The 57,671-nt window shown below is 73.3% G+C and carries 43 protein-coding genes (1 of these 43 running past the window's edge); 23 read left to right on the top strand and 20 right to left on the bottom strand.

The features are described 5' to 3' along the window. On the bottom strand, positions 1-1,268 hold the 5' portion of the coding sequence (locus ACSNOB_RS11390; RefSeq protein ID WP_436686637.1) for a cytochrome P450. Its footprint begins 4 nt before the window's first position; only the first 1,268 of its 1,272 coding nucleotides appear in the window; it begins with the start codon at positions 1,266-1,268; its stop codon lies off the left edge, out of view. 416 nt (positions 1,269-1,684) lie between these two features. Here ACSNOB_RS11390 and ACSNOB_RS11385 point away from each other — a divergent pair, with 416 nt between their 5' ends. The 6 genes from ACSNOB_RS11385 to ACSNOB_RS11360 all read left to right on the top strand — a co-directional run bounded on the left by ACSNOB_RS11385 (position 1,685) and on the right by ACSNOB_RS11360 (position 13,453). Next, positions 1,685-1,945, top strand: a complete 261-nt coding sequence (locus tag ACSNOB_RS11385) for a hypothetical protein (protein ID WP_436686636.1) — start codon at positions 1,685-1,687, stop codon at positions 1,943-1,945. A gap of 162 nt (positions 1,946-2,107) precedes the next feature. Next, positions 2,108-3,025 (top strand): diacylglycerol/lipid kinase family protein, encoded by a 918-nt coding sequence (locus ACSNOB_RS11380; RefSeq protein WP_436686635.1) that lies wholly within the window; start codon positions 2,108-2,110, stop codon positions 3,023-3,025. An 876-nt stretch (positions 3,026-3,901) separates the two neighbouring features. Continuing rightward, positions 3,902-7,054 carry an OmpL47-type beta-barrel domain-containing protein gene (locus ACSNOB_RS11375; protein ID WP_436686634.1) on the top strand — a complete coding sequence of 1,051 codons (3,153 nt, stop codon included), beginning with the start codon at positions 3,902-3,904 and terminating at the stop codon, positions 7,052-7,054. Positions 7,055-7,074: 20 nt separating this feature from the next. Further along, positions 7,075-8,043 (top strand): sugar phosphate isomerase/epimerase family protein, encoded by a 969-nt coding sequence (locus tag ACSNOB_RS11370; RefSeq protein ID WP_436686633.1) that lies wholly within the window; start codon positions 7,075-7,077, stop codon positions 8,041-8,043. Next, complete coding sequence (locus tag ACSNOB_RS11365; RefSeq protein ID WP_436686632.1) at positions 8,040-9,221, top strand: multicopper oxidase domain-containing protein; 1,182 nt, start codon at positions 8,040-8,042, stop codon at positions 9,219-9,221. The genes ACSNOB_RS11370 and ACSNOB_RS11365 overlap by 4 nt, the downstream gene beginning before the upstream one ends. A gap of 188 nt (positions 9,222-9,409) precedes the next feature. Further along, entirely contained in the window at positions 9,410-13,453 is a 4,044-nt protein-coding gene (locus tag ACSNOB_RS11360) for a ThuA domain-containing protein (protein WP_436686631.1), read from the top strand. A 108-nt stretch (positions 13,454-13,561) separates the two neighbouring features. On the opposite strand, the gene ACSNOB_RS11355 is transcribed toward ACSNOB_RS11360, so the two are convergent. The 7 genes from ACSNOB_RS11355 to ACSNOB_RS11325 are packed head-to-tail and all read right to left on the bottom strand — an operon-like array spanning position 13,562 to position 20,988. Further along, positions 13,562-14,272 carry an N-acetylmannosamine-6-phosphate 2-epimerase gene (locus tag ACSNOB_RS11355; RefSeq protein WP_436686630.1) on the bottom strand — a complete coding sequence of 237 codons (711 nt, stop codon included), beginning with the start codon at positions 14,270-14,272 and terminating at the stop codon, positions 13,562-13,564. Then, a complete protein-coding gene (locus ACSNOB_RS11350) occupies positions 14,269-15,210 on the bottom strand; it encodes an ROK family protein (protein WP_436686629.1) in 942 nt (313 codons plus the stop codon). Before ACSNOB_RS11350 ends, ACSNOB_RS11355 begins: the two co-directional genes overlap by 4 nt. Beyond that, entirely contained in the window at positions 15,207-16,049 is an 843-nt protein-coding gene (locus ACSNOB_RS11345) for a carbohydrate ABC transporter permease (protein WP_436686628.1), read from the bottom strand. Before ACSNOB_RS11345 ends, ACSNOB_RS11350 begins: the two co-directional genes overlap by 4 nt. Further along, positions 16,039-16,989 (bottom strand): carbohydrate ABC transporter permease, encoded by a 951-nt coding sequence (locus tag ACSNOB_RS11340; protein WP_436686627.1) that lies wholly within the window; start codon positions 16,987-16,989, stop codon positions 16,039-16,041. Before ACSNOB_RS11340 ends, ACSNOB_RS11345 begins: the two co-directional genes overlap by 11 nt. Before the next feature lie 12 nt (positions 16,990-17,001). Next, positions 17,002-18,285, bottom strand: a complete 1,284-nt coding sequence (locus ACSNOB_RS11335) for an ABC transporter substrate-binding protein (RefSeq protein ID WP_436686626.1) — start codon at positions 18,283-18,285, stop codon at positions 17,002-17,004. Between the two features lie 23 nt (positions 18,286-18,308). Continuing rightward, the gene (locus ACSNOB_RS11330; protein WP_436686646.1) at positions 18,309-19,904 is read right to left on the bottom strand and encodes an FAD-dependent oxidoreductase; all 1,596 of its coding nucleotides are present in this window, start codon (positions 19,902-19,904) and stop codon (positions 18,309-18,311) included. Positions 19,905-19,935: 31 nt separating this feature from the next. Further along, positions 19,936-20,988, bottom strand: a complete 1,053-nt coding sequence (locus ACSNOB_RS11325) for a LacI family DNA-binding transcriptional regulator (protein WP_436686625.1) — start codon at positions 20,986-20,988, stop codon at positions 19,936-19,938. Positions 20,989-21,495: 507 nt separating this feature from the next. Between ACSNOB_RS11325 and ACSNOB_RS11320 the strand changes: the two genes are divergently transcribed. After that, on the top strand, positions 21,496-22,854 hold the full coding sequence (locus ACSNOB_RS11320; protein ID WP_436686624.1) for a hypothetical protein: 1,359 nt from the start codon (positions 21,496-21,498) through the stop codon (positions 22,852-22,854). Positions 22,855-23,021: 167 nt separating this feature from the next. On the opposite strand, the gene ACSNOB_RS11315 is transcribed toward ACSNOB_RS11320, so the two are convergent. Next, a complete protein-coding gene (locus ACSNOB_RS11315; protein WP_436686623.1) occupies positions 23,022-25,172 on the bottom strand; it encodes an MMPL family transporter in 2,151 nt (716 codons plus the stop codon). A 101-nt stretch (positions 25,173-25,273) separates the two neighbouring features. Between ACSNOB_RS11315 and ACSNOB_RS11310 the strand changes: the two genes are divergently transcribed. Then, positions 25,274-26,587 (top strand): histidine kinase, encoded by a 1,314-nt coding sequence (locus ACSNOB_RS11310; RefSeq protein ID WP_436686622.1) that lies wholly within the window; start codon positions 25,274-25,276, stop codon positions 26,585-26,587. Further along, a complete protein-coding gene (locus ACSNOB_RS11305) occupies positions 26,539-27,183 on the top strand; it encodes a LuxR C-terminal-related transcriptional regulator (RefSeq protein ID WP_393107000.1) in 645 nt (214 codons plus the stop codon). Before ACSNOB_RS11310 ends, ACSNOB_RS11305 begins: the two co-directional genes overlap by 49 nt. 37 nt (positions 27,184-27,220) lie before the next feature. On the opposite strand, the gene ACSNOB_RS11300 is transcribed toward ACSNOB_RS11305, so the two are convergent. Next, entirely contained in the window at positions 27,221-27,826 is a 606-nt protein-coding gene (locus ACSNOB_RS11300) for a GNAT family N-acetyltransferase (protein WP_436686621.1), read from the bottom strand. A 48-nt stretch (positions 27,827-27,874) separates the two neighbouring features. On the opposite strand from ACSNOB_RS11300, the gene ACSNOB_RS11295 reads away from it, so the two are divergent. The 5 genes from ACSNOB_RS11295 (at position 27,875) to ACSNOB_RS11275 (ending at position 32,236) form a co-directional block, all read left to right on the top strand. Beyond that, complete coding sequence (locus ACSNOB_RS11295; protein ID WP_436686620.1) at positions 27,875-28,462, top strand: TetR/AcrR family transcriptional regulator; 588 nt, start codon at positions 27,875-27,877, stop codon at positions 28,460-28,462. A gap of 132 nt (positions 28,463-28,594) precedes the next feature. Next, positions 28,595-29,011, top strand: a complete 417-nt coding sequence (locus tag ACSNOB_RS11290; RefSeq protein WP_393106994.1) for a GntR family transcriptional regulator — start codon at positions 28,595-28,597, stop codon at positions 29,009-29,011. Between the two features lie 11 nt (positions 29,012-29,022). Then, positions 29,023-29,916, top strand: a complete 894-nt coding sequence (locus ACSNOB_RS11285; RefSeq protein ID WP_436686619.1) for an ABC transporter ATP-binding protein — start codon at positions 29,023-29,025, stop codon at positions 29,914-29,916. Further along, the gene (locus ACSNOB_RS11280; RefSeq protein WP_436686618.1) at positions 29,913-30,902 is read left to right on the top strand and encodes an ABC transporter permease; all 990 of its coding nucleotides are present in this window, start codon (positions 29,913-29,915) and stop codon (positions 30,900-30,902) included. The genes ACSNOB_RS11285 and ACSNOB_RS11280 overlap by 4 nt, the downstream gene beginning before the upstream one ends. A gap of 152 nt (positions 30,903-31,054) precedes the next feature. Next, a complete protein-coding gene (locus ACSNOB_RS11275) occupies positions 31,055-32,236 on the top strand; it encodes a peptidoglycan DD-metalloendopeptidase family protein (RefSeq protein ID WP_436686617.1) in 1,182 nt (393 codons plus the stop codon). A 107-nt stretch (positions 32,237-32,343) separates the two neighbouring features. On the opposite strand, the gene ACSNOB_RS11270 is transcribed toward ACSNOB_RS11275, so the two are convergent. The 6 genes from ACSNOB_RS11270 to ACSNOB_RS11245 all read right to left on the bottom strand — a co-directional run bounded on the left by ACSNOB_RS11270 (position 32,344) and on the right by ACSNOB_RS11245 (position 39,426). Beyond that, positions 32,344-34,731 (bottom strand): WD40/YVTN/BNR-like repeat-containing protein, encoded by a 2,388-nt coding sequence (locus ACSNOB_RS11270; RefSeq protein WP_436686616.1) that lies wholly within the window; start codon positions 34,729-34,731, stop codon positions 32,344-32,346. A 136-nt stretch (positions 34,732-34,867) separates the two neighbouring features. Then, positions 34,868-35,335, bottom strand: a complete 468-nt coding sequence (locus ACSNOB_RS11265; RefSeq protein WP_436686615.1) for a hypothetical protein — start codon at positions 35,333-35,335, stop codon at positions 34,868-34,870. Between the two features lie 17 nt (positions 35,336-35,352). Continuing rightward, on the bottom strand, positions 35,353-36,234 hold the full coding sequence (locus ACSNOB_RS11260) for a carbohydrate ABC transporter permease (RefSeq protein WP_436686614.1): 882 nt from the start codon (positions 36,232-36,234) through the stop codon (positions 35,353-35,355). Continuing rightward, on the bottom strand, positions 36,231-37,241 hold the full coding sequence (locus ACSNOB_RS11255) for an ABC transporter ATP-binding protein (protein ID WP_436686613.1): 1,011 nt from the start codon (positions 37,239-37,241) through the stop codon (positions 36,231-36,233). The genes ACSNOB_RS11260 and ACSNOB_RS11255 overlap by 4 nt, the downstream gene beginning before the upstream one ends. Then, on the bottom strand, positions 37,238-38,539 hold the full coding sequence (locus ACSNOB_RS11250) for an ABC transporter substrate-binding protein (protein ID WP_436686612.1): 1,302 nt from the start codon (positions 38,537-38,539) through the stop codon (positions 37,238-37,240). The genes ACSNOB_RS11255 and ACSNOB_RS11250 overlap by 4 nt, the downstream gene beginning before the upstream one ends. Then, positions 38,536-39,426 carry a carbohydrate ABC transporter permease gene (locus ACSNOB_RS11245; protein ID WP_436686611.1) on the bottom strand — a complete coding sequence of 297 codons (891 nt, stop codon included), beginning with the start codon at positions 39,424-39,426 and terminating at the stop codon, positions 38,536-38,538. The genes ACSNOB_RS11250 and ACSNOB_RS11245 overlap by 4 nt, the downstream gene beginning before the upstream one ends. 242 nt (positions 39,427-39,668) lie before the next feature. Here ACSNOB_RS11245 and ACSNOB_RS11240 point away from each other — a divergent pair, with 242 nt between their 5' ends. Beyond that, positions 39,669-41,582, top strand: coding sequence for a Xaa-Pro dipeptidyl-peptidase (locus ACSNOB_RS11240; RefSeq protein WP_436686610.1), 1,914 nt, complete (start codon positions 39,669-39,671; stop codon positions 41,580-41,582). 172 nt (positions 41,583-41,754) lie between these two features. Here ACSNOB_RS11240 and ACSNOB_RS11235 read toward each other — a convergent pair whose 3' ends face one another. Continuing rightward, entirely contained in the window at positions 41,755-42,984 is a 1,230-nt protein-coding gene (locus ACSNOB_RS11235; protein WP_436686609.1) for a PucR family transcriptional regulator, read from the bottom strand. A gap of 414 nt (positions 42,985-43,398) precedes the next feature. Here ACSNOB_RS11235 and ACSNOB_RS11230 point away from each other — a divergent pair, with 414 nt between their 5' ends. Further along, positions 43,399-45,030, top strand: coding sequence for a hypothetical protein (locus ACSNOB_RS11230; RefSeq protein ID WP_436686608.1), 1,632 nt, complete (start codon positions 43,399-43,401; stop codon positions 45,028-45,030). Between the two features lie 71 nt (positions 45,031-45,101). Here the strand turns inward: ACSNOB_RS11230 and ACSNOB_RS11225 are convergent, their stop codons facing one another. The 3 genes from ACSNOB_RS11225 to ACSNOB_RS11215 form a co-directional block, all read right to left on the bottom strand. Beyond that, a complete protein-coding gene (locus ACSNOB_RS11225) occupies positions 45,102-46,571 on the bottom strand; it encodes a dynamin family protein (protein ID WP_436686607.1) in 1,470 nt (489 codons plus the stop codon). Beyond that, positions 46,568-48,415: a dynamin family protein gene (locus ACSNOB_RS11220; protein WP_436686606.1), complete on the bottom strand. Its 1,848-nt coding sequence runs from the start codon at positions 48,413-48,415 to the stop codon at positions 46,568-46,570. Before ACSNOB_RS11220 ends, ACSNOB_RS11225 begins: the two co-directional genes overlap by 4 nt. Positions 48,416-48,518: 103 nt before the next feature. Beyond that, complete coding sequence (locus ACSNOB_RS11215) at positions 48,519-49,400, bottom strand: IniB N-terminal domain-containing protein (RefSeq protein WP_436686605.1); 882 nt, start codon at positions 49,398-49,400, stop codon at positions 48,519-48,521. 295 nt (positions 49,401-49,695) lie between these two features. Between ACSNOB_RS11215 and ACSNOB_RS11210 the strand changes: the two genes are divergently transcribed. From ACSNOB_RS11210 to ACSNOB_RS11180, 7 genes are all read left to right on the top strand, one after another. Then, positions 49,696-50,964, top strand: coding sequence for an Hsp70 family protein (locus ACSNOB_RS11210; protein ID WP_436686604.1), 1,269 nt, complete (start codon positions 49,696-49,698; stop codon positions 50,962-50,964). A 5-nt stretch (positions 50,965-50,969) separates the two neighbouring features. Beyond that, positions 50,970-53,561: a LuxR C-terminal-related transcriptional regulator gene (locus ACSNOB_RS11205; RefSeq protein ID WP_436686603.1), complete on the top strand. Its 2,592-nt coding sequence runs from the start codon at positions 50,970-50,972 to the stop codon at positions 53,559-53,561. Beyond that, a complete protein-coding gene (locus ACSNOB_RS11200; protein ID WP_436686602.1) occupies positions 53,558-54,004 on the top strand; it encodes a roadblock/LC7 domain-containing protein in 447 nt (148 codons plus the stop codon). The genes ACSNOB_RS11205 and ACSNOB_RS11200 overlap by 4 nt, the downstream gene beginning before the upstream one ends. Then, positions 53,976-54,155, top strand: coding sequence for a DUF742 domain-containing protein (locus tag ACSNOB_RS11195; protein WP_436686601.1), 180 nt, complete (start codon positions 53,976-53,978; stop codon positions 54,153-54,155). The genes ACSNOB_RS11200 and ACSNOB_RS11195 overlap by 29 nt, the downstream gene beginning before the upstream one ends. A 75-nt stretch (positions 54,156-54,230) precedes the next feature. Continuing rightward, positions 54,231-54,950, top strand: coding sequence for a cellulose binding domain-containing protein (locus ACSNOB_RS11190; protein ID WP_436686600.1), 720 nt, complete (start codon positions 54,231-54,233; stop codon positions 54,948-54,950). A gap of 308 nt (positions 54,951-55,258) precedes the next feature. Continuing rightward, positions 55,259-56,284, top strand: coding sequence for a hypothetical protein (locus ACSNOB_RS11185; protein WP_436686599.1), 1,026 nt, complete (start codon positions 55,259-55,261; stop codon positions 56,282-56,284). Positions 56,285-56,633: 349 nt separating this feature from the next. Continuing rightward, positions 56,634-57,290: a hypothetical protein gene (locus tag ACSNOB_RS11180; protein ID WP_436686598.1), complete on the top strand. Its 657-nt coding sequence runs from the start codon at positions 56,634-56,636 to the stop codon at positions 57,288-57,290. Positions 57,291-57,671 lie beyond the last annotated feature (381 nt).

Here is a 57,671-nt window from a genome sequence, read left to right as displayed (position 1 = left end):
CCCGCGACAGGCGCCGCCGGACCGGCGGACGGCACCGTCGCGTCGATGACCACCGGCAGGCTCCGGTGCGCCCGGAACGCGATATTCGCTTTGTATGAACGGCGGTGGTCGGATGTTAAGCGCAGGCCCGGAATTGCCGTGGCGAGCCGGACCAACGCCACCCGCGCCTCCAGTCGCGCCAGTGCCGCACCGATACAGAAATGGGGCCCGTGCCCGAAAGACAGGTGGCCGTCCGCGTCGGGCCGGTGCGGGTCGAATTGGTCCGGCCGGGAGAACACCGCCGGATCCCGGTTCGCGGCGCCGATGAGCAGCAGGCAGCGCGCCCCCGCCGGGATCGTGACACCGCCCAGGGTCACGGGCCGGCGGGTCACCCGCAGCCAACCGTCGATGGCGGGCGCGTAGCGCAGCGTCTCGGTCAGGAACCCGGGTATCCGCCGCGGATCCTCGGCGATCGCCCGCCACCCGTCCGGGCTCGACAGCGCCCGGTCCAGCGCGTGGGCGAGCAGCCCTGCCGTGGTCTCGTGCCCGGCGACCAGGAGGTTGAACACGATGCTCGCCACCTCGGCCGCCGTGAGTACCTCGTCGTCGCCGTCGCGGTACGCCAGCAGCCGCCCGACGTAGTCGTCGCCGTAGCGGCCACCGTCGAGCCGGACGCGCACCAACTCCTGGCAGTAGCGCCAGAACTCCAGCAGGCCCCGCGCGAGCCGGACCTGCTCGCCCGGGTCGGGCTGCCCCCAGATCAGTGCGATCTGGCCGTCCGCCCAGGCCCGGACCCGCCCGACGTCCACCTCGGGCACGCCGAGGATGTCGAGCACGACCAGCAGGGGCAGTTCGGTGGTGAACTCCGCGACGAGGTCGGCCTGCCCGCCGGAGCGGGCGACGAGCCGGGACACCAGTTCGTCGACCCGACGCCGGACGATGTCGCCGTACTGGTGCTCGACGCGTTCGGGTGTGTTGGCGAAGGTAGCCCGCAGGGCTCGCCGGGTCCGGGGGTGCACCGGGGGGTCCGCGGCGGCCGTGGTGGGCGGCGCGTCGATCCGGGCGATCACGTCCATCGCCTCGGGACAGACGTCGTACACCGGCGCGAGGGTGAGGGCGTTGCCGAAGGTCGCGGCGTCACCGAGCGCGCGGCGGACGTCGGCGTGCCTGGCGATCAACCACAGCCCCAGGTCCGGGTCGTGGTGCACCCCGTCGGACTCGTCGAGGAGCCGCCGCCACACGTACGCCGGATCGGCGAGATACGCCCCCACGAACGGATTCAATCGCATGACCGCCTCCTGGAGTGCCATGGCTGCGCCACGGAATTGCCGAGCGCCCTCCGGGCTCCGGTTATCGCCGCACGCCCTCACGGTGCGTCAATTACGAGATGAAGTCAATATCAGTCTTCTTCAATGCGTTTATTCGCGATTTCACGTCGTCGTGAACGCGCGCACCATTTCGTCCTGCAACTTGCGAGGCGCGCCTTGCCCGGAACCACCGCGATGAACAGGGTAAACGACGCAGCGGCGCGCATCGGGCGACCGCACCGACCCGCCGCCCGCGTGTCCCGAATGGCCCCCGAAAGGCGGGCGCGCCGCCGCCCGGGGCGGACCACGGCGGGCCCGGGCGGCATTCATTTCCCACGCCGGCAAACAGGTCGACGGTCGCTGCGGCGACTTTCGGTACGCCCAGGGGCCGGCCACCGGTGGATCGCCTCGGGTCGCGCCACCTCGACATCGGCACCCCGCGGTCCGTGGTGCTCGACGCCACCGGCCCCGGTGCCGTCGTGCTCATCGCCGCCGTGGCGACCACCGCGCTCCGGGTCGTCGGCCGGGGCCCGTTCGGCGAACCCCGCCCCGACGAGGCACATGGCACGATGCGCGACGCTCCGACCAGCCGGATGCGGGTGGCGCGGCCACCAGGGGCGGCACGGTGCCCGCGGCACCGGCGACCGGGAAAGCCGTGACACCGGTGTCGCCGAGGCGCCGCCCCGTCGGGGGGGGGGGGGGGGGGGGGGGGGGGGGGCCGGTCGGCGGGGCGCTCCTCGGGGCGTCGCGCCGGCCGGCCACACCCGCCGCCGCACCAGCCCGGGCGTGGAAACCGCGCGAGCTGGGTATCACCGCCGGCCATGAGCACGAGCACCGCGGCGGCCGCCGCCCGGGTGGGCACGGTCGCGGTCGTCGCCCACCGCAGGAAGACACTCGGCGGCGGCCTCGACGAGCTGCGCGCCGAGCTGGCCGGCGCCGGGGTCGAGGACCTCATCTGGTACGAGGTGCCGAAGAGCCGCAAGGCGCCGAAGAAGGTCCGCAAGGCGCTGAAGAAGGGTGCCGAACTGATCTTCGTGTGGGGCGGCGACGGCATGGTGCAGCGCTGCGCCGACGCCCTCGCCGGCTCGGGCACCGCCATGGCGATCCTGCCCGCGGGCACCGCCAACCTCTTCGCCGCCAACCTCGGCATCCCCGAGGACCTGCCGGAGGCGGTCCGGATCGGCCTGTACGGGCCGCGCCGGGCCCTGGACCTGGGCAGGCTCAACGGCGAGCACTTCGCCGTCATGGCCGGCGCCGGCTTCGACGGCGACCTCATCCGCGACGCCGACCGCACCCTCAAGGGCCGCTTCGGCCGCCTCGCGTACGTGTGGACGGGGCTGCGGCACGTCCGCGGCGAGCTGGTCCGCACCCGGATCACCGTCGACGGCGCCGAGTGGTTCGACGGCGAGGCGAGCTGTGTGCTGTTCGGCAACGTCGGCACGATCACCGGCGGCATCCCCGCCTTCGACGACGCCCGCCCGGACGACGGCTGCCTGGAGGTCGGCGTGTCCACCGCCGACGGCGCGGTGGACTGGGCGCGCACCCTCGGCCGGATGGCCGCCGGCCGCTCGGAGGAGTCGCCGTTCGTACGCATCACGCGCGGCCGCAAGGTCAAGGTCCGCCTCGCGGCGCCGCGCAGGTACGAACTCGACGGCGGCGCCCGCAGGGAGGTCACCAAGCTCAAGGTGCGGGTCGTCCCCGGCGCGCTGACGGTCTGCTGCCCCGAACCCGTCTCCTGACCGCGGCGGCCTCGCCGCGGCCGGTGGCGGCGGAGGCGACGCCGCCGGCCGCGGCATCCGTCATGGGCCGGGGCGGCGACGAGTGGCATCGGAGGCGGTGCCGAGCGAGGCACCGGCTGGTCTGCGGGCGGTGCCCGCACTCGCGGCCGGGCGATCCGCAGCACCAGCGCCCCGACGATGCCGTGGAGCGGGGCCCGCTGGGCGTCCCGGGTGAGGCGCCGGCGCGTGTAACGCCCACGCGACCTGCGACGCTACCGACTTTCGTCGGTCTGGAGGAAAGTACCGTCGGCGCTGACGAAAGGTCTGGACACGCTGACGGCAAGTTAGTAGTGTCGGGACACATCGATATGTTTCCTCGAGATGAACCGGCGGCGCGGTGAATCTCGACCGTGGCTCCAGGCGGCGCAACACGTCCGGCGGCCACGGGTAGGACCAGGGATGGCACCCCGGGTCGGCGCTCCACGCAAGCGCCCCGGTGCGCGAGCGCGCCGTGGCTTGACCGATGCCCGTCCCTTCTCGCTCGCCTGCCGTCGACCCCGACGCGGCACCACTGTCTGACCGCGCGCGATCGGCTCGCCGCCGGCCCCAGGCAGACCCGTTCACCGAGACGACCGTGACAGCTGGTCACGGCCGAGGATCCCGTGCGGCCAGGGAGGGGGCGCACAGGTTGTCGAGACGGAGACACTTGTCGATCTCATGAAGGGTGCGCACGGGCATGTGACGACGTTCGACCTGGATCCGCGGAAGGTGTTCCTGCCCCCTGTCGTCCCCGAGCGGCTCCCGCAGCCTCGGGACGCGTAGCGCTGACTACTCATGGCACCGACCGGCCGATGCACGCCGCGCCGGTGTCCCCCTCGGACCGTGAAAGAGGCATCCATGAACGGGTACTCACCACCCGGCCGGCTCTCCAGGGGCCGGCTCCGGAGATCGATTGCGGCAATCGCCACGGCAGCCCTGCTGCTGGTGACCGCGGGACTGGTGGCGGTTCCGGCGAGCGCGCGACCGGTCGACGGGGAACGGGCCCGGACAGCCGCCCCGAGCGACCCGTCCCGGCAGCTACAGGCCCAGGTGCTCACGTGGACCGCCGGCGACAACTTCCTCTCGTACCTCTCGGCGCCCACCACCGCCGTTGCCGGACCGGCGACGCTCGTGTTCGAGAACAGCGCCGCGACCGGCAACACCACCGGCATGCAGCACACCCTGACGTTCGACACGGGGAATCCGGCGTACAACAGCGATGTCGACGTGAACATCCTGGCCGACCCGACGGACGCCAACGGCGGCCGGTGGACCGTCGACGTCGTGCTGTCGCCCGGCACCTACCGCTACTTCTGCGCGATCCCGGGCCACGGCGGGATGGCCGGCCTCCTGGTGGTCACCGGCGGTGGGTCGGACACCACGCCCCCGACCGCGTCGGCCGCCGTGTCGGGTGCGCGCAACGACGACGGCGCCTACCTCGGGGCGGCGACCGTCACGCTGTCGGCGACGGACACCGGGTCGGGCGTGGACCGGATCGAGTACTCCCTCGACGGCGGCGCCTACGGCACCTACGCCGCGCCGGTCACGGTCAACCAGCCGGGGCAGCACACGCTCAGCTACCGCGCCACCGACAAGGCGGGCAACACCTCGACCCCGCAGTCGGTGTCGTTCACCGTGGTGGAGCCGCCGAAGCCGGACACCACCGCGCCCACCGCGACGGCCGCGGTGACCGGGCAGCGCAACGACGCCGGCGCCTACGTCGGCAGCGCCACCGTGACGCTGTCGGCCACCGACACCGAGTCGGGCGTGGACCGGATCGAGTACTCCCTCGACGGGGGCGCCTACGCCGCGTACTCGGCGCCGGTCACGGTCAACCAGCCGGGCCAGCACACGGTGGCCTACCGGGCCACGGACAAGGCGGGCAACACCTCCGCCGCGCAGTCGGTGTCGTTCACCGTGGTGGAGCCGCCGAAGCCGGACACCACCGCACCCACCGCCACGGCGACGCTCACCGGTGAGCGTGACGACAACGGCGCGTACGTGGGCTCGGCGACGGTGACGCTGTCGGCCACCGACACGGAGTCGGGCGTGGACCGGATCGAGTACTCCCTCGACGGGCAGCCGTACGCCACCTACCCCGCGCCGGTCGCGGTGACCCAGCCCGGCCAGCACACGCTGAGCTACCGGGCGACGGACAAGGCGGGGAACACCTCGGCCGCGCAGTCGGTGTCGTTCACGGTGGTGCGACCGCCGGCGCCGGACACCACGCCGCCGACCGCCTCGGCCGCGGTCTCCGGGCAGCGCGACGACGCCGGCGCGTACGTGGGCTCGGCGACGGTGACGCTGTCGGCCACGGACACCGAGTCGGGCGTCGACCGGATCGAGTACTCCCTCGACGGGGGCGCGTACGCCGCGTACTCGGCGCCGGTGACGGTCAACCAGCCGGGGCAGCACACGCTGAGCTACCGGGCGACGGACAAGGCGGGCAACACCTCGGCCGCGCAGTCGGTGTCGTTCACCGTGGTGCGGCCACCCGCCCCGGACACCACGCCACCCACGGCGAACGCCACGGTGAGCGGCCAGCGGGACGGCGCCGGGGCGTACGTCGGCTCCGCCACGGTCACCATCTCGGCCACCGACGCCGGCACCGGCGTGGACCGCGTCGAGTACTCCCTCGACGGGCAGCCCTACGCCGCCTATTCGGCGCCGGTCACCGTCAACCAGGTCGGCCAGCACACGGTCAGCTACCGGGCCACCGACAAGGCCGGGAACACCTCGGCAGCCCAGTCGGTGTCCTTCACGGTGGTCGACCCGCCGGCCCCGGACACCACCCCGCCGACCGTCACGGCGGCGCTCACCGGCCAGCTCGACGACCAGGGCGCCTACCTCGGCAGCGCCACCGTCATCCTCACCGCCGCCGACGCCGGCTCGGGCGTGGACCGCGTCGAGTACTCCCTCGACGGGCAGCCGTACGCCCGCTACTCGGCGCCGGTCACCGTCAACCAGGTCGGCCAGCACACGGTCAGCTACCGGGCCACCGACAAGGCCGGCAACACCTCGGGCACCGCGTCGGTCACCTTCACCGTGGTCGCCAGCGGCCCCAGCGCCTGCCCGGTGCCGGACACCCGGCCGACGGTGTGGCTCGGCACGGTGGACAGCGGCGTGCCGAACCGGGTGGTCGCCGACGCCTGCACGATCAACAACGCCATCCAGGACGAGAAGCCGTGGCCCAACCACGGCCAGTTCGTCAAGCACGTCACGGACGTCGCGGAGCACCTGCACCACCTCGGCCTGATCGACCACCAGGAACACGGCCGCCTGGCGAGCGCCGCCGGCCGTTCCGGGGTCGGCAAGCCGGACGGGAAGAACGGCTACCAGCCGCTGCTGGACTCCTCGGCGGCGTCGTTCAACCGGTGGGAGCACGTCGGCGCCGGCGGCTTCACCCGCAACGCCGACGGCTCGATCACCAGCCGCCCGGTCCCCGGCCTCGGCATGCTCTGGCTCCCCACCGCCCGGTACGGCGACTTCTCGCTGAAGTTGCAGTGGCGGGACGACGCGCCCGGCACCGGCCGCGCCAACAGCGGGGTCTTCGTCCGCTTTCCCGACGTGCACGGCCACGCCGCGGAGTCCCGGCCCGAGTGGGTGGCCATCAAGTACGGCCACGAGCTGCAGATCTACGACCGGCCCGACGGCGACCAGTACAAGAGCGGCTCGGTGTACGGCTTCGACCGGGTCGACCTGGCCGGCGCGCAGGTGGCCCCGAAGGGCAGCTGGAACGACTACGAGATCCGGGTGGTGGGACAGCACTACTCCGTCTTCCGCAACGGCGAACTGATCAACGAGTACGTCAACACCCCGGACGCGGTGTTCAACCCGCCCCGGGCCGACGACCCGGGCGGCGCCGGGCGCCAGCACGCCAGCGGCCACATCGGCCTGCAGAACCACGGCACCGCCGACGTCGTGAGCTTCCGCAACGTGCGGATCGCCCCGCTGTCCCCGTGCTGCCCCGGCGGCGTCTCCTCCGCCGCCACCCCGAGCAACTGCTGCTGACCATCGAAGGGGAACCAACCATGGCGAAGAACAGGATCGACCGTCGCGCGTTACTGCGCGGCCTCGCCGGCTCCACCGTCGCCGTCGGCGCGGCGAGCCTCGCCGGCGCGCTGCCCGCCGCGGCGTCCGGCGGCGCCCCGAACGGCCACCTGGTGCCGCGTGGACACCTGGGCATCCAGCTCTACAGCGTCCGCGACAAGATCGCGCAGTTCGGTTTCGCGGCCGTCTTCGAGGAACTGTCCCGGATCGGCTACCGGGAGGTGGAGTTCGCCGGCTACACGCAGGGCGACGTCGGCCCGATCACGCCGGCGCAGATCCGTCGGCTGCTCGACGACAACGGGCTGAAGGCGGCCGGCAGCCACCGCGGGCTCGGTGACTTCCGGAACAACCTGGAGTGGGAACTGGACGTCGCCGAGACCCTCGGCATGCCGGCCCTCGGCACCGCGCAGGCGCCCACCGGCAACCGCACCATCGCCGGGTACCAGGCCGCCGCCGCCGAGTTCAACGCGTGGGGCGCCGCCGCCGCGGCCCGGGGGATCAAGCTCTACCAGCACAACCACACCATCGAGTTCAGCTTCGCCGTCGACCGGCCCGACGTGCGCCTGTACGACCTGTTCCTGGAGCTCACCGATCCCCGGTACGTGTTCCTGGAGATGGACATCCTGTGGGCGTACGGCGGCGCCCGCAAGTACCCGGGGTTCCGGCCGGTCGACTACGTCAAGGCGCAGCCGCACCGGTTCCCGCTGTTCCACGTCAAGGACGGCGTCCCGCTGCCCGACCCCCAGCAGGGCAACTCCTACCTGGACGTCGAGTTCGGCGCCGGGGTCATCCCGTTCGCCGAGTTCTTCGCCGAACTCGACGGGGGCGGACGGTTCACCTACCTGTGGGAGCAGGACACCGGGCCGAGCGCCCAACCCGCTCCGCCCGGTTCGCTGGGCGCCGCCGAGCGCAGCTACCAGCGGATCGTCGAGCTGCGGGGTGACCGGTGAGCGCCTGGCGGCTCGTCGAGGAGCCCCCGCCGCCCGGGAACGGCGGCCCGTCCGGGGACGAGCGCGCCAGCGAGCCCCGCCGCCACGGGTCGAGCACCCGCCGGTTGCTGGTGGTCGCGGCCACCGTGCTGCTGACCCTGGTCGGTGCCGGCGGCCTGGCGGCCGCCCGCTCCGGGGCGCTCTTCGCCGAGCGGCCGGAAGGTTGCGCCAAGCCGGACCGCAGCATGCAGCTGTACGCGGTGGAGCTGCCCAGGGACGGCACGCAGATCCGCCTCGGCTACGGCCTCACCCCGCAGACGGCCTCCTACCCGGGCCCGACGATCGAGATGACCGAGGGGGAGTGCATCGCCATCACCCTGCACAACCAGGTGTCCGCCGCGACCCTGGCGCAGTTGCGTACCGACCCGGCGCACCCGCTCGGCGTCTCGCTGCACGTGCACGGGGTCAAGTACACCCAGGTCTCCGACGGCACGGTGCAGAGCGGGTCGTTCGTCCCGCCCGGCGAGTCGCGCACGTACACCTGGTTCGCCCAGCTGCGCAACAGGAAGACCGGTTCGCCGGGCACGGCCGGCTACTGGTGGTACCACGACCACGTCGTGGGTGGCCCGCACGGCACCCAGGGCCTCGGCGCGGGACTCTTCGGTGGGCTGGTGGTCCGTCGCCCCGGCGACCCGAAGCCGGACCGCACCTACACGGTGGTCTTCGGCGACCGGCAGAGCATCAACCTGCGCCGCGGCGCGGCCGCCGACACCTGCGACGGGCAGCACCCGCAACCGGGCCCGACCTGCCTGATCGCCCGCAAGGGGGAGAAGGTCGAGTTCGTCGTCGTCGGCATCGGCAACGACATGCACACCTTCCACCTGCACGGGCACTCCTGGGCGGACACCCGCACCGGGCTGGTGGACAACGGACAGCCGTTCGCCGACGGCATCCCGATCATCGACAACAAGCCGCTCGGCCCCGGCGACTCGTTCGGGTTCCAGGTGACAGCCGGTGACTCGGTCGGGCCGGGGCACTGGATGCTGCACTGCCACATGCAGTTCCACTCCGACGGCGGCATGTCGACCATGCTCCACGTCCTGAACGAGGACGGGAGCATGCCCCCGGGCCACCACCACTCCCACCCGGCGAGCGCCACCGGCGCCACCGCCGGGCCCGGGCAGCACCAGCACAACTGAGCGCCGGCGGCCACCGCGCCGCCGTCGAGGGCCGGTGGCCGCCGGTCCGTCCGGAGCTGAACGGACCGGCGGCCACCGCCCGGACCGCCACCGCCGTGGCGCGCCAACCCTCCCCGACCGCACCACCTCCCGCTCGACCCGCTCGGACAACGCACCTCCGCCACACCTCACCCTGTGAAGGAGTCGAAATGGCTCAACAACGCCGTTTCCGGCTGTCCCGATGGCGTCGTCCCGCCGACGTCACCGCCTCCCCACCACCCGCCACCCGCCGGGTCGTACGACGCACCGGCGCGCTCGCCGCCAGCGCGGTGCTGACCCTCGGACTGCTGTCCCTGCCCGCGCACGCCGCCGCCCCCGCGCCCGTGCAGGCGCCGGCCGCCGGGGCGGAGGCCGCGACCGCGGTGAAGCTGCTCGTCTTCCATGGTCCGGTGGACCAGCAGGACGACCCGGTCGGCAAGGCCGTCGACGCGATCCGGGACCTCGGCGCAGAGCACGGCTTCGCCGTCGACGCGTCCGCCGATCCGAAGGTCTTCACGTTCGGCAACCTGGCCCGGTACCGGGCCGTGGTGTTCCTGTCCGCCAACGGGGTGACCCTCGACGACGCGCAGGAGGCCGCGTTCCAGGCGTACATCAAGGGCGGCGGGGGTTTCCTCGGCGTGCACGACGCGGCCCGCGCCCAGCCCACCTCCGCCTGGTTCACCGGGCTGATCGGCACCCGCCCGGCCGCCGGCCTGCCGAACGCCGAGAAGCCCGTCTCCGCCACGGCGAGCGCCGAGAACCCGCCCAACGAGACCGCGGCGAAGGCGATCGACGGCTCGACCGGCACCAAGTGGCTGACCTTCAACCCGACCGGCTGGCTCGCGGCGAAGCTGGCGAAGCCCGTGGTGGTCAGCCGGTACGCGCTGACCTCCGCCAACGACTTCCCCGGGCGGGACCCGAAGAACTGGACCCTGCAGGGCTCCACGGACGGCACCACCTGGACCGACCTGGACACCCGCAGCAACGAGACCTTCCCGCAGCGGTTCCAGACCCGACAGTTCTCGTTCACGAACGACAAGGCGTACCAGCACTACCGGCTCAACGTCACCGCCAACAGCGGGGAGCCGCTGATCCAACTCGCCGAGCTGTGGCTGATCGGTCCCGACGCCGGCCCCCCGCCGGACAGCACGGTGCAGGAGGCCGTGGTCGACCTCACCGACCGGCAGCACCCGGCCAACCAGGGCCTGCCGCTGACCTGGAAGCGGTCCGACCAGTGGATCAACTGGGACCCGAGCCCGACCGGCCGGGTGCACACCGTCGCCCAGGTCGAGGAGGGCACGTACAACCCCGGGCTGAGCGGCAACGGCGCCTTCCACCCGATCTCCTGGTGTCAGGACTACGACGGCGGTCGGTCGTTCTACACCGGCATGGGCCGCACCGAGGCCAGCTACACCACCGACAAGCAGTTCCGTAGCCACCTGCTCGGTGCGATCAGGTGGACCGCCGGCCTGGTCCGCGGCGACTGCCAGGCGACCGTCGCGTCGAACTACCGCATCGAGCGGCTGACGGCCACCAACCAGCCGGGCCAGCTCGACCAGATCGGCGAGCCGCACGGCCTGACCATCGCGCCGGACGGCAAGGTCTTCTACATCGGCAAGGCGGCGTGCCCGTCCGGGCCGATCGTCAGCTGGGACGACCCCAAGGTCGGCCTCGGCTGCGGCACCATCCACCAGTGGGACCCGAAGACCAAGCAGGTCAAGCTGCTGACCACGCTCGCGGTGATGGGCAACCGGGGCAGCGGCAGCGAGCTGGTGAAGAACGAGGAGGGCCTGGTCGGCATCACCCTGGACCCGAAGTTCGCGCAGAACGGCTGGGTCTACGTCTACTGGATGCCGCACGAGTCGATCGACCGGGACAAGCGCATCGGCCAGCGGACGGTGTCGCGGTTCACCTACGACCCGGCGAAGCAGTCGATCGACCAGGGCACCCGCAAGGACCTGCTGCGCTGGGACACCCAGATCCACAGCTGCTGCCACGCCGGTGGCGGGATGACCTTCGACGAGAGCGGCAACCTCTACATCGGCACCGGTGACAGCAACTCGTCCGGCGGCTCGAACGGCTACTCCGGCAACAACTGGACCCAGGACTACAAGGGTGTCTCGTTCCAGGACGCCCGCCGCACCTCCGGCAACACCAACGACCTCAACGGCAAGATCCTGCGCATCCACCCGGAGCCGGACGGCACCTACACGATCCCCGAGGGCAACCTGTTCACGGGCAAGGAGGAGGGCGGCGGCAAGACCCGCCCCGAGATCTACGTGATGGGTGTCCGCAACATCGCGCGGATCGCCTGGGACCCGGTCAACGACTGGCTGACCGCCGCGTGGGTCGGCCCGGACGCCGGTGGTCCCAGCCCCGACCTCGGACCGGCGAAGTACGAGACGGCGACGATCATCACCTCCGCCGGCAACCAGGGCTGGCCGTACTGCATGGGCAACCGGCAGCCCTACCGGGACCGCAGCAACACCGACGCCAACGCGCTGACCGGCTGGTACGACTGCGACAACCTGAAGAACACCTCGCCGCGCAACACCGGGCTGGTCAACATCCCGCCGGCGCGGGACAACATGATCTGGTACTCGCCGCAGGGCGGTGGCCCGGTCTACCCGAAGCGCACCGACGGCAGCGGCCTGCCCACCTACCAGCCGGGCGACGAGACGTTCACCCAGCCCTACCTCAAGGGCGGCGGCCAGGCCATCATGGACGGTCCGACCTACCAGCGGGAGAACGTCGACGTCGACAGCGGCGTGGCGTGGCCGGCGTACTGGGACAACAAGTGGTTCATCGGTGACCAGTCCAACGCCAACAACCGGGTCGCGGTGACCGTCGACCCGGCGAACGTGCCGAAGCACGGCCCTCCGGCCTTCGCCGAGGACCTGCGCAGCATCATCCGCTCGGGCAACGGCGGCACCCAGCTCCAGTCCTGGATGGACGCCAAGTTCGGCCCGGACGGCGCGCTGTACCTGCTCGACTACGCCGGCGGGTTCTTCAGCCTGCACCCCAACCAGAAGCTGATCCGGATCGCCTACCAGGGCGGCCCGGCGACGCCGAACCCGAACCACGCCACCGCGCGGGCCGTCGCGCAGAGCAACCCGAAGACCATCGCCTTCTCCAGCGCGAAGGCCGGCGGCGTGGCCTGGGAGTGGAACTTCGGCGACGGCAGCGCGCCGTCGCGCGAGGCCAACCCCACCCACACGTACGCGAAGTTCGGCACCTACCAGGCGACGGTCCGGGTGACCTACGCCAACGGTGAGGTGGCCACCGGCACCATCGAGGTGGTCGTCGGGTGCGCCGCGCCGGACACCCGCAAGACGGTGCGGATGCTCGACACCGACACCGGGGTGGCCAACCGTCCGGTCGGCGGGGGCTGCACCGTCAACGACCTGATCGACGACGAGCGCGGCTGGTCGAACCACGGCCAGTTCGTCAGCCACGTCAGCGACGTGGTCAACGAGCTCCGCTCGGCCGGGGTGGTCGACAACCGGGAGGCGGCGACGCTCAACCGGGCGGCGGCCCAGTCCGAGATCGGCAAGGTCGGCGGCTACCAGGCCATCTTCGACGGCACGGCGCAGTCGTTGGCGGACTGGCGGCAGGCGCCCGGCGGGTCGTTCACCCTCCAGCCGGACGGCTCCATCCGCAGCTCAGGCGGGCTCGGCATGCTCTGGTACGCCAAGGAGGAGTTCGCCGACTTCTCCCTGCGGCTGCAGTTCCGGGACGTCTCCGGCGAGGGCACGTACGCCAACAGCGGCGCCTTCGTCCGGTTCCCGGATCCGCGGACGCCGCTGGAGCAGCGACCGGCCGGCAGTTGCGGCACGGTCGGGTCGGCCCGCAGCTCGCAGGCGTGGGTGGCGATCTACTGCGGTCACGAGATCCAGATCTACGACGGGCCCACCGGTGAGCCGCAGAAGACCGGGTCGATCTACAACTTCGACCCGGTCGGGCTGGACCGGGCGGGGGTGACCCCGAAGGGCCAGTGGAACGAGTACGAGATCCGGGTGGTCGGGCAGCACTACACGATCACCCGCAACGGAGTCGTGATCAACGAGTTCGACAACACGCCGGGCAAGGCGTCGTCCCGCCAGGGCGACCCGCCGACCGACCTGCGCCAGTTCCTCAGCGGGTTCGTCGGATTGCAGAACCACGGCACGAACGACCTGATCGAGATCCGTAACGTCCGGGTCCGGGAGCTGTAGCAGCCGGGCGCCGGGTGCGGAGGGACCACCTCCGCACCCGGCGCGTCGCTCGCACCGATCGGGCCGGCCAACCGGGGCGGACGACTCTCCGCACCGGCGCGGCCGGCGCTACGCCCGGTGCTCGCCGTTCGCCGCGGCCGTGCGGCGGGTGGCCGCGACGAGTCGGCGGGTGATCCACAGCGGGGAGGTGACGGCGTTCCCCAGCACCACCGAGTGGGCTCCGGCCGCGAAGGCCCGGTCGATCTGCTCCGGGCTGCGGTACCGGCCCTCGGCGATCACGGGCACCGCGACGAGCGCGGCGAGCCGCGCGACGAGGTCCAGGTCGGGGCCGTCGCGGTGCGGGCTCGCCGGCGTGTAGCCGGAGAGGGTCGTGGCCACCGCGTCCGCACCGGCGCGGACGGCGGCCACTCCCTCCGCCACCGTCGATACGTCCGCCAGGATCAGCGCGTCGGTCCGCGCCCGCACCGCGCGGACCGTGTCGGCGAAGGCACGCCCGTCCGGACGGGGACGGTCGGTGGCATCCACGGCGACGATGTGCGCCCCCGCCGCCGCCACGTCGACCGCGTGCGTCGCCGTCGGGGTGATGAACACGCCGTCGACGCCCTGCTTGTGCAGCCCGATGACCGGCACGTCGACGGCGGCGCGGATCGCCCTGATGTCGGCGACGCCGTTGGCCCGGACCGCCACCGCGCCGCCGCGTACCACCGAGGCGGCGACCCGGGCCTGGACGTACGGGTCGCGCATCGGGTCGTCGGGCTCGTCGAGCAGCGGCTGGCAGGAGATCACGAGGCCCCCGGCCAGGTCGTCGAACACACTCACGATCTCGTCCTCTCGTCGTCGGCCACGGTCGCTGTCGGGTTGGGGTCGCCGGCCAGCCGGGCGGCGCCCACCACGACCGCGTCGGCGCCCAGCGCCGCGGGGAGCAGGGGCACGTCCGCCCAGGCCGCGGGAAGTTCGGCGGCGTAGGCGGCCGAGGCCGCGGGCAGCAGGGCGTCGGCCGCCCCGCCCGCCACCAGCACCGCCTGCGGGTCGAGCAGGGTCACCAACCCCGCGAGCGCCGCACCGAGGGCGGCCCCGGCACGGTCCACCACGTGCCGGGCGGTCGGGTCGCCGGCCGCCGCCCGCCCGGCCACGGCCTGTCCGGTGATCCGGGCGCCGGTCTCCAGGGCGAACGCGGCGGACAACCCGGTGCCCGAGGCGACGCCCTCCAGATGCCCGTACCGGCCACAGCCGCAGCGCAGCCGCTCGGCGCCGGGCGCCGGCAGGTGCGCCACCTCGCCGGCGGCGCCGCGGGCGCCCGTCGCCAGGCGGCCATCCCGGATCATGGCCCCGCCCAGGCCGGTGCCGACCGCGACCAGCAGCAGGTGCGTCCTGCCCCGTCCCGCTCCCACCCAGCCCTCGCCCAGCGCGGCGGCGTTCACGTCGTTGGTGACCCGGACCGGTCGGGCCAGCCGTTCGGCCAGCTCGTCGGCGACCCGCGTGCCGGCCCAGCCGGGCAGGCTGTCGGTGGCGTACCGGATGGTGCCGGTGGCCGGGTCGACCGTGCCGGCGGTGCCCACGCCGAGCGGACCATCGCCGGCCGCGTCGAGCAGCTCCCGGGCGAGCCGCGCGGCGGTGTCCAGCACGGCCGCCGGCCCCGCCGCGGCCGGCGTGGGCGCGCGGCGCCGCCCGAGCACCTCTCCGTCTGCTCCGACCAGCGCCGCCGCCGTCTTGGTGCCGCCGATGTCGAGGCCCACCAGGGGAGCCGGCGCCGTCATCCCTTCAGACCGGTGTGCGCCAGGCCCTCGACGAACTGCTTCTGCGCGATGACGAAGACCGCCAGGACCGGCAGCGCGGTCATCGACGCCGCGGCGAGCTGGACGTTCCACATCGGGCCGCCGTAGGCGTCGACGAACTGGGTGAGCGCCTGGGGCAGGGTGAACTTCTCCGGCGAGGAGAGGAACACGATCGGCTCCAGGTAGAGGTTCCAGCTGTGCAGGAACGTGAAGATGGCGACCGCGCCCAGCGCGGGCCGGGACAGCGGCAGGGCGATCTTCCAGAAGGTGGCGAAGCGGCCCAGCCCGTCCACGCGGGCCGCCTCCTCCAGCTCGCCGGGGAGGCTGATGAAGAACTGCCGCATGATGAAGGTCGCCAGCACACTCGGCGCGCCGAGGATCGGCACCAGGATCAGGGGCCAGTGGGTGTCGACCAGGCCCAGCTTGAAGAACATCTGGAACAGCGGCACGATCGTGACCTCGCTCGGGATGAGCAGGCCGGCGAGGATCACCAGGAAGAGCACGTTCTGGCCACGGAAGCGGATCCGGGCGAAGGCGTACCCGGCCAGCGCCGCCACCGCCAGGGTGCCGACGGTGACCACCAGCGCGATGTAGAGGCTGTTCAGGTACTGCTGACCGAACGGCTGCAACTCGAACACCCGCCGGTACGCGTCCAGCTCCGGGTTGACCGGCAGGAGCTTCGGCGGGAAGGCGAAGATGTCCGACACCGGCTTCAGCGACGAGGTGACCATCCACCAGGTGGGGAAGACGAACGGGATCGCCAGGACCATCAGTACCCCGTAGAGCACCAGCTTGGTCCGGCGCGACAGCTCACGACTCATGGTGGACCCACCTCTTACGCATCTGCCACTGGAGCACGGTGAGCGCGAGCACGATGCCGAACAGCACGATCGACAGGGTGGCGCCGTAACCGAAGTGATGGAACTGGAACGCCTGCTGGTAGAGGTAGTAGACGAGCACGGTGGTCGAGGTGCCGGGGCCGCCCTGGGTGAGTACGGCGATCTGCGCGAAGACCTGCAACGAGCCGACCACCGTGATGATCGACGTGAGCAGGATGGTCGGGCTGATCATCGGCACGGTGATGCGCCAGAACTGGCGCAGCCGGCTCGCCCCGTCCACCTCGGCGGCCTCGTACAACTCGCCCGGCACGCCCTGCAGCGCGGCCAGGAAGAGCACCATGTTCAAACCGACGTTCTTGAACACCTGCACCACGACGACCGAGATCATCGCGGTGGTCTCCCCGCGCAGCCAGTTCGGCCCGTCGACGCCGACGGTGTCGAGCAGCCCGTTGACGCCGCCGTTGTCCTGCAGGAGGAACCCCCACACGATGGTCCACGCCACCAGCGAGACCACCACCGGGGAGAAGAACAGGGTGCGGAACACGATCGTGCCGCGCAGCTTCTGGTTGAGCAGTACGGCGAGCAGCAGGGCCAGGGCGAGGTTGAACACCACCAGGCCGACCGAGAAGAGGCCGGTGGCCCGCAGCACCGAGCCCAGGTTGGTGTCCTCGGCGAGGGTCGCGTAGTTCTCGGTGCCGACGAACTCGAACGTGCCGGCCAGCACGTTCCACTCGTGCAGGCTGTACCAGACCACCAGGATCAGCGGCAGGATCACGAAGACGGCGCTGCCGAGCAGTTGCGGCGCGATGAACAGGTAACCGGTGAGCTGGTCGCGGCGGCGGCTGGTCCAGTACGGCCGCGGCCGGCCCGGGGTGGGCGACGCCTGCTCGGCCCCGCCCACCCTCGTGTCCGTCTGGGACATGGTCCGGCTGCCCTACTTCGCCAGCAGCGGCTGGATCTTGGCGCAGAGACCACCGAGAACGGCCTGCACGTCCGCGTCCGGCTTCCAGAGCGGGTCGAGCCCGGCGCGTACCTGCTGGCTCAGCTCGGCCTGCCCGGCGTGGCTGGGCTTGACCACGCCGTTGGTGATGCCGTCGATGACGACCTTCTGCAACTGCTCGGGCTTGAGCGTCGGGTTCGTCTTGGCCAGCGTCTCCGCGGTCAGCTGCGACTGACGCGGCGGCGGGAAGAACTGGGCGAGCCTGGCCGAGTTGGTGGGGTTGGTCAGGAAGGCGAGGAAGTCCGCCGCCGCGTCGGCGTGCTTGCTCCTCTTCATCACCCCGACGCCGGCCTGGCCGACCACCGAGTAGTTCCCCTTCGGTCCGGCGGGCAGCGGGACCAGGTCCCAGCCGAAACCGTCGGGCTTCAGCAGCGAGGCGCGGGAGATCTGGGTGACCGTCATGGCGGCGTCACCGGCGAAGAAGTCGGCGGTCGTGCCCGGCCCGGGCAGCGCCTTGCCGGTGAAGATGGCCTTGTGCAGGGTGGTCATCGCCGCGACCATCTCCGGGGCGGCGAAGCCGCAGGACTTCCCGTCCTCGCTCCACGCCTGGGCGCCCCAGCCGGTCCAGAAGGTCGACAGGTTGTCCCAGCCCTTGTAGTCGAAGTCGCGGATCACCAGGCCGGCCTTGCCGGTCGCGCCCGCCGTGGCGCCGGCGACGGCCAGCGCGTTGTCCCAGTTCCACTGCCCGGCCGCGATCAGTTCGGCGGGGGTCTTCTGGCCGGCCTTCTTGAGCAGGTCGGTGTTGACGAAGACCCCGAACGGCGAGGTGGAGAAGGGGTACGCGTACAGCTTGCCGTCGTTCTGCCAGAGCTTCAGCGTGGCCGGGGAGATGTCGTCGTACTGGTAGCCCTCGGCCTTCCTCAGGGTGTCGTCCAACGGCAGCAGCGCGCCCGAGGCGACGAAGTCGGGGGCCGAGTTCTCGAACACCCAGGCCAGGTCGGGGGCGTTGCCGCCGGCGATCTGGGTGGTCAGCGTCGTGGTGTAGTTCTCGAACGGCAGCGGGTCGAACGTGATCGCCGCGACGTCCGGGTGGGTCTTGCGGTACTCGTCGGCGATCTCGTTGAACAGCTTGAGGTGCGCCTCGTTGGCCGACCAGACGGTCATCCGCAGGCTGGCCGGGCCCTTGTCCCCGGCCTCGTCGCCGCCACCGCAGGCGGACAGCGCGAGGACGCCGGCCAGTGCCGCGGCGACACCGCGCACACCCTTTCCCAATCTCATGATCTTCTCCTCACCGGGGGTGTTCAGTAGCCCGCGATCTCCGGCCAGCGCAGTTCCACGCCGGCCGCGCAGAGGCGGTCCTGGAAGTCGGCCAGCAGGCGGGGGGTGCCGCGGACCGCGCGCGGGGACTCGCCCCGCGCCAGACAGAAGTCGGCGAGCAGGCCGGCGACCTCGCCGACGTTCCACTCGACCGGGTGCAGCCGGTAGCTGCCGTTGGTGATGTGGGTGGTGCCGATGTTCTTGCCGGCGGGGAGCAGGTTCTCGACCCGCTGCGGGATCAGCGCGCCGAGTGGGATCTCGAAGGGGCAGGAGCCCACGTCGATGTAGTTGTCGCCGCCGGTCGACGGGTGCAGGTCGATGCGGTACATCCCCACGCCGATCGAATCGGGGTAGGCGACGGCGCCGTGGTGGCCGCGGACGGCCAGCGACAGGTCCTGCTCGACCACCGTGTACTCGGCGCGGATGCGGCGGGACTCCCGGATGTAGGGTGCCTGCGCCAGACCGTCGCGGCTGCCGGTCACGTCACCGCGCAGGCGCAGGCCGGGGAAGCCGGTCCCGCCGTCCGGCCGGGGCGCCTCGGTCTGCAGCCAGTAGAGGACCGAGTACGACAGCTCGCGGGCCTTGCTCAGGTGCCAGGACGCGTTCGGTACGTCGATGACCGGGCCCTCGAAGTAGTCGATCATCGGCCAGTTCACCAGCGTGATGTCGCTGCCGTACGCGCCGTCGGTGAAGTTGCGCCGGGCGGCGATGCGCCGGAACGTCCAGAGGTTGCCGTCGCCGGGGTTGACCCGCTGGTCGGCGTTGACGGCCAGCGGGTCGTCGTCCGGGTTCGGGGTGAAGCTGCGTTCGACGATCTCCAGGGTGCGCGGATGCGGCGACCGCCAGGACAGCAGCCGGTCGCCCCAGAAGTCGGGCTTGTAGTCGCGCCAGAAGTCGTACCCGGCCGGGCGGTCGATGGTGTGGTCGCCGTCGACGTGGTCGAGGGCGAAGCAGACGGAGACGGCCTGCATGTTCATCGGCTGTGCCTCGGCCGGCGCGCTGGGCTCGCCGGTGTCCGCCCGCGACTCGAAGCCGGTGACGTACTCGGTGTCGGTCAGCGGCAGCAGCTCGCCGGTCTCGGTGGCGTCGAGGATGTACGGGGCGGTGATGTCGATCCGGTCGTCGCGGTCGCGGTGCGCGACGGTCACCGCGACCACGCGGTCCCCGTCGGTCTCCGCGGCGACGGGCCGGTACGGCTGGAGCACGGTCAGCCGGCCGGAGCCGCGGTACGGCGCCAGCATCTGCTCGATGACGGCGACGGCCACCCGGGGCTCGTGGCAGATCCGGCTGACCCAGCCGGCGCCGGGGTTCAGGTCCGTCCAGGCCCGGGACCGCTCGGTGAGCGGGTAGTGCCGCCGGTAGTAGTCGCGGATCCCGCTGCGCAGGGCCCGGTAGCTCGCCGTGGCACCGAACTGTTCGATCCAGGAGTGCTCGTCCGGCGGGACCGCCTGGCTGGTGAGCTGCCCGCCGAGCCAGTCGAACTCCTCGGTCAGGATGACCGACCGGCCGGACCGGGCCGCGGCGAGCGCCGCCGCCACCCCGCCCAGCCCGCCCCCGACGACGAGGACGTCCGCACGCATCTGTACCACTTGCTTCCTTCCGGTTGCACGGTCACCGCTCAGGCGCGGCCGACCGCCGATCAGGGGCGCCGAGGGTGTCACCCTCGACGAGTTCGCAGGGGAGCAGTCGCTGCTGCACACCGTCGGCGCTGCCGTCGATGACAGCGGCCAGCACCTCGACCGACTGCCGGCCCATCTCCTCGCGCGGAATGCGGAACCCGGTGAACGCGAGATCGGTGGGAACCGGGACGGTCGGGTCGCCGAGGGTCAGGATCGACAGGTCGCCGGGCACGCGCAGGCCGCGCCGCCGGGTGGCCAGCTCCAGCGCCACGGCGGTGGCGAAGTCCTCCACGAAGGCGACGGTGGTCGCCTCGGCCAGCAGGTCGTCCAGGATCGCCTCGGCGTCCCGGGCGACGGTCGTCAGGTGGCGGGCGCTCTCCGCGGCCGTGGCGGCGGCGACGAACCCGCGCCGCCGGTCCTCCGAGGACTCCGCGGTGGTGCCCATGTTCAGGTAGGCCAGGCGCCGGTGTCCGCGGGCGAGGGCCAGGCCGACCAGTTCGCCCACCGCCGTGGCGTAGTCGGCGCCGACGTACGGCACCGGACCGCCGGCGTCGTCGCGGCGGCCCACGGCGACGTAGGGAAAGCCGTCGCGGTTGAGCCGGTGCAGTTCCGCGGCGTCGATCTCCCGCCCGAGCAGGATGCACCCGTCGGCCAGCCGTAGCCGGTTGTCCTGGTGGAAGATGCGTCGCCGGCCGTCGATCACCGGGGCGCTGGTGAACAGCAGCAGGTCGCAGCCGGCCCGTTCCGCGTACTCCTCGATCCCGAGCAGGAAGGGGTGGAAGAAGTCCCGGCTGCCGCTGGGGAACGCGGGCTCGTAGGTGAACACGCCGATGATCCGGTTGAACCGTGAGGCGAGCCGGCGGGCCACGGGATCGGCGGCGTACCCGGTCTCGGCGATGGCCCGCAGCACGCGGTCGCGGGTCTCGGGCGCGATCCGGACGTCGGCGTCGGCCCGGTTGTTGAGCACCAGCGACACGGTCGCCTGACTGACGCCAGCCAGCCGCGCGATGTCACGCTGCGTGACGCGTCTGGGCGTAGAGGGCACGGCGGGATCCTTCCGGTGCGGCTAATGCGTATTAGCGCTCGGCGTTGGGGAGGAGCCTCGCGGCCCGACCGGGTTTGTGTCAAGAGGTCGCCGGAAGATTTCGGCGGGATGAACTCGCAGGAGTAATGCGCATTAGCGGCCGGGTCGCCGACCGGGCGGGCGCCCGTCGCGCCGCCACCGGCGAGTGGCCGACGCGAGCGGCGGTCGCTGTGTCGGCCCTCTTGACAGGGCGCGCCCCGGTCCAGCAACATTCGAGAAACATAGATGCTAATACGTATTAGTAGCCGGCGAGGCGCTCCGCCCACCGGCGGTGGTCATCTGGGTGCCTCACCCAGCGTGACGTAGCGCTGCATCGGCCGCCGCAGCGCGACACGCGACGTCCACAGTCGGCAGGGGCGCGACCGTCCACACCCCCGTGCTCTCTCCGCGCCGACGCCCCGCGCACGAGCAACCGGTCCCGGGGACGGCCGGGAAAGTCCGCCACCCACCAACAGAGCAGGAAGACCGATGACGAAAGCACCTGTCCCACTGCCGCGCCGGGCCGCCGTCGCGGCGGCCAGCGCGGGCATGCTGGTCGCCGCCCTGACCGGCGCCGCTCCGGCCGCCGCCGCACCTGCGGTGGACTTTCCGCACTTCACCTACGCGGGCACCGCGTTCGACAAGAGCGCCCTGACCTACAACCCGACCAACGAGTTCATCTTCCCGAGCGTCATCCGGGCCGCCGACTACTTCCCCAACCCGCTCGGCACGTACTACCTGTACTACGCGCCCCACGAGCGTCCCGGCGGGATCGCCCTGGCGTACGCCGACTCGATCGACGGCCCGTGGACCGAATACCGGGCCAACCCGTTGATCAGCAACACCTGGCTGCCCCACTACCCGACGGTCAGCCACATCTCCTCGCCGCACGCGATCTGGGTCGAGGGTGAGCGCAAGCTGTTCCTCTACTTCCACGGCGAGAACTCGATCACCCGGTACGCCACCTCCGAGGACGGCATCCACTTCAGCTACGGCGGGACGGCGATCAGGCAGGACGCCACCACCGGCGGGGAGACCTCCTACGCCCGGGTCTTCGAACAGTCGGTGCCGCGGCTGGGCACCCGATACCTGATGCTCTTCATGGACAACCCCACCGCCGCGCCGCCCGGTCCGACCGGGCCGGTGTCCCGCCGGATCCGCTGGGCGGTCTCCCCGGACGCGCGGACCTGGACGATCCAGCCCGACCCGATCGTGACCCCGCAGGGTGTCGAGGGTCCGAACGCCTCGGGACCGTTCTTCCTCCGGTGGAACGGCCGCAACCTGGTGGTCTTCCACGCCGCCGACGGCAACATGCACGCCGTGGACGTCGGCGACGACTTCGACCGGGAGGTCCACCTCGGTGTCGTGCACGACTCGATGGCCGTCGCGCCGGACCTGGGCCGGTCGGCCGCGCCGACGTTCTACTTCGACGGCCGCCGGGCGCACATGTACTACGAGGCCGGCGGCCGGCTCACCGCGACGATCGGCCACGCCGTCGCCACCCTGGACCAGCCGGTGCCGGCCCGCGAGCTGGACTGCGTGGTGGACCGACCGGTCCTGTGGCCGCCGAACCACGAGCTGGTCGACGTCACCGTGACGGCGAACCTGCGCGACGGCGTGCTCGGCCCGAACGCGTTCCGCCTGACGAACGTGACCGGCGGCGACACCGCGGACGTCAGCGGCTTCACCAGCGGCACGCCGGACACCAGCGGGCAGCTGTGGGCGGAACGGGCCGGCGACGGCGGGGACCGGATCTACACCCTGACGTACGCGGGCCACGACGAGATCGGTCGGCCGGTCGGCTGCACCGTGACCGTCACCGTGCCGCACGACCAGCGCGGCAGCTGACCGCAGCCGTCGCGCGGCGCGCGTGACCCGCCCGTGCCGGCGAGGCCCGGCCACCACCCCCTCGCCGGCACCCGGACCGGACCGAGCGCCGGCCGCACCCCCCTCCCGGTGCGGCCGGCGCTCGTCGGGTCGGCCCGGCCCGCGCGCCGGCCGGCTCGTCCGGGGCGTTACGACGCCGCCGCGACCGGCTCCGTCGGCCGCGTCCGCACCGGCGGCGACGCCGGCCGCGACAGGGCGCTCGGCCACCAGGTGCGGCGACCGATCTCCAGCGCCAGGGCCGGGACGAGCAGGCTGCGCACCAGGAACGTGTCCAGCAGCACGCCGACCCCGACGATGACGGCCGACTGCACCGAGGGCACGAGCGGCAGCACGATGAGCGCGCCGAAGGTGGCCGCCAGCACCACGCCCGCGCTGGTGATGACGCCGCCGGTGACGGTCAGCGCGTGCAGCACGCCGCGCCGGTGCCCGAGCCGCGCCGTCTCCTCCCTGGCCCGGGTGGCCAGGAAGATGGTGTAGTCCACCCCGAGGGCGACCAGGAACAGGAACGTCTGCAGCGGAATGCCGACGAACAGCTTGGTGTAGCCCATCGCGTCGAGGATCAGCCCGGCCGCGCCCATCGCGGCGACGTAGGACAGCACGACGCTGGCCAGCAGCAGCAGCGGCGCGACCAGGGCCCGCAACAGCAGCACCAGCACGGCGAACACCACGGCCAGGATCAGCGGGACGACGATCCGGTTGTCCCGGCCGACCGTGCGTTCCTCGTCGAGCAGGTACGCGCTGTCGCCGCCGACGAGCGCCTGCGCGCCGGGCACGGCGTGCACGGCGGTGCGGAGCCGCTCGACGGTCCGCAGCGCGGCGTCGCTGTCCGGCGTGTCGGCGAGGACGGCCGCGACGCGTACCCAGCGGCCGTCGGGGGAGCGCTGCGGCTCACCGACCTTGGCGACTCCCGGGACCGCGCGGGCGGCGGTGGCCACCTGGTCGGCCGTGCCGGCGGTGGCGAGGATCTCGGCGGGCGCCACGGTTCCGCTCGGGTAGTGCGCCGCGATCATCCGCTGCCCGGTGACCGAGCCGACCTCGGTGGTGAACGACTGGTCACCGGGCATGCCGATGCTCAGGTTGCCGATGCCGAAGGTGAGGGCGACCAGGGCCACCGCCGTGCCCATCCACACCGCGCGCGGACGGCGGCCGACGACGCCCGCGATCCGGCGCCACAGCCCGTGCCCGGCCGCCGCGTCGTGCTCGGCCGCGTCGGGGTCGTGGCGGGGCACGAACGGCCAGAACAGCCACCGGCCGAAGACGACCAGCACGGCGGGCAGCAGCGTGGTCATGGCGAGGAAGGCCGCCGCGATGCCGACCGCGCCGACCGGGCCCAGCCCTCGGGTGGCCGGCAGTTGCGCGGCGAGCAGGCACAGCAGGCCGACCGCGACGGTCGCCGCCGAGGCGCAGATGGCGCCGATCGACCGCCGCAGCGCCACGGCCATCGCCGCGTGCCGGTCGGCGTGGCGGCGCAGCTCCTCGCGGTACCGGGCGATGAGCAGCAGGGCGTAGTCCACGCCGACGCCGAAGACCAGCACCGTGAGGATGCTCTGGCTCTGGAAGTCGACGGCCAGGCCGCCGTGCTCGGCCAGCAGGTAGACGACCGCGCTGGCGAGCTGGTTGGCCAGCGCGACCGTGATGAGCGGGATCAGCCACAGGACGGGGCTGCGGTAGGTGACGAGCAGCAGCAGTGCGACGGTGGCCGCGGTCGCGAGCAGCAGGGCGGTGTCCATGCCGGCGAACGCGTCGAAGACGTCCTCCGTGGCGCCGGCCTCGCCGGTGAGCGCGGTGCGCAGCCCGTCGGGTGTGTCGGCGGCCAGCCGGTCCCTGATGTCGGCCACCGCGTCGGCCCGTTGCTCGTCGTCGCCGGCGACCGGGAACGACACCAGCACCGCCTTGCCGTCCTCGCTCGGCACCAGGGGCGGCACCTGGCCGCCGTCGGCGTACCGGGCGAACGCGGCGCGGTCGCCGTCGACCTTCGCGCGGTCGGCGTCGGTGAGCCCGCTGTCGCGCACGTAGACGGCGACCGCGAGGGGCGCCTGCGAGTCGGGGAACGCGGCCTCCGCCCGCTGCACGGCGCGGCTGTGTTCCACGCCGGCGGGCAGCGCTCCGAGGGTGTCGTTGTTCTGCACCTCGGTCAGCTTGAGCGCCAGTGGCCCGGCGACGGCGACGAGGACGAGCCAGAAGACGAGCATCGCGTACTTGGTGCGTCGGCCGGACGGTAGGCCGGCCAGTCGTTGCCGCCGGGACATGTCGGGTCTCTCCTGCCTGGTTGTGGTCACGCCTTGAATCCTTCGGCCGGCGCGGGCCGGGGTCAGGGGTGTCAGGTCCCGAACGGAGGTGGTGGTAACACCACCGATTCCGGCGGGACCGGTGGCGCAGAATGGGCGCCGTGGACAGCTCCGTACGCGCGTTCGTCCGGCAGTGGATCCGGCCGGGGGCGCTCGCCGCCGCGCTGGGCCTGGCGGTGTCCCTGCTCAGCCTGACCACCAACGTGGCGCTGTTCGTGCTGTCGGTGGTGTCGCTCGCGCTCATCCCCGCCTTCGGCATCGGGTTCGCGTTGTTCCCGGCGGTGACCGTGCTGGTGCGGTGGTCGGTGGGGCTGCAACGCCGGTTGGCCGGGTGGGGCGGCACGCCGATCGCGTCGCCGTACCCGCCGGTGCCCGAGGACGCCCGGCTCGGCACGTGGCGGCGGTTCCGCTGGGTGGTCGGCGACGCGTCGACGTGGCGGGACTTCGCCTGGCTGGTGCCGGGCGCGGTGACGGGCGGGGCGTGCCTGCTGGCGTTCGTCCTGCCGGTGTACGGGCTGGAGGGCGTCCTGCTGGTGCCCGTGGTCCTTTTCCTCACCATCGACTGGTACGGCTACGGCGTGTTCTGGCCGATGGACAACCTCGTGCAGGCGGTGCTGTCCGTACCCCAGGGGTGGTTGTTCCTGTCCGCGGGCATGGTGGCCGCGCCGTGGCTGCTGTGGCTGCACTTCCGCTTCGCCGGTTTCTTCCTGGCCCCGACCCGGGCGCAGGAGTTGGCGCTGCGGGTCCGCCACCTCACCGCCACCCGGGCCGACACCGTCGACACCCAGGCCGCGGAGCTGCGCCGCATCGAACGCGACCTGCACGACGGGGCGCAGGCCCGGCTGGTCGCGCTGCGGATGAGCATCGGCCTGGCCGAGAAGCTCATGGCCGACGACCCGGCCGCGGCGCAGCGACTGCTCACCGAGGCGCAGGAGGCCAGCGGCCGGGCCCTGGTCGAGCTGCGCGACCTGGTCCGCGGCATCTACCCGCCGGTGCTCGCCGAGCGCGGCCTGGCCGGCGCCGTGCGGGCGCTCGCCCTGGCCGTGCCGCTGCCCGTGGACCTCGACGTCGAGCTGCCCGGCAGCCCGCCGGCGGCGGTAGAGTCCGCGGCCTACTTCGCGGTGGCCGAGGCGCTGACGAACGCCACCAAGCACAGCGGCGCGGCGCGGGTCTGGATCCGCCTGGCGTACGGGGACGGCACGTTGACCATGGTGGTCGGCGACGACGGCCGGGGCGGCGCGAGGCCGGAGTCGGGGACCGGCCTGTCGGGCGTGCACCGCCGTCTGGCAGCCTTCGATGGCACGATGACCGTGACGAGTCCGCCCGGCGGACCGACTGTCGTGACCATGGAGCTGCCGTGCGAGTTGTCATCGCGGAGGATCTCGCCCTCCTCCGGGACGGGCTGACGCGCATCCTCGACGCGTTCGGCTGCCAGGTGGTGGAGGCCGTCGCCGACGGGCCGTCGGTGCTGCCGGCGCTGGTCCGGCACCGCCCGGATGTCGCGGTCGTCGACGTACGCCTGCCGCCGACCTTCACCGACGAGGGGCTCCAGGCGGCGCTGCAGGCCCGGACCCGGCTGCCGGGCCTGCCGATCCTCGTGCTGTCCCAGCACGTCGAGCAGTTGTACGCCCGTGAGCTGCTCTCCGATCGCGGCGGGGGAGTGGGCTACCTGCTCAAGGACAGGGTGTCCAACGTCGACCAGTTCGTCGACGCGGTGCGCCGGGTGGCCGCCGGGGGCATGGTGATGGACCCCGAGGTCGTCTCCCAGCTCCTCGCCCGCAACGCGGCGGCGCAGCCGTTGCGGGAGCTCACCGGGCGGGAGCGCGAGGTGTTGGGCCTGATGGCCGAGGGCCGGTCGAACGCGGCGATCGCCGGACGGCTGTTCGTCACCGAGAAGGCGGTCAGCAAGCACATCAACAACATCTTCAGCAAGCTGGGCATGCCCCCGTCCGACGACGACAACCGTCGGGTGCTCGCGGTCCTCGCCTATCTGCACGGGTGAGCGGCGCCTGGCGGGCCGGGGAGTTCCCGGCCGACGATCAGCCTGCTCCCGCGCGGAGGGCGGCGGCGTGCCGGTCCTCGTCGCGTCGGGCAGCCTGGCGGGCTCGCCACTCGTCGGCCAGCACCGACCAGATCTCGAGGTCGATCCGTCCGCCCGCCCGGTCCGGGTAGACCTGCCGCAGTGTGCCGTCGCGGCTCATCCCCAACCGCCGCGCGACGGCGATGCTGCGGACGTTCTCGGCGTTGGTGCGCCACTCGACACGGTGGATGCCGCGCTCCTCGACGGCCCAGTCGATGATCCGTTCCGCGGCGCAGGTGATCAGCCCGTGGCCCTGCGCGCCGGGTTCCAGCCAGCAACCCGCCTCGGACACCCCAAGAGTGGTGTCGAAGGAGACGAACATGACGCCGCCGACCAGCGAGCCGTCCAGCCAGATTCCCCAGATCCCGCCGGCGTCCTGGGCCCGCCTCTCCGCGTAGCGCCGCAGGACCGTGCGCGCCTGGGCGAGGTCCTGGGCGACGAACGAGGGCGACACCCACGGCGCGATGTGCTCGCGTGCCCGGTCCAGGTGGGCGAGGAACTCCTCGGCCTGCCACACCTCGAGCGGGCGCATCTCGGCCGAGCCGGTGAGGGGCAGTGCGAACATCGACGGCCTCCATACATAACGAACGTTTGGTATGTACGCTAACAGGCCATGAGCCCGCCGCGCACCGACCACGACTCCCGCCGCCGGGAGGTCTCGGAGGCGGTCTGGCGGGTCCTCGCCGAGCACGGCTTCCAGGGCCTCACCCTGCGCGCCGTGGCGGCGGCCCTCGGGGCGTCGACCGGGCTCGTCACGCACTACTTCGCGGGCAAGCGCGAGCTGATCGCCCATGCCCTGGACATCCTCGAAGCGCGCACCGCGCACCGCCCCCGCCATGCCGCCCCCGCGCCCGGGCTGGCGGCGCTCCGCACCCACCTGCTCAACATCCTCCCGCTGACGCCGGACGCGGCGGCCATGAACCGGATCTGGGTCGGCTCCTGGGACGTGGCCCTCTCCGACCCGGACCTGTTCGCCGCCCAACGGCTCCGCTACGCGCGCATCCGCGCCGACCTGCGCGAGTCCATCCAGGAGGCCCAGCGTCGGGGCGAGCTGCCCGACGGCGACGCGGACCGGCTCGCGGCGACCGTGCTGTCCTTCACGCACGGCCTGGTGGTGCAGGCGCTGTTCGACCCCGAAGGGTTCCCCGCCGCGTCGCAGACCGAGCTGGTCGACGGCTTCCTCGCCGCCCTCGCCCGCTGACGGCCTCCCGTCGGAGTGCGCCGACCTCCGCCACGGCGGGGCGCGGCGCGGTTCCAGCTCGGGGGGTCCCGCGATGGAGGCGACCTGTCCTATAGTCTTACTGTCGTAAGACAATAGGGGAGGCAGCGGCGAGTGATCGAGTTCGTGCTGGACGGGCGCTCGAAGGTGAACACCTACATGCAGCTGGTGCAGCAGGTGAAGCAGGCCCTGCGGGTGGGACTGCTGGTTCCCGGGGACCAACTGCCCAAGGTCCGCGACGTCGCGCAGTCGCTGGCCATCAATCCGAACACGGTGCTGAAGGCGTACCGCGAACTGGAGATCGAGGGCCTGGCGGAGGGCCGCCCGGGCGTCGGCACCTTCGTCAGACGCACCCTCGCCGGGGCGTCGCTGCCCAACCAGGCCGAGCTGCGGGCGGACCTGGTGGCCTGGCTGCACCGCGCGCAGCAGGCCGGGCTGACGCCGGAGGACATCACCGCGCTGGTGGAGACGACCATGCGGGCCGCGCTCCCGGTCGAAGCGCCGCAGCAGAAAACCACGTCGCCAGGATGAGAGGACACGCCATGGAGGCCGTGCTGGAGACCGACCAGTTGGGCAAACGATACGGAAGACAGTGGGCGTTGCGGCACTGCTCGCTGCGCCTGCCGGGCGGGCGCATCGGCGCCCTGGTCGGGCCCAACGGGGCGGGCAAGAGCACCCTGCTGCACCTGGCGGTGGGCCTGCTGCGGCCCGACGCCGGCGCGGTGCGGCTGTTCGGGCAGTCGCCCTACGACAACCCGTCGGCCCTGGCCGACATCGGCTTCGTCGCCCAGGACACGCCGCTGTACCGGGACTTCACCGCCGCCGAGCTCATCACCACGGGAGGCCGGCTCAACCGCCGCTGGGACGCGACCCTGGCCCGGACCCGCCTGGCGGACCTCGGCATCCCGCCGAACAAGCCGGTCGGCAAGCTCTCCGGCGGGCAGCGGGCCCAGGTGGCCCTCGCCCTCGCCATGGCGAAGCGTCCCCGGCTGCTGCTGCTCGACGAGCCCGTGGCCAGCCTCGACCCGCTCGCCCGTCGGGAGTTCCTGCAGACGCTGATGGGCAGCGTCGCCGACGCCGGCACGACGGTGCTGCTCTCCTCGCACCTGCTGGCCGACGTGGAACGGGTCTGCGACTACCTCGTCGTGCTGCACTCCGCCGAGGTCCGGCTCTCCGGTCCCGTCGAGGACCTGGTCGCCGGGCACCGGCGTCTGATCGGTCCCCGGCACGACGGCGGGTCGATCCCCGGCGTCGCGGACGTCGTCCGCGCCAGCCACACCGACCGGCAGTCGACCCTGCTGGTCCGCACCGACGGGCCCGTCGCCGACCCGCGCTGGAGCGTGCACGACGTGGCGTTGGAGGACGTCATCCTGGCCTATCTCGCCGACGGCGACGACGCACCGGCCAGCCACGAGGACTGGGGGGTGCCGGCATGATCTGGCTCGCCTGGCGGCAACACCGCAGGGACGCGCTCTTCGCTCTCGTCGGGCTCGCGATCCTGGGCGCTTTCCTGGTCGTCAGCGGCCTGGCCATGCGCAACGCCTTCGACGACTACGGGCTGCCGGAGTGCGTGGCCGCGGGCGACCAGGGTCCGGTCCCCGGGCTCGGCGAGACCTGCAACCGGGCCTTCAACCAGTTCTACGACCAGTTCAACACGCTGAGCCTGGCGGGCATCCTCTTCCTCGTGCTGCCGCTGCTGGTCGGCCTCTTCTGGGGCGCGCCGCTGGTGGCCCGCGAGGTCGAGCAGGGCACCCACCGGTTCGTCTGGACCCAGGGGGTCGGCCGGCGGCACTGGGCGCTGGTGAAGTTCGGGTTCGTCGGAGCCGGCGCGCTCCTGGTCTCCGTCGGCTACGGCCTCGGCATGTCCTGGTGGCTGACCCCGCTCAACGAGGGCTGGCGGCAGAGCCGGTTCGACGCGTTCTTCTTCGACATGCAGGGCGTGGCGCCGATCGGGTACACCCTCTTCGCGGTCGCGCTCGGCGTCTTCGCCGGCACGGTCTGGCCCCGGACGATGCCTGCCATGGCCGGCACCCTCGCCGGCTTCCTCGGCCTGCGCGTCGCCCTTGCCGCGCTGGTCAGGCCCCGCTACCTGCCGGCCCGCGAGCTGACCTACCCGGTATACGGCTCCGTCGGGGAGCCTCCCGGCGGAGGCGGCGACTGGGTTCTCTCCAGCGGCGTTCGCGACGCCGCCGGCAGACTCGTCGCCCCCAACGCCGAGGTGATCTGTCCGTCCGGCGCGACCGGGCCCGGCGGGCGGGCCTGCGGCGCCGACCTGGGCCTCGGGCCGGGCGCCTACAACTGGCAGCTCTACCAGCCCGAGAGCCGGTTCTGGCTGTTCCAGGGCATCGAGACCGGCATCTTCGTCGCGCTCGCGGCGCTGCTGCTCTTCCTGGCCGTGCGTCGCATCCGCCGCATCGCCTGACCGCCCCACCGCCCCCGTCGCCCGCCGCGGGGCGGCGGGGCGCGCGCGAAACATACCTTCATTGCCGGAGTGTCAACATGTAGACAATCTTCCTCGTTCTGTCTATCGTCAGCAGCACTTAGCGATGTCCTTCGATTTGAAAGAGGTCGTCAATGGTGCACATCAGACGATGGGCCGGCATCGCCACGGCCCTGCTGGCGACAGAGCTCCTGGTCGCGGGCACCGCTGCGCACGCCGCCCCGGCGGCACCGGACGCGGCACCGCCGAGCGTCGAGCAGGCAGTCACCGCCAAGCTGCTCGGGCAGGCCAGGGCCGCCGGCGAGGCGCACGCCGACGCGTCGGACACCCGGGTCACCGTCACCCGTAACAGCGGCCGGTGGGCCTTCGGCACCGCCGTCACCGTCACCTCCCACGAGGAGGACATCCACCCGACCGGCGCGATCTTCATCGCCCGGGCCGAGGCCGGCGGATGGCGGGTCGGCTTCGACGGCGAGGCGGAGTTCAGCGCGCTGGCCGCCGAGTCGCCCCTGGTCGGCAAGCAGGAGCGGGAGGTCCTCACCCGCACCCCGAGCACGATGTACGCGGGCGGCGACTACCGGACCGGGATGGCCCTGCCGTTCGCGGTCGGCCAGACGTGGACGCTGACCAGCGGCCCGCACGGCTGGGGCGGCTACGAGGCGCCGTACAGCTCGATCGACCTGGCCGGCGGCGACCAGGTGGTCCGCGCGGCACGGGCCGGCACGGCGTACACGATGTGCACCGGATGGATCCGGGTGATCCACGACCGGGGCTACTCCACCGACTACTACCACCTGTGGAGCAGCATCTCGGTCAACGGCGCCGCCGTCGGCCAGGGCGCTTACCTGGGCTACACGGGCACCGACGTCACCTGCGGCGGGGCGGCGTACGGCCGGCACGTCCACTTCGGGCTGCGGCAGAACAGCGCCTACGTGCCCATCGCCGGTCACGGCCTCGGCAAGTGGGTGTTCGAGAACGGCGCCGCCGCATACCAGGGCGGCGCGCGGCACGGCTCGACCTGGCGGGGCGCCGGTGGCGCGATCTACAACTACGGCGCGCTGGGCTTCAACCAGGCGGTCGTCGACGCCAACGGCGGGGGCACGCTGACCCGGCGGTCCGGCCCCGGCGCCGGCTACGCCGCGCTCGGCTCGGTGGCCGACGGCGCCACGGTCACCGTCTCCTGTTCCGCCAACGGCTCCAGCCACACCGGGCGGTACGGCACCACCTCGCTGTGGAACCGGCTCAGCGACGGCAGTTGGGTCTCCGACGCCTACCTGTGGACGGGCGTGAACGGTCCGATCAACGGCTGGTGCTGACCGGCCCGGCCTGACCGCGGCACACGGGGCCTCCGCCACCTCGGCGGAGGCCCCTCGGCGTGCGGGGCGGGGGGCGCCACGCACCCCCCGCCCCGGGGCTCACCGGGTCACGCCGCGCGGCACGAGGCCAACACGCCGACCACGCCGGCACCGGGCTCGCGCAGCGGCAGCCCGGTCGACGCCGCCGGACACCGGGGCACGGTGAGGTCGTAGACGCCCCGGCCGAACGTCGCCGCGGTGAGCTGCCGGCTCGGCTCGTGGTAGCGCAGGTACATCACGGCCGCCGCCGGCAGTTCCGCGCCGAGCGCGGCCCACTCGCCGCCGTTCCACGCCGAGACGAACACCCCGACGTCCGTGCCGACCAGCAGCAGGCCGTCGGAGGTCGGCACCACCGAGTTCACCGGCGCGTCGGGCAGGCCCCGGCCGATGTCCGTCCAGGTGCGACCGCCGTCGCGGGTCATCATGACGTGCGCGCGGTCGCTGCCCGACCGGAAGGCGGAGAACGTGGCGTACGCGATGTTCGCGTCCGTCGGGTGCACCGCCACCCGGGTCACCCAGGTGCCCGGCAGTTGCGCGGGGTCGACCCGGCTCCAGGTGGCCCCGAGGTCGTCGGTCCACCACAGCCTGCCGTCGTCCGTGCCGACGTAGAGCTTGTCGCCGTCGGTCGGGGCCGCCGCGATCGTGGTGATCGTGCCCCACGGGTAGCCGGACGGATCGTTCGGCCCGCCGCCGGTGAGGTCCGGGCTGATGGCCGTCCAGGTGCGGCCGTTGTCCGTCGACCGGTTGACGACGTTGCCGGCGTAGTACATGACGTTCGGGTCGCTCGGGTCGAACTGCAGCGGCGTCAGCCAGTTGCGCCGCTCGGAGGTCGTCTGGCCGGGGCCGATGGACTGGCGCGGGGCGGCGCCGGCGTTCTCCGAGCGGTAGCAGGAGCCGTACTGGCTGCAGCCGAAGACGATGTTCGGGTTCTCCGGATGGATGATCACCTGGAGACCGTCGCCGCAGCCGATGGCGGTCCACGGGCCGCCCACGCCCGTGTAGCCCCGGTTGCAGCCGTTGTCCTGGGCGCCGCCGACCTTCAGCGCCGGGTCGGTCTCCGCGACGTCCACCGTGTAGAACTGCGTGTACGGCTCGTACGTGGACTTGACCCAGCCGCTCACCCCGTTGCTCTCGGAGCGGTAGAAGCCGCCGTCGTTGCCGAGGTAGGCCCGGCCCGGCACCTTGGGATCCCAGCGCACGACGTGCTGGTCGGCGTGGACGCCGCCGACGTTGCCGAAGCTCTGCGCGCCGTCGGTCGAGCGGCGCAGGTTTACCCCGGTGAGGAACACGTGGTCGGCGTCGGCCGGATCGACGAAGAGCTTGCCGAACCACCAGCTGAAGGTGGACTGGGACGCCTGGTTGGCGTTGACCGGGGTCTGCGTCCAGGTGTCGCCGCCGTCGTCCGAGCGGTAGAAGGCGCGGAACGGGCCGAGGGCGGTGCCGACGTACGCGTACAGCCGCTCGGGGTTGCTCGGGGCGAGGGCGAGGCCCCAGCGGCCCTGGTCGGCGTCGGTGGGCAGCCCGTTGGTCATCCGCCGCCAGTTCCGACCGCCGTCGTCGGAGCGCCACAGGCTGGAGCCGGGCCCGCCGTAGGTGCGCTGGTGCGGCTCGCGCAGGTGGTCCCACAGCGCCGCGTAGACCCGGTTCGGGTTCTGCGGGTCGATGACGACCTCGGTGGCGCCGGTGGTGGCGTTCGGCGGGGCGAGGGCCTGTCGCCAGGTGTCCCCGCCGTCCTCGGAGAGGTAGACGCCCCGCTCGCCGCCGGGTACGAACAGGTTGCCGGCGGCCGCGGCGAAGATGCGGTCCTGGTTGTCCGGGTCGATGGCGAACCGGGCGATCGCGTGGCTGTTCTCCAGGCCGACGCGCTGCCACGTGCGACCCCGGTCCCGGGAACGGTAGACCCCGTCGCCGCCGAAGGTGATCGAGCCGCCGCCCGGCTGCGCCTCGCCGGTGCCGGCGAAGAGCACGCCGTCGCTGGTCATCGCGACCGCGCCCATGCTCTGCGTCCCGCCGTCCGGCCACGCGGCCTCGAAGGTGGCGCCCGCGTCGGCCGAGCGCCAGATGCCGCCGGAGGCGGCGGCGACGAAGACCTGGTTGGCGACCTGCGGGTCGACGGCGATGTCCACCACCCGGCCGCCGATGTTGCTCGGGCCGAAGAAGCGCCAGTCCCGGTCGGCGAGGTGGCGGTAGACGCTGCGGGTGCGGGCGGCGAGCTGGTTCGCCTCGCCGCGGGCCTTCGCGTACCTGGCGGCCGACAGGTTCGTGCTGCCGTCGCTGAGCCGCTGGGCGGTCATCCACTCGGCCGGCAGCTCCATCGGCCCGGTGGGGCTGCTGGTGGCCAGCGACTCCTCGCCGCGGGCCGACGGTGTCGAGGTCGTCAACGCGGCCGCGGTCAGCAGCGCCAGGGCGGCTGCCACCGGCAGGGCGCGTCTACCTCGGACGAGGGTGGGACTCATGCGGTATCTCCCGTCCACGTGCGGGTGCGACCGGGAACCAGTCGTCTGTCGCACGCTAGACAGGCGGGTGACCGGCGTCACCCGGCAACTGTTGGGATTCCGGTCGTCGGGTTAGGACACCTGTCGAGCCCGGTGGCTATCCGCTCTGGAACTCCGGCAGCCCCGCGTCCTCCGAGTCCGGCCCCACCACCGCGGTCAGCGTGGTGCCGTCGGCGCAGAGCGCGCCCGCCCGCAGGTACATCCGCCGCTGCTGCGTCCGGGTCAGCACCTCGGCCTCGAAGACCTCGTCCTCGACGCGCAGCAGCTCGATGTCGGCGCGGCCCTCGTAGTGGGCGCGCACGTCCAGCGGGGTCATCCGGACGGTGGCCTCGACCGTCGTCAGGGCACCCTGCTCCACCACCGAGGTGACCCGCGCGCCATCGGGCAGCACCAGGCCAACGACCTCGGCGTCGACCCGCGGCTCGGCGTCCAGCGGTACCCGGTCGCAACTGGGCAGGTTCGCCAGCATCCCCGGGCCGCGCCCCGACGGCTGCGCCGCGTCCGTCCCGCCGCAGGCGACGAGCAGCGGGATCGTGGCGGCGACCGCGAACACCCGGAGTCTCACCGCCGCAGGATGCCACCTCACCGCAGCACCCGCCAGCGGCGCACCATCAGCAGCAGGGCGGTGATGACGACCGCCGTGAGCGCCATCAGGGCCGTCGAGATGAGCGCGCCGTACGCGAAGCCGGAGAACTCGAAGGCCTGGTCGAAGATGTAGACGGGCAGGTAGAGCGTGGCGTTGGCCGGCCGGCCGTCGGTGAGCACGTACGCGGGCACGAAGTTCACCTGGAGGGTGAGGATCGTGTCCCGCACCGCCAGCAGCACCAGCACGGGAGCCAGCAGCGGCAGCGTGAGCCGGCGCAACTGGCCGAACGGGCCGCAGCCCTCCAGCGCCGCCGCCTCGTACAGCCGGCCGTCGAGCATCCGGCGGGCGGCGAGGACGACCACGAAGCCCTCGCCGATCGGGAACGCCAGCATCAGCACCACCGCCACCCGGGCGGTCGTCGGGTCCGCCAGCCAGGTGAAGCCCGGATGACCGAAGAGCCCGAGCACCTGGTTGAGCGGGCCGTAGAGCGGGTTGAGCACCCACAGGAACAGCACGGCCAGGGCGACGTCGGGGACGACCGTCGGCAGGTAGACCGCGACCCGGAACCACCGGCCGCCCGGCCGGGGCGCGGCGAGCAGCAGCCCGAGCCCCACCGCGGCGAGCAACCGGACCGGCACGGCCAGCGCCACGTGCGTCAGGGACGCCTGCACGCTGTCGAGCAGGAAACCGTCGGCCAGCATCCGGCGCACGTTGGCCAGGCCCACGAACCTCGGGTCGCGGGTCAGCCCGGTGTGGTCGGTGAACGCGTAGCCGACGTTGAGCAGCGCCGGCAGGGCGACCAGCAGCGCGACCGCCACGGCGTACGGGGTGAGGAACGCCCAGGCGGTGAGCTGCCGGCCCGCCCTGCCCGCCTTCACCGGCGCCGCCCCGTGGCGGTGTCGAAGCGGTGGATCCGCTCCGGGTCGGGGCGCAGCCGCACCCGGTCGCCCGCTCGCACGCCCGGCCGCGGGCCGGTGCGCACGACGAGGCGGGCGCCGTCGGGACACCGGGTCAGCAGGACGGCCTCGCTGCCGAGCGCCTCCACCGCCTCGACGGTCGCCTCGACCGGCCCCTCGGCGTCGAGCGCCAGGTCCTCGGGCCGCACGCCGAGGGTCACACCCGGCTGCCCGCCCAGCGCGCCGCCCCCGGTCACCAGGTTCATCGGCGGGCTGCCCAGGAAGCCGGCGACGAAGGTGTCGGCGGGCTCGTCGTAGACCTGCTGCGGCGGCCCGACCTGCCGGATCCGGCCGCCGTCCAGGACGACGACCCGGTCGCCGAGGGTCATCGCCTCGGCCTGGTCGTGCGTGACGTGGATGGTGGTGGTGCCGAGCTCACGGTGCAGGCCCAGCAGGTCGGCGCGGGTGGCGAAGCGCAGCGGCGCGTCCAGACTGGCCAGCGGCTCGTCGAGCAGGTAGACGCTGGGCTCGCGCAGCAGGGCGCGGGCCAGGGCGACCCGCTGGCGCTGCCCGCCGGACATCTCGTCGGGGTGCCGGTCGAGCAGGTCGGCGATCCCCAGGCGCTCGGCCGCGGCGCGGGCCCGCCGGTCGGCCTCGGCGCGGGGGACCCGGCGGACCCGCAGCCCGAACGTGAGGTTGCCGAGGGCGGTGAGGTGCGGGTAGAGCGCGTAGTCCTGGAACACCATCGCCACGGCCCGCCGGTGCGGCGGCACCCGGGCGACGTCGCGGCCGTCCACCACGACCCGGCCACGGTCCGGCCGGTCCAGCCCCGCGACCAGCCGCAGGACGGTGGACTTACCCGAGCCCGACGGCCCGACCAGGGTCAGCATCTCCCCGGCCCGCACGTCCAGGTCGATCCCGTCGACGGCGGTCGTCCGCCCGTACGCCTTGGTCAGCGACTCCAGCCGGATCGCCCCGCGTCCGCTCACCCGCCCGCTCCCGCCGGCAGGGCGAACAACGGCCGGGTCTGCTCCTCGAGCCGGCGCAGCCCCTCCTCGCGCCCGACCCGGCCGTAGAACACCTCTTCCAGCAGGGTGCCCGCCTCGCGTTCCACTCGCGACCAGGTGGCGGTGCGCGGGGTGGCGCGCAGGTGCGGCGCGGCGTCGAGGTAGACCCGCGACGACCGGGGCGGCGCGGCCGGGTCGAGGAACGCCGGGGAGTTGGCGACGTCGAGCCGGGACGGGACGGTGCGGCCGGACTCGGCGAGGATCCGCTGTCCGGCCTGGCCCATCGCGAACTCGATGAACCGCCAGGCGTCGTCGTGGTCGGGCAGCCCGGCGCCCATGCAGTAGGCGTCGCTGTGCAGGATCGAGGCGGGCACCCCGCCCGGCGCGACCGGCAGCGGCGCCACGTCCCAGGAGAACCGGTCGATGGTGCGCAGCGTGGGCACGGCCACCCGGCTGTTGAGGTACATGCCCAGGGTGCCGCGCAGGAACCGGGCCTCGCTCGACTCGCTCTGCTCCTCGGCGTCCGGCGGCACGACGTGGTGCGTGAGTTGCAGGTCGAGGAACCAGTCGACGGCCTTGCGGGTGGCGGGGTCGCGGGTGAGGGTCAGGGTGGTGGGCCGGGCCGGGTCGTCGACGAGTTCGCCGCGGTTGGACCAGACGAACGGCGCGAGCCGGGGCACGGACGGCTCCACGCCCACCCCGTAGCGGCCGTCGCGGGTCAGCGCGCGGGCGGCCGCCAGGAAGTCGTCCCAGGTCCAGCCGGCCTTCGGCAGTGGCACGCCGGCGGCGGCGAACAGGTCGGCGTTGTAGTAGACGACCAGGGAGGAGAGGTTCTGCGGCAGGCAGGTCAGGGCCTTGCCGTCGAACCGGAAGGCGTCCAGTGCCTGCGGGCTGAAGTCGCTCTCCTTGAGCACGGTGCTGCGTTCCAGGTAGGACTGCGCCGGCTCGATCGCCCCCTGCGCGGCGAACTGCCCGTAGCGGCGGTAGTTGAGCAGGAACACGTCCGGCGGCTTGCCGCCGGCGAACGAGGTGGTCAGCCGGGCCATCAACTCGTCCTGGCTGGCGACGGGGGAGAGGTTGACGTCGACGTCGCGGTTGGCCTCCTCGAAGGCGGTCACCATGGTGCGGTAGCCCGCGACCTCCTCGGCGTCGCCGAACAGCACGACGGTGATGCCCGACGTGTCGCCGGGGCGGTCGCCGCCGCCGCAGCCGGCGGCGTAGCCGACCAGCAGAGCGGCCATGACCAGGCCGATCCAGCGCCGTGCCCGGGTGTGCGTCAACTGCGTCCTCCAGATCTCAGTGCGGCCAGCGGGTCGTCGTGCAGCAGGATCCGCTGGGCCAGCAGGAACACCAGCACGCACGGCACGGTCGCGACCACGCATCCGGCCATCAGCAGCGGCCAGTCCGTGGGGTTCAGCAGCCGCAGGAACTGCAGGCCGAGCGGGTAGGTGTACCGGTCGCCGCTGTGCAGGTACAACAGCGGGTCGATGAAGTTGGCCCAGTGGAACGTGAAGGCCAGCACGGCCACGGCGAGGGTCGCCGGGCGCACCTGGGGCAGCGCGACGCGGCGCCAGACCGTCAGCCAGCCGGCGCCCTCCAGGCGGGCCGCCTGGAGTTGGCTCTCCGGCACCCCGCCGAAGCTCCAGGCGTAGAGCAGCACCAGGAACGGGCTGCCGGCGAGCACCGCCGGGGCCAGCAGCGGGACGTACGTGTCGACCACGCCGGCCAGGCGGAACAGCTCGAAGCGGGTCGCCCACACGGCGGTGGCCGGGACGAGCAGCACCGCCAGCAGGCCGAGGACGACCCGCCGGCGGGCCGTCGGCGCGAGCAGCCGCAGCCCGAAGCCGGTCAGGGAGGCGACGGCGACGGTCAGCGGCACGGCGAGCGCGACGACCAGCGCCGAGTTCGCCAGGTAGCGGAACAGCGGGATCAGCTCGGGCAGCCGGGCATAGGCGGCCAGCGTCGGCTCCGGCGGGAGCAGTTCGAGCGTACGCGGCGGGGGCAGGCCGGCGGGCCGCAGCGAGCCGACCACCATGAACCACAGCGGGGCGGCGAACACCGCCGCGAACAGGGCCGGTACCACGAAACGCCCGATGATCCGCGGGATCGTGGCGCGACCCGACAACCGCACGTCGCCGAACCTATGGCCGGCGCGCCGCCCGGTCATCGGGCACCTGTTGGAATCGGCTCGCGCCGCCTCCTACGCCTGTCGTACGCCGCCCGGCGGGGGGTGGGGCCCCGGCGCCTGCGACAGACGTAGGAGCCGGGGCCGCCCACCTGCCACACGTGTCCGATGACCGGCCGCGCGTCCATTCGTACGCTTCGATCGAACTGTCGGCCCGGCGGCCTCCTGGTCCTCCCGCCGGAGCGCGGCGGGCCGACGGCGGGTGCCGGAACGGGAGGAGCGCGATGCGAACCACGAGAAACTGGTGGCGGTCGGCGGTGGTGGTCGTGGCGGCGGCGGCCGTGGGCCTGCCGGCGGCCACCGCGACGGCGCGGCCCGCCACGGAGAGCCCCGGGCCGGTCGTCGAGGCCGGGGTCACCCAGCCGGTGTTCGGCTACGCCGACGCGATCCGCGAGCGGGTCTTCGTCACCTCTGACGTCGACACCGACGCCGACGGCGCGCTCGACGTCGTCGCCATGGACATCATCCGGCCCAGGGCGAGTGACGACGGCCTGCGCGTGCCGGTGGTGATGGATGCCAGCCCCTACTACTCCACGGTGTGCCGCGGCAACGAGGGGGAGTGCAAGGGCGACCTCGACGGCGACGGCCTCAACGACCGGTGGCCGCTGTACTACGACAACTACTTCGTGCCGCGCGGGTACGCGGTGGTGCTGCTCGACATGATCGGCACCAACAACTCGACCGGCTGCCCGGTCACCGGCGGCCGCGCGGACAACATCAGCGCGCCGACCGCGATCGACTGGCTCAACGGCCGCCGCCCCGGCCGGGACGCCGCCGGCCGCGCCGTCGTCGCCGGCTGGCACAACGGCAGGACCGGCATGATCGGCAAGTCGTACGACGGCACGCTGGCCAACGCGGCCGCGGCCGACGGGGTGGCCGGGCTGAGCACGATCGTGCCGATCTCGGCCATCTCCAGCTGGTACGACTACTCGCGCAGCAACGGCCTGGTGACCCGGGCCAACAACTACTCGGGCAGCCTCGCCAACACGGTCACCGACCCCGACCGCAGGGCGTACTGCGCGCCGGTGCGTGACCGGCTCGGCGCGGGCGTCGACGACGTCACCGGCGACTACAACGACTTCTGGGCCGAGCGGGACTACGTCCCGCACGCCGGCCAAGTGCGCGCCAGCGTCTTCGTCGTGCACGGCCTCAACGACAACAACGTCCGGCCCGACCACTTCAGCAACTGGTGGAACGCGCTGGCGGAGCGGAACGTCCCCCGCAAGCTCTGGCTGACCGGCACCGGCCACGTCGACCCGTTCGACTTCCGACGCGAGCAGTGGGTGGACACGCTGCACCGGTGGTTCGACTACTGGCTGCACGGCATCGACAACGGCATCATGGCCGAACCGATGGTGGACGTCGAGCGGGCGCCGGACGTCTGGGAGACCCACGCCACCTGGCCGCTGCCGGGCGCCCACCCGACTCAGGTCTTCCTGCGGCCCGGCGAAGACGGGGCGGCCGGCGGGCTGTCGGTGCGCCCGCACCCCGGCAACGCGTCGGTCTCGTTCCGGGACACCCCCTCGATGAGCCAGGTCAACGCCATCCGGCATCCGTCGGATCCGCTGGCGAACACGGAGAACCGACTGGTGTTCCTGTCCCCGCCGCTGCGGGCGCCGCTGCACGTCTCCGGCTCGCCCGTGGTGAAGATCAACGCGTCCGTCGACGGCGCGGACACCAGCTTCGCCGGCCTGCTCGTCGACTACGGGACCCGGCCCCGGTTCAGCACCACCGGTGACGGCATCCGGACCCTGACCGCGCAGGACTGCTGGGGCGGCGAGGCCACCTGGGGCGGGCACGCCGAGGACGCCTGCTACCGGCGGACCGAGAAGACCGTGGCCGCCAACGGGCAGGAACTGGTGACCAAGGGCATCCTCGACGGGCTCAACCTGACCTCGCTGAGCGCGTCGACGCCGCTGGTGCCGGGCGCCAAGAACGCGGTCGACGTGCGGCTGCTCCCCGAGGACTACGTCTTCGAGGCCGGCCACCGGATCGGCGTGGTCCTGCTCGGCTCGTACTCCGGCTACAGCAGCCGGGCCAAGCAGAACCGGGCCGAGATCACCGTGCACTTCGACCGCAGCCGCATCGAGCTGCCGGTCGTCGGGGGCCGCACGGCGGCGGTGCGCGCCGGCCTGTAGGGACCCGGGACGGGACGCGCGGTGCGCCGGGCGTCCCGTCCCGCGGCCGGCCCGTCGTGGCCGGTCCGCACCCGTCCGGCCGGTCGCCGACCCCGGTCCGTGACCGGTCCGCACCCGTCCGGCCGGTCGCCGCTCGCCGGCCGTGGCCGTGACCGGTCCATCCCGGCCGGGCTCAGCCCTCCGGCCGGTAGTGGCCGGTCAGCCGGCCCAGCTTCAAAGCCAGGTGCAGGCAGAGCCGTTCGTTGCCGTCCTTCAGGTCGGTCTCGGCGAGTTCCTCGATGCGTTGCAGCCGGTAGTAGAGGGTGGTGCGGTGCAGCCGTAGCTGCTCGGCGGTGGCGTGGGCGTTGCCGGCGAGGTCCAGATAGCGTTCCAGGGTCTGCAGCAGCACCGGGTTCGCCTGCTCGCGGAGCATCCGCTCCAGCCCCGGGTGCACGTCGGCCATGTCGAGGTGCTGGCCGTCCAGCCGCGACAGCACCCGGTAGATGCCCAGGCCGGACCAGGAGACCACGCGGCCCAGGGCGGGCAGCCGGACGCCTACCCGGGCCGCCTGCAGCGCCTCCCCGTACGACCCGACGGCGTCCGCCAGGCCCGAGCGTGCCTGCCCGACGCCGACGACGGTGCGTTCGACCGAGGCGAGCCCGCGGATCGCCTGCTGGAGGTTGTCGTCGAGGAGCTTGGCGGCGGCCTCGGGGGAGGGACGACCCGCGCCCCGGTCGCCGCAGAGCAGCAGGGCGCCGTGGTCGTCGCGGACCACGTGCAGCGCCTCCCGGGTGCCGATCCAGCGTCGGGTGGTGACCAGCGCCTGCTCCAGCGCGAAGCGGGCGACCTCGTCGGGCAGTTGGCCGCCGGGCGTGACCAGTTGGGCGACGACGGCGGTCGCCGGCCCGTCCCCGACGATCAGGCCGGCCTCCCGGAGCGCCCGCACCGACCGGTCACGCGTCGTCTCGCTGTCGGACAGCAGCGTGCGCGCCGCCTCGGTCTCCCGCTGGGAGGCCAGCTCGCCGAGGAGGTTCTCCCGGTAGAGCGCCAGCGACAGCTCGCTCACCAGCCCCGTGGCCTCGATGTCCGCGTCGGTCATGGTGCCGTCCGGGTCGATGAACCACACGAAGCCCAGCAGCAGGTCCTGGTGCCGGATCGGGACGCAGACCCGGGGCAGGAGGTCGAGTTCCGCCGACGGCGGCGTCCGCACCGGCTCCCGGGCCTCCATGATGCCGACGTCGCGGAACCAGGCCATCACCTCGGGCGTGGTCTGCCGACGCAGGATCGACGCCTTGCGGACGTCGTCCATCAACCCGGTGTGCTCGCTGTAGACCACCACGCGCTGACGCCGGTCCTCGATCAGCGCCGGACGGCCGACGTGGGCGGCGAGAGCGTCGACGATGCGTTGCAGCTCACCCTGCATGTGTTCCTCCGGTCGCCCGCTCAGCGCCACCGGTGCCCCGCGCGGGTGCACGGCCTGCCCCTGGATCCTGCCTGCTGCCTCGAATGGTTCCTCCCCGACCAGACCTGATCAAGATCTGACCAGCTCGTCAACAGGTAAGCGCGGCCGGCGGTTGATGTCGTTACAGCGGCCGCCCCTCCGACGGCCCGGCAGGGCGGCCGGATCCCGGGGGTGGCCGGGTCGTCGCCCGTCCGGCGGGCTCCGCCCGCGCCCTACGCCCGCCCCCTGGGCACTGCGGCGGCATCCGTGCCGACGGGCGGCAGGCACGCCACCGGCGCAGGTCAGAGGGCTGGTGTTGTGGCGATTCGGCCCTCGCGGGTCTGCGTTTCGGGGGATCCTGCAAGTAAGTACGGCAGCGGGAGGATGGGCAGCACGATGAGGTCCGACCGTCGTCGACTCGCGGCCCTGCTCCTGCTCGCCGCGATACCCCCGATGGTGGAGATGGCCGTGCTGGTCGGCGTCGGGTTCTACGCGGCCCAGGCCCTCGCCCCGCAGTCCACCGCCGTCTGGCCGTACGACTCCTACCACGACCTGCGGTGGCTGCTGGTCTACCACAACTCGTGGTGGACGTTCGCGGTGGGCCTGTTGGCCGTGACCCTGGCGCGCGGGTTGTTGTCGGCGGGGCTCACCGCACTGGCCTGGCCCGGACGGTTGCCCCGTCCGTCGACGCGCTGGCTCGTCCTGCGCAACATCGAAGTCGCGGCTGTCGCCACGGTGATCATCTCGCCGTGGGCCGCGATCTCGGTCGCCTTCTCGGCGGTCGCGCTCTCCTGGTACCTGTTCGCATCGGTGGTCCCGATGCTGCTGATCGCCCCCTTCCTGCAGCGCGCCGGAGTGGTCGGACGCTGGTGGAAGGGGCTGCCGTCGATGGAGCTGCTCGGCTGGTCGATCGTCAACTTCCTCGTGATCACGGTGGCCAGCGCCCTCATCGTGAGCGCCCCGGGCTGGTCGAGGGTCGCCGTCGCCGGGCTGGCCGGCGCGGTCAACGGGCTGCTCTGGCGGCGGACCGTGAACGCGGCCGCGCAGCCGGGGCGGATCCGACTGGCCAGGGTTCCCGTCGCGCCGCTGGCGATCGTGCTCACCATGGTCGCCGCCGTCGGCGTCCCGCCGCTGATCGGCCTGGCGTCCGGGACGACGGGGCAGTGGCACCCACCCATCGTCACCGAGCGACTCCCCGAGCGCGTCCCGTACGCGGTCATCGTGCTCGCCGGGTTCGAATCGAGCTGGGACGGTCAGCAGCCCGCGGACCCGCGGGTCGAGCGCTTCTCCTACCAGGGTCTGGACCGCGAGGGCCGGCCGTTGCCGTACGCCCCGCAGGCCACCCACCGTTCCCTGGACTCCAGCGCCGCGCTGCTGGCCGCGCAGGTCGACCGGCTGCACGCCCGCACCCGTCGGCCGGTGGCCCTGGCCGGCGAGAGCGAGGGCGCCCTGGTGATCCGCATTTACCTGGAGAAGCTGCCCGGCGGCCCGGTGGAGGCCGCGATGCTGTTCAGTCCGCTGATCTGGCCCGGCCGCGCCTACTACCCCAGGCCCGGCTACGAGGGCTGGGGACTGGTAGCGGGGTGGGAGCTGCGGGCCATCGCCGCCGTGTCGAACCTCGTCAAGAAGGTCGACAACGACCCCGACGAACCGTTCGTCCGCTCGGTCATCGTCGACGCGCCCTTCTATCGCAACCGCATCCTCTGCCCGGTTCCCGGAGTGCGGATGATCGCCTTCCTGCCGTTGGTGAGCGCGGCCGAGGCCCCGTCGGGCGAGCACTCCCGCATCCCTGTCGTCGAGGTGCCGGCCCTGCACGGGGACCTGTTGAGCAGGCGGGCGACCTACGACCGCGCTCTCGACTTCCTTGCCGGGCAGCGCGTGGACGAGCCGCGACGGGAGTATGAACTGCTCCAACGGCTCAGTGCCGCCTGGCAGGCGCCGCCCCTCGTGCTCGCCGTCAACCCGATCTGGTTCACCAACAGGGAGGGCGACCCGTCGCTCAGTGGCCGCATCTGCGAGGGCCGGTAGCGGTCAGGCGGCGGGTGTGGCGTTCCCGTGCTCGACAGGAGCGCCGAAGGCCGTCGCGCCCGCGCGGGACGTCACCGGCCGCCCGCGGCCAGTTCGGCGAGCATCCCCTCGCAGCTGCGGACGACGACCTGGGCGCCCCGCCGCTGGGCCAGCCGGAGCGAGCTGTCCTCCGCCGCCCTCCGCCACCTCCACTGCGCGTCGGAGGCGACCTCCCAGAGCCGCTGCCCGGTCGCGTCGTGCTCGACGCCGAGTCGGGCGGCCAGGCCGACGCCGTCCCCGCCGACCAGCCGCCGTGCCTCCGCGGCCAGTTCGGTGTCGAAGCCGAGCCGGTTGTCCCGCAGCGCCGCGAGCAGGCGCAGCTCCCGGAACTCGTGCGCGCCGGCGAGGATCTGTTCCAGCATGGCGAGCAGCTCACCGGTGCCCGGTTCCGGTTCGGCCCGCAGCAGCGCCTCCACGGCGGCCATCGCCGAGCGCGCCTTGAGCGCGTCCAGCCGGTCGATGAGCAGGCGGTTCACCGACTCGCGCAGCTCGGTCAGGCCGCTGCGGCGGATGAGTTCGGCGGAGAGCTTGGCCCGGCTGTCGCAGCCGGTGCGGACCAGGGTGGTCGCGAGCCGGACGCCGAAGATGCCGAGCCGGTCCAGCAGCGCGGCGCGTACCTCCGCGTCCAGCCGTAGGGGCAGCTCGCCGCCGACGAACCGGTCGGCCGAGATCAGGTGGGCTTCCAGGGCCGGGCGGGGCACCCGGGCCAACTGCGCGAGCGCGGCGAAGTCCGACTCGCTCAGCACCCGGCCGGCCAGGCCGATCAGCCCGCTGCACGCCACCGTGTTCACGCAGAGCGCGTCGACCCTGGGGTCGCGGAACTGCCGGCGGGCCAGTTGGCGGGCGGTGATCAGGGCGTCGATCCGCCCGCCGCCGGTCTCGTCGGCCCGGGACAGCACCAGGATGACGTTCACCGGGGCTGCCTGCCCGACCGCGCTCTCGCGGCTGGACTCCAGGACCCTCAGGTCGCTGCCGCGACCGTCCCGGGTCAGGTACAACACCGCGTCCGCGTCCCGCAGGACCCGGTCCATCACCGGGGCCCGGCCGTGCTCGTCCACGCCGGTGATCGGGGGCGTGTCGATGAGAGTCATCTGCCGCAGGGCCCGGGTCGGCCACCGCACCACGATGTCGCGCAGCTCGCCGGCTCGCCAGCCGACGAGGTCGACCCGCATCCCCGTCGCCGACTTGGCCATCGCCAGGTCCTGCGGCGGGTGGCTGGTCGAGTAGGCGATGGCGCGCGGCTGCGGCCCGTCCTCGTACCAGGTGAAGACGTCGGCGCCGTCCGCGTCGTCGACCGGCGCGACCTCCTCGCCCATGATCGCGTTCAGCAGGGTGGACTTGCCGGACCGCCACGGGCCGGCGATCGCGATGCGCAGCGGCTGCTCCAGCCGGGCCAACTGCTGCCGGAGACGCGCGGTGGCGCGGGGATTGTCCCGGTAGAGCCGCAGGGCGTGGTGCAGCAGCCCCCACACCGCCTCGTCGAGGCGCAGGCCGACCGTCATGTGGGCGGCCCCAGCCTCGCCGGGGCGCTCCGGGCGGCGGTCAACTGCTGCGCCTGGTCGTAGAGCGCGGCCAGCCGGGTCATCTTCAGCCGGATCTCGCGTTGGCGCTGGTCGCGGACGGCCGCGTCGGTGTCGGCGGCCTGCTTGGCGGTGCGGAACGACCGGACGATGGACTCCTGCAACTCCTCGGTCAGCGCGGTGAAGTGGTCGCGGAGCATCCGCTGCACCTGCCGGACGGTGTCCCGGCAGTCCTTGTTCATGCGGACGAAGAAGTCGTCGACGTGTCGCTGGATCGCCGTCTTGACGGTCGACTGGCGGCGGCGGAGCATCTGCCTGCTCTCGTCGCGGATGCTCTTGCCGCCGAACAGCGCGCCGGCGCCGATCGAGACAGGGTTGATCATCGGCATGCCGGCCAGCGTCAGCGCCAGGCCGAACATCAGCAGGCCGCCGTAGGAGCCCTTCATGCCCGTGATCACCTTCTGGCTCGCGGTGAACCGGTCGATGTTCGGTCGTTCGATCTCCGGCAGCCGGTTGTCGAGGTCCTCCGGCACGGTCACCGACCAGGGCGGCAGCGCGTCGTAGCCGTACCGGGCGAAGTTGGCGGCCACCCGGCGCGCGGCCCAGTCGCAGCGTTGGACCAGCCACTCGTGGTTCGCCTCCGCCGCCTCGACCAGGCTGCGTTCCAGCCACTCCTGGAAGGTGTCCCATGCGACGAGCGGGTCGGCGGTGTCGAACGCCTCGTCGACCATCCGCAGGATCTGGCGGGTCCGGTCACGCAGGTCGTACTCGATGTCGGAGAGCAGGTCGGCCATCTCGTCGTTGAGCGTGTTCTGCCAGCGCGTGGAGCAGCGGCGCAGCTCGTCGACCTCCCGCTGGGCCGCGTGCAGCTGGGAGATCGGGCCGGACTGCTGCTCCTCCTCCTCCTGGCTCTCCAGCTCGGCGCGCAGCGGCGCGGCGAGCTGTTCGACGACCGTCCGGGCGGTCAACGCCACCGAGGCCCGGGCCAACGTGTCGGCCTTACCGGCCAGGTCCCGCTGGAGCCGGGCGATCAGCACCGGGAAGCCCGACTCGGCGTTGAGCTCGCGGTCGTCGGTGACGGCCGCGCGCAGGCGTAACGCCGACGAGACCGGGATCAGCGCCGCCGGTACGCCGGCCTCGGCCAGGTGCCGCCGGTTGCGTTCGGCGACCACACGCCAGCCCGGCACCAGGTCGGTCTTGGTCTGCACCACCACCACGTTCGGGTGCGACCGGGTGACGTGCAGCAGCATGTTGATCTCAGCGACCGAGAGTTCCCGGGTCGAGTCCGAGACCAGCAGCACCGCGTCCGCTCGACTCACGGCGGCGATCGGTGCGCCGCCGCCGATCGCGGCCACCTCGTCGCTGCCGGTCGTGTCCACCAGCACCAGCCCGGCGCCGAGCAACGCGCGCGGCAGTCCGATCTCGACGTGCGCGGGGCCGCCGCCGGGCCGCCGTCCGAGCGTGCCGGCCACCGCGGCCGCGATCCGGTCCACCGGTACCGCGGTCCGCTCGACGGTCACGCCGGCGGTGGGCCGGCCCGCCGCCGGCGGCGTGTGCACCACCGCGGCCGAGGCGACCTCGTCGTGACGCACCACAGTGGGCAGCACCGTGGTGAGACCGTCCCCGACCGGGCAGACCGGCGCGTTGACGATCGCGTTGACCAACTGGCTCTTACCCTGGTTCGGTTCCCCGACGACCAGGACGCGCAGCGTCGGGTCGAGCAGTTGGACACGCTTGTCGCGGACGGCCTGGAGCAGATCGCCGCGTCCGTGTTCGCGGCAGGTGCGGGCGATCTCGTCGAGCACGTCCAGCCAGATCCCCGCCATCACCGCACCAAGTGTGCGGATTTCAGATCAAATATCAAGAGCGATGCGGAAAAAGCCGGAGCGCCGGAGGCGCTCCGGCTTTCCGCTCCCGCCTGGACCCGGGTCAGAGCAGACCGTCGCCGAGACCGAGCAGCCCTCCGCCGGTGGAGGCCGACACTCCGCCGTGGACCTCGGCGTCGCCGGACACACCGCCGGTGACGTCGCCGCTCACGCCGCCGACCGCGCCGGTGACGCCGGAGAGGACGCCGTCCACCTGGCCCGTCACGCCGCCCACGGTCGACGGCACGTCGACCGGCGGCACCACGGCGCCGCCGTCGCCCAGGCCGAGACCGCCCAGGGTGTCGTCGCCGCCCAGCGAGCCGACGATCCCGTCGACCTGGCCCTCGGCGCCGGGCAGCGCGCCCCCGAGCAGGCCGTCCGGGGTGCCGAGCAGGCCGTGGTCGGTGGCGTCGAGCACGGTGCCCGGGTCGCCGACCGTGCCGGCCACGTCCCCGACCGCCGGGTCGACCGTGGTGTCCACCGCGCCGACCACGTCGGCGTCGAGGGTGTGCGCCAGGTCGTGCACCCCGATCAGGTTGGTGCCGAGACCGTCCGGCCCGACACCCAGGCCGATGCCGGGCAGCACGGTGGCCCCGAGGCTGGCGGCCACCGGGTCGACGGTGATGGCGCCCAGCACGCCGGCCTTGACGTCCGCGCCGCTGTAGCCGCTGATGTTGACCTCCGGCGTGGCCGTCTGCAGGTGGCCGACCACGCCGGCGACGTCCGCCACGAGCGGGTCGGCTCCGAGCTGCCCGGTCACCGGGGCGACCGGGGCGAACCCCTGGGTCGGGGCGTAGTCGACCACCAGCGGGACGACGTCCTGCACGTCGGCGGGGGTGATGTCGGTGAGGCCGGCGGACTGCAGCGCGCCCTCCGGGTCGAGGTCGAACGCCGCCTTGGCGTCGGGGTCGGTGAGCAGATTGAGCACGAAGTCGTGCAGGGTCATGTGCGGGATCTCCTCGATGTGCGTCGGCGACCGTTGATCGTCGACGGTGACGCTATGGCCGGTGACCGGCTGCGGTCATCGGGGACGAGCCCGCGACCCGCCCCGCCGGATTAGGGCACGCACTCCCTCGTACGTTAGGGGGACTGGGGGACTCGGGTCGGCCGGATTTAGGGTCCTGATGCCGGAGTGATCTCTGGTACGAACGTAGGAGCCCACGGGGTTCGCCGGGGGTGTTGGCCGCGGTCCGCACGCCGTCGCCACCGGCCGACCAACTCGCGGTGAGGGAAGAAAGCGCATGCCGTACGTCCTGGGGATAGACATCGGAAGCACCAACACCGCGGCCACCGTGGCCCGGCGACACGGCGCGACCTGGAGTCGTCCCGAGGGGGTCCCGCTGGACGCCGGGTCGGTGACCGTGCCCTCGGTGCTGCACGTCACGGCGGACGGAACGCTCACGGTCGGCGAGCCCGGCGCCGACGACGGGGCCCGGACGGCCCGGGGCTTCGTCCGCCGGGTCGGCGACGACGTGCCCCTGATGCTTGCCGGCGAGCCGTGTCCGCCGCAGACGCTGACCGCCGTGCTGGCGACGTGGGTGGTCGAACGCGTGCTCGCCCGCGAGGGTGAGCCCGCCGAGGCCGTCGTGCTCAGCCACCCCGCGGGTTGGGGCCGGCACCGACGGGAGCTGTTGCACACCGCCCTGCGGGAACTCGGCCTGGGCACCGTGACGCTGCTTCCCCGCACTGTCACGGTGGCCGAGAGTCACGCGGCGCGGGGCTTCCCCGGCAGCGCCGCCGTCGTCTACGCGCTGGGCGGCAGTTCCTTCGAGGCGGCCCTCGTGCGCCGCAACCCACGCGGCACCTACGAGACCTTCGGCTTCCCGCAGGGGCTCGAGTGGATCGGTGGAGTCGACTTCGACGAGGCGTTGGCCGAGCACGTGCGGGCCGCGCTCGGCCGTGAACTCGGCGGCACCGGTCTCCGGCAGGCGCACGTCACGCTGCGCGGACTGCTGCCCGAGTGCGAGCGGGCCAAGCGTGAGCTGACCGTCGGCACGCAGACCGACGTGCTGCTGACCCTGCCGACCGGGCCGGCCCGGGTGCCGGTGAGTCGGGTGCAGTTCGAAGACCTGATCCGTCCGGCGGTGCAGGCGACGGTCGACCTGCTGCTGCGGACCGCCCGCTCCGGTCAGATCGCGCCGGCGCAGCTCGACGGCGTCCTGCTCGCCGGCGGCTCCACCCGGATCCCGCTGGTCGCCGAGATGCTCGCCGCGGCCCTGCCCGTACCGGTCGAGGTGGAGCCCGATCCGCAGCTGACCGCCGCCACCGGCGCGGCCCTGGCCGCCTGTCAGATGGTGTCGCCGCGCCCCCGGAGCGAGGGGCCGACCCGTCGACCGGCCCCGGCCGGCGGTCGGGCCGACACGCCGGCCGTCTCGCCGCCGCACCGACCCGATCACCATCGCGCCGTGGGGAGCGAACCGCCACCGCGCCCCCCGGTCCGGTTCACCCCGTTGGAACTGCCGAAGGCTTCCCGCCTGGCACTGGCCCGCAGGCGGGGACGCGAAGGATGACCGCGATGATCATGGACAGCGTCGCCGGGCACCGGCTCGTGCTGGACCGGCGGCCGCGGGCCGTGCTCGACGCGGTGACGGCGGCCCCGGCGGCGCCGCTCGTGCTCGGCGTCACGGGTTTGGGCGGCCACGGCCGGAGCGCCTACCTCCAGGAGCTGGCCCGGACCTACCGGCAGGCCGGGATCACCGTGTCGGAGAGCGCTCCCGACCAGCCCGACGCGGTCGACCCGGACACGGTGCTGGTGATCGACGACGCGCAGTCGCTCGACGACGTCCGCCTTCGGGCGCTGCGCCACCTGGTGGCCGCCCGTCGGCACCGCCTCGTCGTCGGCTACCGCCCGTGGCCCCGGCCGGCGGCCCTGGTCGAGCTGGCCGCCGCCCTGCGGCGCGACGGGCACCTGGTCCTGCTCACCCCGTTCACCAGAGAGCAGACCGCCGACTATCTCGCCTGCGCGCCGGAGCTCGGCCGACAGCCCGAGCTGGTCGACTTCGTGCACGCACAGACCTGCGGCGTGCCCCGTGACGTCGAGCGACTGGCCCGTGGGCTGCGCGGCCGGGAGGGCCGGCCGGGCGTGCCTGCCGAGCCGTCCCGACAGGTCATCCTCGAGTTCGGGCCGGATCTGGAGGACCTGGCCCCCGACGTCCGGCGGCTGCTGCTGGCCGTCGCGGCCGGCGTACCGCTGCCGGTGGACCTGCTCGGCGCCCTGCTCGGCCGGGAGCTGGCCGAGGTGGACGAGCTGATCGGCGCTACCCGGGCGGCCGGGCTGCTCGGCGCCGACGGCCGGCTCGCGCCGATCGTGCGACGGGCGGTGACCGCGCTGAGCCCGGCCACCGAGCGCAGCGCGGTCTGGCTCCGCCTCACCCAGTTGCAGCTGGCCCGGGGCGGGCCGGTGCTCCCGCTGGTCCGCTCGCTGCTGGCGGCCGGGGCGACCGGCGAATGTCCGGCACCGACGCTGGCGGCCGCGGCCGAGGAGGCGCTGGCCGGCGAGCCGGCGCTCGCCGTGGAGCTCTTCGCCGCGGCGGCGGCCGCCGGGCGGCCCGCCACCGCCCGGCAGGCGGTCGCCGCGGCGCTCGCCGGCGACCTCGACCTCGCCCTGCGGCTGGCGGACCGGCTGCTCGCCGCGGCCCCGCCGGCCGACCAGGCGGAGGCGGCGGTGGTCGCCGCGACGGCACTCGCGCACCGCGGCCAGGGAGCTCGCAGCGTGGAGCTGTACCGGTGGTCGGGAGGCGCCTCGGCGGAGGCGTTCGCCGCCCTCGGCGCGCTCGCCGTCGGTCAACAGGTCGACGGCGCGCAGCCGCCGGCGGACGACCGGGCCGGTGGACCGCCCACCCTGCGCCACAGTGCCGCCCGGCTGATGGCCGACGGAATACGGGACAGCGTCGCCGGGCCACCGACCGCCGCCCTGTCCACCCTCGTGCAGGCAGCCGCGCTGCTGGAGCCGGCCGGCCGGACGGTGCTCCTGCCGGACAGCCCGGCCGCGCTGGCCGCGTTGACGGCGGTGCACTGCGGCGAACTGGACATCGCCGAGGGGGTTCTCGACCGGGCGGTGACGAGCGGCATCGGCGGTCCCCTGCTGGCCCGGCGGCACCGGTTGTTGCAGGGCTGGATCGCGATGCTCCGAGGACGGACCGGCCTCGCGGCCGATCACCTCGCCACGGCGGCCCACGGCGGCCGGCCGCTCGAATCGCGGGACCTGCTCTTCGCCACGGCGATGCAGCTGGGAGTCGCCCGCCGAAACAGCGACCTCGGCGGGCTCCAGCGCGGCTGGGGGCCCGCGCTGGAGGCCCTGGTCCGCCACCCGGTCGACCTGTTCACCCTGCTGCCGCTCGGCGAGTTGGCCGTCGCCGGGGCGCGGCTGGGCCACCTGAGCCGGCTGGAGCCGTACCTGCGGGAGGCGCGGCAGTTGCTGGCCCGGCTCGGCGACCCGCCGCTGTGGAGCGTGCCCCTGCACTGGAGCGGCCTGCACGCGGCGATCCTCGCCGAGCAGCCGGCAGCCGCCGACGAGCACGTGGCCGCCCTGCTCGACGTGGCGGAGCACAACCGGTACGCCACCGTGGTCGCCGCTGCCGCCGGCTGCTGGGTGCAGGTGCTGCGCGGGACGGTCGACCCGGTCCGGGTGGAGGCCGCCGCCCGAGGGCTGCACGACGCCGGGCTGTGCTGGGACGGCGCCCGGCTCGCCGGCCAGGCCGCCATCCGCACGTCGGACCGCCGGGCGATGACCACGCTGCTGGACTGTGCCCGTACGCTCCAGGGCCGCCCCGGCGGGGCCGGGACCGGGCAGCGGCCGCCAGCCGCCGACGTCGTCGCCGGCCCCGCACCGCATCGCCTCAGCGACCGGGAGCGGGAGGTCGCCGAACTGGTGCTCGCCGGACTGACCTACCGCGAGATCGGTGACCGGCTGTTCATCTCGGCGAAGACCGTCGAGCACCACGTGGCACGCATGCGGTCCCGGCTCGACTGCGCCAACCGCGCCGAGCTGCTGGCCCTGCTGCGGACGATCCTCGCCGACCGGTCGGACAGCGCGGCCCGACAGCCCTGGCCGGAACGGTCGCCGTCGGGATCCTCGCCGCGAGAGCAACGAGAGGACGGCAGATGACGCCTACCGTGGCCAGCGTCGACAACCTGAGCGGCGCCCTGAACGATCTGGTCGACAGGGTGCCGGGGGCGGAGTTCGCGGTGGTGCTGTCCCCTGACGGCCTGCTGCTCGGCGTCTCCCGGGACGTCGGGGACGAACTCGCCGAGCGGCTGTCCAGCCTGGTCGCCGGACTGGAGGCATTCGGCCTGGCCGCGGCCCGTGTGTGCCTCGGCGGAGGGCTGCGTCAGGTCGTCGTGCAGATGTCGCGGGCGTTCCTGTTCACCGCCACGACCCGCAACGGGGCGATCCTCACCGTCCTGGTCGGGGGTGACGCGGAGGTCGGCGACATGGCGTACGAGGTGGCGCTCTTCGTGGGGCAGGCCGACCGGCACCTGCCGGTACACCTCGAAGCGGCCCCGACGGTGCGGAGTGGAGATGTCGATGCACACCGCCAGCGGCTGTGACGAGCCGGACCTGCCGCCGGGCGCCCTCCGGGTGCTGCTCGGTAACCTGTGCGAGGCCGGGCTCATCGAACCGTACGAGCCGCCGTCGTCGCCCGGAACGCCGTCCGTGGAACTGCTCGAGGAGTTGCTCGCCGGACTCCGGGCGCTGTGACCGGGCGGGTGACCGCCCGACAGGGGAAGTGGAAGCGTGCCCGCTGAACCAGGGCTGTCCGAAGGTGAAGAGGCGATGCCGGCAGCACCGTCCCGGCCGCGGCGGACCGCGGCGGTCGTCGTGCTCGACCGGATCGTGGCCGTGGTCGAATCGGCGCGGCGGGCGTTCGCCGGCCCGGGCGGCGGGCGGCGGGCCACCTGGATGGCCGCGGTCGCGTTGTCGGCGGTGGCTGTCGTGACCGTGGTCGCCGTCGTCGTGGCGCCGGAAAGGCCGGAACGCCCGTCCCGCGTCGCGGCCGACCCGCCGCCGGAGACGGACGTTGCGGGAACGCCCGGCGTCGGTGGCCGGGAGTCGGGGGCGGATCCGGCCGCGTCCCGCCCGGCGGAGGCGGTGCCCCGGATGCCGGCGGTGGTCGCGCCCACCCCGGACTCCTCGCCCACCGTCGCTACGGCGCCGGGCACCCGGGCCGCGCTGCGCGCCGACTTCGCCGTGGAAGAGCGCGCCCTGCTCAGCTACGGCGCCGTCGTGACGATCAGCAACCCGGGCCCGACTGGGGTGACGGACTGGACGATGGTCATCACGCTGCCCCGCGAGTCGCTCGACGTCACCTCGGTCGCCGGCGCGCGGGCCACCCGCGAGGGAGCGACGTGGACCTTCCGGCCGGACGGGACGGACGGACGGGTGCCCGGCGGCGCCTCGGTCCGGGTCACGTTCCGGGTGGCCGGCCCGCCGCTCACCTCCACCCCCACGGCCTGCACGATCGACGGGGCTGCCTGCACCGGCCTGCCGGGCTGACGCACGGCTCTCGCGTCCGCGGGGGGCGGACGAGGACGACGCCTCACGCGGTGCCGCCGGCGGGCGCAGGGCCTGTGGCATCAGGCGCCCCGGTCGGCGGAGCGGCACACGGGTGCGTCCCGGATTGCCCGGGAGCGGGCTCGACGGTCCGAAGACGCCGCGCCGCGACGGTCCCGCGTGTCGTACGGTGATCGACCGACTTCGTGCGGCGACAATGGGTGATCGGTACTGGGCGACCGGGGACGAGTCGGGAGGTGCTCGTGGCGCGGTGTCGCGCTCGACGACTGGCTCAGGCGACGCTGCGCGGGATGCTTCTGGTCGGTGGCGCCATCGGCGCGTGGAGCGCCCACGAGGCGATCGTGGGTGACGCCGCCCATGCCGTCGACGAGCCTCGCCCGGGCATCGTCGGCGCCCTGCTCGACGAGGCCCGGGCGGTGGTCGACGATGTCCTTCCCCCCGCCTCGCCCTCCGGGCCGGCGGCGGCGGACGGCGGCCCGGCCGGGATCGGTGTGGTGCGTGAGCCAGCACCCGTGACGAGGGGGAACGCCGGCGCCGCCCGGCCCGGCCGCGGAGAGCGCGACCCGGCGGTGCGGGTTCCGCGCGGTGATCTGCCGGCGGCGGTGGCACCGGCGCGTCGGGTGGTGGACCGGGTGGCGGGCGCCGGGGTGGCGGAAGCCGTCGAGGCCGTCGAGCCGGTGACGCGTCCGGTCGTGGGCGCTGTGGCACCCGTGACGCGTCCGGTCGTGGGCGCTGCGGCACCGGTGGTGCAGGAAATCGCCGGGACGGGGCTGCTCGATCCCGTGGACGCCGTCGTCCGACCGGTGGCGTCGCCGATCGTCGAGACGCTGGCCCCCGTCCTCGCCCCGGTGCTCGGGGTGACCGGGCCGATCCTCGGCCCACCGGCGGACCCGGTGGTCCCGCCCGGCGAGCCGGTTGACCCGCAGCCGGGGCCGGGGCAGGCGGTGCCGGTCACCACCATCCCGGGCGCCACCGAGCGCCCCGTTCGCGCGTCGGCTACGACCCGGACCCACCCGCAGGCCGCGCCGCCCGCGCCGCGCCGGGATGTGGCGGCAGGGCGGTGGAGTGGCGGCGAGCCGGCTGCGGGTGCTGCCGCCGATTTGACTCGTGACCCCGGGCACGTCGATGGGACCGGCGCCGGCGGACTGATGCAGGGGCCGTCCGGCAGCGCGACCAGCTCCGCGTCGTCGGGCGCGACGGCAGTCGACCTCTCGCCGCGCCCATGGACGCCGGAGCTGGCATCCGGGTATTGCGCCTCCTCCCGGTGCGGCAACTTCGTCGAACGATCGCCGCAGCCCGACACCAGACCTGCCTGAGCGGCGCCTGGTGCCGCCGGGGTCGGCCACGAGTAGGCCCGACCGGCAGCGAAGTATGGAATCGCATCCGCGTTCGCACCGCGCCGGGCAACGCCGTGGGTGACCCGGCTGCCGGTACGGCACCCTGACCGCCGACGCCTTCCCGACGGTGGCGTCCCGTGCCGCGACCTGCGGCATCCGGCACGCCGACCACCCGGCTACTCCTTTGCCACCGCCCATCGTGATGCGACGGCGTCACGCGCCGGAACGTCCACTCCGGTGGTGGACGCCGGACCTGACCGCACCCACGCCCGACGGGGCGACCAGCCGCCCTCCGGGCGGCCACACCTATCCACACAGGAGGCTTCCCATGCCCGGTATTCCGCCCACCGTCCGCGCCCGCTGGTGCGACAGCGGACACGTCACCAGCCTCGTCGCTGATCACCTGCACACCTCGGCGATCGGCGCGTGGCTCGTGCCCGACGACGACCAACGACACTCCCTACTCGCCGCCGTCGCACGCATCTGGGTCGAGCACGCCCTGCTTTTCGGTGACGTCTTCCTTCTCGGCGACCGCTCCGCCGCCGCGGTCTGGTTCCACCGGTACCGTCCCATTCCGCCGCCGGCCAGCTATCGCCAACGGCTCGCCGCCGCCTGCGGCGGCCACGCGGACCGTTTCCGCATGCTGGACCGCGTCCTCGAGGCCCACCGTCCCACGGACGCCCACAATCATCTGGCCTTCCTCGCGGTTCCACCGACAACCTCGCGCGCCTCCGCGCTGCTCGCCCGCAGCCTCGTCAAAATGGATCGCCTCGCACTACCCGCCTATGTGGAGGCCGTCACCGCCGCAGAGGTCGATCTCTTCACTCGGCACGGCTACACCGCCCGCGACGCCTTCGCGCTCCCCGACGGCACCACGGTCCATCCGTTGTGGCGTCGAGCGGCGGGGCACCCTTCCCGGGCAGTGCGACCGGTCAACAGCCGACCAGGGCGGGATCGGAGGCAGACGGCCGTATCGGCGACGTGAACGCCGGCGCCGAGTGGACACGGCCGTGATCTGGATACCCGCAGATATCGACCCCATCGAGTCCGCCGTCGCGCGATGCGTGGACCACAGCCGCCGGCGGGGCTACCGGCTGGAGGGAATCGTCCGCGGGCCGTGGGAGTCGGTGAGCCGGATGGTGACGAACCGCGACGTGGGTGTGGTCGTAGTCCCCGATCAGGCGTACCTGTCTACGGTCCCGACACCCCGAGTCGAAGTCGCTGGTCACTAGGAAACCGTCGAAGCCGGCCCAGGCTATGGTGTCAGCCCCGAGGCGAGCCAGGACGCGCTCGTCGTCCGGGGATTCGCGGACGAAGCCCCGGCGGCCGGTCACCCGGCGACGTAGGCTGGCCGGCGTGACCATCA

This window comes from Micromonospora sp. URMC 106 (assembly GCF_051386395.1).
GTDB lineage: Bacteria > Actinomycetota > Actinomycetes > Mycobacteriales > Micromonosporaceae > Micromonospora.
This window is presented reverse-complemented; position numbering and strand designations above follow the sequence as displayed.

Coding starts and splice junctions, on each gene's coding strand:
- ACSNOB_RS11380 (WP_436686635.1), top strand. CDS start 2,108: ATGAGCACGAGCACCGCGGCGGCCGCCGCCCGGGTGGGCACGGTCGCG.
- ACSNOB_RS11375 (WP_436686634.1), top strand. CDS start 3,902: ATGAACGGGTACTCACCACCCGGCCGGCTCTCCAGGGGCCGGCTCCGG.
- ACSNOB_RS11370 (WP_436686633.1), top strand. CDS start 7,075: ATGGCGAAGAACAGGATCGACCGTCGCGCGTTACTGCGCGGCCTCGCC.
- ACSNOB_RS11360 (WP_436686631.1), top strand. CDS start 9,410: ATGGCTCAACAACGCCGTTTCCGGCTGTCCCGATGGCGTCGTCCCGCC.
- ACSNOB_RS11350 (WP_436686629.1), bottom strand. CDS start 15,210: ATGACGGCGCCGGCTCCCCTGGTGGGCCTCGACATCGGCGGCACCAAG.
- ACSNOB_RS11345 (WP_436686628.1), bottom strand. CDS start 16,049: ATGAGTCGTGAGCTGTCGCGCCGGACCAAGCTGGTGCTCTACGGGGTA.
- ACSNOB_RS11340 (WP_436686627.1), bottom strand. CDS start 16,989: ATGTCCCAGACGGACACGAGGGTGGGCGGGGCCGAGCAGGCGTCGCCC.
- ACSNOB_RS11335 (WP_436686626.1), bottom strand. CDS start 18,285: ATGAGATTGGGAAAGGGTGTGCGCGGTGTCGCCGCGGCACTGGCCGGC.
- ACSNOB_RS11330 (WP_436686646.1), bottom strand. CDS start 19,904: ATGCGTGCGGACGTCCTCGTCGTCGGGGGCGGGCTGGGCGGGGTGGCG.
- ACSNOB_RS11320 (WP_436686624.1), top strand. CDS start 21,496: ATGACGAAAGCACCTGTCCCACTGCCGCGCCGGGCCGCCGTCGCGGCG.
- ACSNOB_RS11310 (WP_436686622.1), top strand. CDS start 25,274: ATGGGCGCCGTGGACAGCTCCGTACGCGCGTTCGTCCGGCAGTGGATC.
- ACSNOB_RS11300 (WP_436686621.1), bottom strand. CDS start 27,826: ATGTTCGCACTGCCCCTCACCGGCTCGGCCGAGATGCGCCCGCTCGAG.
- ACSNOB_RS11295 (WP_436686620.1), top strand. CDS start 27,875: ATGAGCCCGCCGCGCACCGACCACGACTCCCGCCGCCGGGAGGTCTCG.
- ACSNOB_RS11285 (WP_436686619.1), top strand. CDS start 29,023: ATGGAGGCCGTGCTGGAGACCGACCAGTTGGGCAAACGATACGGAAGA.
- ACSNOB_RS11280 (WP_436686618.1), top strand. CDS start 29,913: ATGATCTGGCTCGCCTGGCGGCAACACCGCAGGGACGCGCTCTTCGCT.
- ACSNOB_RS11275 (WP_436686617.1), top strand. CDS start 31,055: ATGGTGCACATCAGACGATGGGCCGGCATCGCCACGGCCCTGCTGGCG.
- ACSNOB_RS11270 (WP_436686616.1), bottom strand. CDS start 34,731: ATGAGTCCCACCCTCGTCCGAGGTAGACGCGCCCTGCCGGTGGCAGCC.
- ACSNOB_RS11245 (WP_436686611.1), bottom strand. CDS start 39,426: ATGACCGGGCGGCGCGCCGGCCATAGGTTCGGCGACGTGCGGTTGTCG.
- ACSNOB_RS11240 (WP_436686610.1), top strand. CDS start 39,669: ATGCGAACCACGAGAAACTGGTGGCGGTCGGCGGTGGTGGTCGTGGCG.
- ACSNOB_RS11235 (WP_436686609.1), bottom strand. CDS start 42,984: ATGCAGGGTGAGCTGCAACGCATCGTCGACGCTCTCGCCGCCCACGTC.
- ACSNOB_RS11230 (WP_436686608.1), top strand. CDS start 43,399: ATGAGGTCCGACCGTCGTCGACTCGCGGCCCTGCTCCTGCTCGCCGCG.
- ACSNOB_RS11225 (WP_436686607.1), bottom strand. CDS start 46,571: ATGACGGTCGGCCTGCGCCTCGACGAGGCGGTGTGGGGGCTGCTGCAC.
- ACSNOB_RS11220 (WP_436686606.1), bottom strand. CDS start 48,415: ATGGCGGGGATCTGGCTGGACGTGCTCGACGAGATCGCCCGCACCTGC.
- ACSNOB_RS11215 (WP_436686605.1), bottom strand. CDS start 49,400: ATGACCCTGCACGACTTCGTGCTCAATCTGCTCACCGACCCCGACGCC.
- ACSNOB_RS11210 (WP_436686604.1), top strand. CDS start 49,696: ATGCCGTACGTCCTGGGGATAGACATCGGAAGCACCAACACCGCGGCC.
- ACSNOB_RS11205 (WP_436686603.1), top strand. CDS start 50,970: ATGATCATGGACAGCGTCGCCGGGCACCGGCTCGTGCTGGACCGGCGG.
- ACSNOB_RS11200 (WP_436686602.1), top strand. CDS start 53,558: ATGACGCCTACCGTGGCCAGCGTCGACAACCTGAGCGGCGCCCTGAAC.
- ACSNOB_RS11195 (WP_436686601.1), top strand. CDS start 53,976: ATGTCGATGCACACCGCCAGCGGCTGTGACGAGCCGGACCTGCCGCCG.
- ACSNOB_RS11190 (WP_436686600.1), top strand. CDS start 54,231: ATGCCGGCAGCACCGTCCCGGCCGCGGCGGACCGCGGCGGTCGTCGTG.
- ACSNOB_RS11185 (WP_436686599.1), top strand. CDS start 55,259: ATGCTTCTGGTCGGTGGCGCCATCGGCGCGTGGAGCGCCCACGAGGCG.
- ACSNOB_RS11180 (WP_436686598.1), top strand. CDS start 56,634: ATGCCCGGTATTCCGCCCACCGTCCGCGCCCGCTGGTGCGACAGCGGA.